Source organism: Streptomyces sp. NPDC052064, from assembly GCF_055585925.1.
The window spans coordinates 115344-173014 of sequence record NZ_JBVJJE010000012.1 but is presented as its reverse complement, the minus strand read 5'-3'; the positions used below and the strand labels follow the sequence as shown (position 1 = coordinate 173014).

Here is a 57671-nt window from a genome sequence, read left to right as displayed (position 1 = left end):
GACGACGGCCGCTCCGACGGCCAGCACCGCCAGCACGACCAGGGCCGCCACCGCGCCCCGGCTGATCCAGATGATGCGTCGGCGCAGCCGGACCGAGGCGGCCAGGAACTCCACCGCGCTCCGGGTCAGGAACGTGTCCCCGGCGGATTTCGCCCACCCGTGGGCCTGTTCCAGCCGGGAGCCCCGGTAGAGCAGTGAGGTGTCGCGGTCCGACTCCTCCCAGGCCCGGCCGTCCTCCTCCAGGCGCTGGCGCAGCAGGTTGCCCTGCCGGTCCTCGTCGATCCAGTCGCGCAGCCGCGGCCAGGCGTGCAGCAGCGCCTCGTGGGTGATCTCCACCGTCTCCGCGTCGAGCGTCACCAGCCGGGCGCGGACCAGCGCCTCCAGGGACTCCTCGGTCTTGCCGGGGTCGGTCGACTCGTTCGCCAACTGGCGCCGGGTGCCCCGCCTGCGCGTGGCCTGGGTGTCCTCGCCCAGCCGGACCAGCCGGAGCAGGAGCAGCCGGGCCGCCGTGCGCGCCGCCGGGTCGAGACCGGACCAGGCCCGCTCGGCGGTCGCCGCGACCGCGCCCTGGATGCCGCCGGCCGCGCGGTACCCGGCGAGCGTCAGCCGGCCCGCCTTCCTGCGCTGCCAGGTGGCGAGCAGGGCGTGCGAGAGGAGCGGCAGCACTCCCGCGTCGTGCGCCCCGCGCGGGCCGTCGGCGCTCACCTCCCGGACGATCAGCTCCGCCAGGCCCGGCTCCAGCTCCAGGCCGACGGCCTTGGCCGGGCCGGTCACCGCCTCGCGCAGCTCCGCGGTGGTCAGGGGCCCGAGCACCATGTGCCGGTGCTGGAGCGCGTCGGCCAGTTCGGGATGCCTGAGGCACTGCTCGTAGAAGTCGGCCCGTATGCCCAGCAACACGACCGCCGGGGCCGGATCACCGTCGCCGCCCGGCGAACAGGCGGCGTGCAGGACCTCGATGAAGGCACGCCGCTCCGCCTCGTCGGGGCAGAGGGTGAACAGCTCCTCGAACTGGTCCACGATGACGACCGGCCGCGCACCGGCCGGCGCCTCGCGCCGCGCCCAGGCGGCGACGGCGGCACGGACGTCAGGGCCCCTCGGGACGCGCGGGCCCACCCTGGTGCGGACGACGATGTCCTCCGCGGCCGGTTCGTCGGCGGCGACCATGGCCGAGACGACCGGCCCCAGGTCGGGGACGCACCGGGTCAGCTCCGCCAGCGGATCACCGCCGGGGACGAGCTGCACGACCTCCGTGGCCCGGCCGCCCTCGCCGCCGCCACTGCTACCGGGGTCGCCGCCATCGAGGTCCTCGCCCAGCGCGCCGTCCCGCACTGCGGGCACCAGCCCGGCGTTCAGCAGCGAGGACTTCCCCGCCCCCGACGCCCCCACGAGCATGACGAGGCCGCCCGTCTCCGCCACGGCCCGAAGCTGGGCGACGAGCGCGTCCGTGCTCCGCTCCCGGCCGTAGAACCACCGGGCGTCCTCCCTGCGGTACGAGGCCAGCCCCCGGTACGGGCACACCCCGCCGGGCGCGGGCGGGCCCTCGGCGGCAGACCGCTCCTGCTCCACGGACGCCGTGCTGCGCTCGCCTACCGGGTCGGCCACCGCGGCTTCCCACAGCCGCTGCCACTGACCGAGGTCGTACAGGCCCGGGGACACCGGCGTGGGCCGCGCGCGCCGCGCCTCGGGGACCAGCACGTACAGCACCGCCGCGAGGGCGGTGAACTGAGCGGGTACGTTCCGGGCCCGGCGCCAGTCGCTGATGCGCTGCGCGGACACCCGCACGGGACGCCCGCGTTCGTCGACCCGCTGGAGCCGGACGACCGCTTCGGACACACGTTTGAGTGGAGGGTTCCCGGCTTCCTTGTACAGCAGTGCGAGGCGCTCCGCGAAGGCGGTGCGTGCCCCGGAGTCGGAACCCAAGGTCTCCACTCCTTAACTCCCCGCGCCTGGACGTCCGGACCGGAAAACTCACTCTATACGTCTGACCTGCGGCAATATCGCCCACCCGGAACCGGACGCTCCTTGTCGGCGGCTGGAACTGGCAGGATCCGGACGCAGCAGCGCGCTAATCCGGTCAGCCTCCAGCGGAGTCAGACGACCGTGGCTCCACCGTTCGGTACCGGTCCCCACGAGGGGAGGGACCGGTGCCGAACAACGTGGTGATCCTCCCCATCGGACCGCGCTCTACAACCCTGGATAACTGACGATCCGTCAGCTATGGTCTGCCTGCCGTTGCCAAGGCCGGCCTGCCGTACCGCTTCCGGAGCGACGTACAGGGGTGAGCACAGTGGAGACACGTCCCGAGAGCCCACGACCGCAGGGCGCCCCGCGCTGGGTGGCGATGTTCTACCAGCCGGCCGCGCAGAGCTGGCGGGCAGCCGCTGAGTCGCCCCACCGGTCGCCCGTGCTGCACGCCCTCGGCGAGATGACACAGACACTGCGCGCGCGTGGGGACGAGGTGACCATCGCCCTGTGGGGCCCCAAGGACGGCGAGTGGCACCGCTTCGGCGCGCCCCTGAAGCAGGCGGCGTCGTCCCGGCCGAGTCCGGAACCCTCTGCCGCCGAACCGGCCGAACTGGCGGAACGCATGACCGGCCGCCGCCACCAGATCCTCATGTCCGGTCTGAGCAAGGCGGGCCTCTACGACCTCTCCCCCGAGGACGACGCGACCGTCCAGGCACTCGTCGAACGGCTCGACGAGGCCGCCGTACGCCGGATCGCCCACTGGCTCGCGGCGGCCGGAGCGCGCTGAGGCCTGTCAGCCGGGCCCTGGGCCGGACCGGTTCAGCCGGCCTCGCGCTGGGCAGTCAACCCCTCGGGTCCCACCGGCTTCCGGTATCGGCCGGTGGGGGAACGAGGGGGATGAGGGGATGAAGGGACAGAAGGTCTCTGTCGACCGCGAGCTCTGCTACGGCTCCGCCGAGTGCGTCCACAGGGCCCCGGCGGTCTTCGAGTTCGTCGACGGATTCGGTGTCGTCCGCCCGGGCCACGAACAGACGGGCGACGCCCCGGAGATCCTGGAGGCGGCGGAGAAGTGCCCCAGCCAGGCCATCAGCATCACGGACGCGGCCTCGGCACCGGACCGTCCGTAGCGAGGGCCGGTGCCGGTACCGAGTCTGCTCGCGGTCTTCGCCCACCCCGACGACGAGTCCCTGATGGCGGGCGGCACCCTCGCCCGGCACGCGGCGGCGGGGGCCCGCACGGCGGTCGTCACGACCACCTGGGCGGCGGACACCCCGCGCGCCGCGGAACTGGCCGACGCGCTCCACATCCTCGGCGCCCGCGAGCCACGCATGCTGGGTCACGCCGACTCCCGCGTCCCACGGTCGGCCCCGGGCAGACCGCGCCTGTGCGACGCCCCGCTCGACGAGGCGGTAGGCGGCCTGGTCGCCCAGATCCGGGACTTCCGCCCGGAAATCATCGTCACGCACGACGCCTACGGCGGCCTGACCGGTCACGAGGACCATGTGCACACCCACCGCGTGACCCTGCTGGCGGCCCACGCCGCCCGACTCGAACGCCTCTACCCGGACACCGGTGAGCCCTGGCAGCCGAGCGCCCTGTACCTGGCCACGCACCCGCACTCCGCCGTCCGGGCATGGGGCGGACACCTGGTGCCCACGGGCAAGACCATGCGCACGGTTCCGGACGACCGGGTCACGGCGACCGTCGACGTCACTCCCTGGCTGGAGCGGAAGATCGCCGCCGTGCCGGCGCACCGCACGGAGGTGGAGCGCGGAGCCGCCCCGGGCCTGATCGCCGCACTGCCGGGGCCCGAGCGGGAGCGGTTGCTCGGCACGGAGTGGTACATCCGCCACGATCCTGTCGTCATGGGGCCGACAGGGACGGAACTCAAGCCATAGGCCGTCGACCGGTTCAGGTCAGTGCCCCACCGGAAACGGCCACCGAAGGCCCGCCAACGCCCGGGCCCTGGCCTCCACGACCGCCATCCGGGCATGACGCTCGGCCCGGTCCACATGGGCCGTCTGTCCGGTCACCTGCCCCTCCCACTTGCGATACAGAAGCCCCACCTCCCCCGAGAACCACCCGCGGCTCACGGCGTTCAGTGCGAGCAACAGCCCCGTGTCCTCCGACGCGGGCAGCGCCATCCAGCCACCGAGGGCGAGCAACAGCTCCCGTCGTACGAACAGCGAGGCCGGATGGACCGGCGCGAGGAAGCCGTTGGCCTTCCAGTACTCGAACACGTCGCCGCGCTCGATCGGCCCGGCGTCGGGGTCGCCCGGGAAACCGACCGTCGACCCGTCGGGCATGAGGTCAAGCACCCGCGATGTCGCCCATCCGAGGCCGCGGTCGGCCTCCAGCGCCGCCAGATCCCGTGCGAGCGTGCCCGGCGTCAGCTGGTCGTCGGCGTCCAGGACCTTCACGTACGCACCCTCGGCATGCGCCAGCGCGATGGTCCGGGCTACACCCGGCCCCCCGGCCCGGCCCTGCCGGAAGGTCACCCGCTCGTCGTCGGGCACGTACGGCCGTACGTCCGCGCCCTCCCCGTCCTCCTGGATCACCCAGTGCCACTCCCAGCCCTCCGGCAGCCACTGCTCGCACAGGGACTTGTGGGCCTCCGGCAGAAACCGGGCCGACGGGCGGTGCACAGCGGTGACGACGACGATGCGCCGGCGCACGCCGGCACTCTCGCTGCCACGACGGTTGTCGGGACCGTCGGTCTCCCGCACTGGAAATCCCCCCGCGACCTGCACAGATGTCTGGATTACGGAGCGATCCTAGCTCTGTGGCCCACGTATGACCCACGGCGCCCGCGCGAAGAACCCGAGCGCGCTGTCCGGCCGCGTCTCAGCCGCGCCGTTTCAGTGCGTGTGCCATGCGGAGCAGTTCCTCGTACAGCAGTCGGCCGACCAGCGCCCCGGCGAAGACGACGACGCCCACGCCGACCAGCCAGGACTGGATGACCAGGACGGTTCCGACGGGTCCGTAGGTGACGGTGTTGGACCCGATCAACGGCGAGAAGACGAGCCTGGAGAAGACCCTCAGGCCGAGCAGCCCGATCGTGGTGGCCACGGCACCGGGCAGCAGGGCACGCCAGCGGACCCTCCCGCCGAGCAGCAGGCGCTGGGACCACCACAGGAAGAGGACGGCACTCAGCGACGCGGCGGCCCCGCCTGTGAGGGGTTCGCGCAGCAGCGTGGTGGTGGCGGAGACGTAGAGGTATCCGGTGAGGACGCCGAGCCACACCACATGCCGCCACCTGGCCCACCAGCGGGCCGGCGGCAGACCCCAGACCTTCTCATAGCCGGTCTGCACCGCCGCCCCGAACGTCAGGCCGAACACGGCAAGGGCGGCGATGCCGAACGCGGTCGTGGTCCGCAGGGCCTGGCCGGGCGGGGTGAACAACCGCTCGACCTGCCGCCTGGAGGCCCTCGACACACCAAGCCCTTCTCCCAGCCACTGCGCGAACCCCCGCCCGTGCTCGGGATCGGCAGAGGAGACGATGATCAGAAGCGGCACCAGCGTGAGGAACCCCAGCGCCGCGAAGCCCAGCGAACGCGACCACAGCTCGATGCCCCTGCTCCGCCGCCATCCGCGCCCGAGTGGCGAACGGCTGATCACGCGGTGCAGCGACCCGAACCGAGACGAACGATCCGCGGCACCGGAAGGCTTCGTCGGCATGCCTGTCTACTACCACGTTCGGAACACTTGGCGCGCAAGGGCGCGACGCCACATGCAAAAGGGGCGCCCCTCAGTGAGAGACACCCCTTCTGACCTGCAACATCTATGACCTGCGCGGAGGCGGTGGGATGTGAACCCACGGTGACATCGCTGCCACGACGGTTCTCAAGCCCGTTCCCTTGGGCCGCTCGGGAACGGCCCGCGATGCCGCCGGCTCTCCTCCCCTGTGGCGAGCACGCTGCGCGCAATCTCCGGTGCTTCGTAGTGGACGAGGCAGCCGCGGAACGGGAAGTCGTACCCCTCGGGGACATGCCCACCGCTGTTGCCGCGCTCGGTGAGGACATCCGGGAGTGGCCCGACGCCAACCCGATCAACCTCCAGGACCGCGCCTACGTCGGCGTCGCCTCCATGAACCAGCAATCCCGGCCCGGCTTCACCCGCATCCGCACGCCCTACGTGTCCGGCAAGGACAGCGCCGCCATCGCCCAGCAGACCGCCCACCTCACCGCCGACCCGGCAGACCTGCTCACCGCCCAGCTCCCCGGCGTCGACCTCAGCAAGTCCGACCCGGACGACACCACCTCGCCGATGGCGGCCTGACCCGCCAGGCTCACCCCTCACGCCTCGCCCGGAAAGGAGGTGAACACTCATGACTGAGGACCGGATCACTCAGCGCACCATCACCGCCGTGATGATCGTCATCGCCCTCCTGGCGTTCGTCTTCTCTTTCGGCAACGTCTGGGCTCTGGCCCTGCGCCTGGGCGTCCCCGCCCCGATCGCTCCGCGCATCGCACCGATGGTGGATTTATCCGTGGTCGGGCTCCTGGTCGCCCTGCGCTACCTCTCCCTGCGCGGCGTCCCACCCGAGCAGATGAAGGCAGCAACCCGTCTCATGCACGTCTCCGGCCTGCTGACCCTGGCCCTCAACGTCGCCGAACCCATCGTCGCCGGGCACTACGGCCGCGCCGCTGTAGACGCCGTTGCGCCCCTGCTCCTCCTCGGCTGGGGAGCGGTCGGCCCACAGCTCCTGCGCTCCTTCCACGCGGTCGCCACCGATGCAACCGCCCCGGCCCCGGCTGCCGATACGCAACCGGCCGAAGACCCCGCCCCGGCCTCCGTCGATCGGGAACCGGCCTCGACGCCTTCTCCGGTCGTCGCGCCTGAACCAGTTCCCGCCCCGGCTCCGGTCGCTCCACGCACAGCCCCGGCCCCCGCCGCGCCTGCGCCTGCGGTCAAGGTGCCTGAGCCACTGCTGGACGAAGCACGCTCCATCGCCGCATCGCACCAGGCCGAGCACGGCGAACCCATCACGGCGGCCCAGCTCAAGAGGCGCCTCGGTATCGGCCTGCCCATGGCCACCGCCCTCCACGCCGCCCTAGCGCGCTCGGGGCCAGGCGCCCCGGCACATGAAGTGGGCCCACAATGCTCGGCTTCCGCGGCCACCCCGCGGGCGTCTCGCTCTGGCTTGAGTCCGGCGTCTCCCCGGCCGAAGTCGCACGTCGAGCCGGACACAGCATCGCGGTCCTGTTCCGCTTCTACGCCAAGGCCATCCACCGCAATCAGCAGCGCTCGAACGAGCAGATCGAGCGAGCCTTAGATGCCACAGATGAGGAGTAGGCAGGCTGGGCTATGCAACATCGCCATACGGTGAGTCGTAAGGCGCGTCGCCCTCACTGAGAAACCAGTGGGGGCGGTTTCGTTCACGAGAACGGGAACGCTTGGGGCCGGTGTCGCTCCGAGATCCAGATGGTCAGCAGATCTGTCCTCATCGGTGCAACTCGGTCAATTCCCTGTTCGAGCCCGCCCATTGCGAAACGGATCGTCGTGCGGAGGGCCGGCGTCCGAGGGGACAATGCGTGGAGGTGCCGGGTGGTCGTCCCGGCGAAGTGTTGGAGGCGCTGCTTGTGAACACCGCACCGCGGTGCGCCTCGCTATGCGCGCCAGACGCTGACCACTTCGCTTCGCCCACCGGCTGACCTGCTTCATTCGCGGTGGGCGCTTCCCCTCATGGGAGACCACCGTAGTGCCCGAAGACTTCTTGACGCGTGATCGCCGTCCTCTGACGACGGTTCTTGCCGCCAACCTCGTTTCGATCACTGGGAATTGCCTCACGTACATGGGCGTGCCGTGGTTCGTGCTACAAAGCACGGGCAGTGCCGCCAAGGCCGGGATCGTCGCCCTCTGCACGCTGCTGCCCGCAGTACTCGCTGCGCTCGTCAGTGGTCCGGTCATCGACCGGATGGGGCGACGGCGGGTGAGTGTCGCCTCGGATCTCGCCTGCGGGATCGCGGTTGCGGCGATTCCGCTCCTGCAGTTCGCCGGCGTCCTGCAGTTCTGGATGCTGTGTGTGCTGATGGCAGTGACAGGGCTGTGCCGTTCGCCGGGTGAAACGGCACGCGGCGTGTTGTTGCCCACCCTCGCCGAACGCGCCGGAATGCCGCTGACCAGGGCTGCCGGGTTGTACGACGGTGCGGCACGCTGTGCGGCGCTGACGGCATCCGCTCTCGGAGGTGTGCTCATCGCCGTACTCGGAGCCGAGAACGTCCTGTTGGTGGATGCCGCTACCTTCGCCGTGGCCGCGCCGCTGTTCGCGTTCGGGGTGCGCGGCCTGCCCGAGGCACAGCCCCGGCGGCAGGTCGAGCCAGCATCGTTGCGGGCCTACCGTCGCGAACTCGCGGACGGCTATCGCTTCCTGGCGGCCACGCCGCTGCTGCTGGGCCTGTGTCTGATGACGCTGGTCACCAGGGGCCTCGACCAAGGATGGAGCGCCGTGCTTCTCCCCGTGCACGCCCGTGAGGAGCTTGATGGTGCCATTGACCTCGGTCTGCTGAACGCAGCGTTCGGCATCTGCGCACTCACGGGGGCGCTGATCTACGGGGCAGTGGGCAGCCGCTTTCGGCGGTGGCCCGTGTTCACGATCGCTTTTCTCATCGGGGGCCTGCCGCGCTTCGTGGTGGCCGCCTTCACTGACACGTTCACCCCACTGGCAGTGATCATGGCGGTAGAGGGTCTTGCCTTCGGTGTACTCAACCCCATCATGGCCACCGTGACGTATGAGACGGTGCCGGAGGAACTGCGCAGCCGCGTGCTGAGTGCGACGACAGCTGCGGTCCAGCTGGTCACTCCGCTGGGCGGACTGGCCGCGGGCTTCCTCGTGGATGCGGCCGGCCTGCCCTGTGCGCTGCTGACGATTGGCAGTGTGTATCTGCTCGCCACGCTGTGCCCGGTGATCTTCCCGGCCTGGAGAAAGATGGACAGTACCGGTTCTCCCCACGACAGGGCGGAGGGTTCGGGGGCGAAGCGGGTGTAGTCACGCTGACGGCCGTTTCAGCGCTGCTCAGAAGAACCTAACGTCGGTGCTCCCCGTCGCCGTACTCAGGCGGGGGCCCGACCTTCCTGGGCAGCCGATCTCGGGTTGCGGAGCGCACGGCGTGGCACGCATGACAGCCCGCCAGGCCTTGAGCGTGCTCAAGGACGAGGGTGTCGCCGAGTCCCGCAAGGGTGCTGGCGTGTTCGTGCGATCCTTCCGCCCACTGCGGCGCCGAGGCATCCAGCGACTTGTCCAGGAACAGTGGGGAAGCGGTCGCTCCATCTGGTCTGCCGACATCGAGAACCGGCAGCTCGTAGTCGATCAAGTGACGGTGTCGGAGGAGACGGCACCGGAAGGCGTCAGCCAGGTTCTTGATCTGGCTGAGGGGGAGACCGTCTGCGTGCGGCGGCAGCGGTTCGTCCTGGATGGGAAGGCCGTGCTGCTCGAGACGAGTTATCTCCCCACGTCAGTGGTGGCGGGGTCAGCTATCACTCAGGAGGACACCGGGCCAGGCGGAACCTATGCACGCCTTGCCGAACTCGGCTACAAGCCAGTGCACTTCCGCGAAGAGATCCGCTCGCGCATGCCCACGAGGGATGAGTCGGCACAGTTGAGCATCTCCGCAGGCACGCCCGTGATCCTCATCTGCCGCACCGCATTCGCGGACGAAGGCCGCCCCGTCGAGATCAACGAGATGACGCTTGACGCCGCCTCGTACATCCTGGAGTACGACTTCGACGCGTGACGCAGCGCGGCTGTTACAGGTTTCTCTACCTCATCAAGCCCCGGCTGCGCTCCGCTCCGCCGGGCGCGCTTTCCGGCTCCGCTCCGGGCGCCGCTCCTGCCTCGGCCCGCTCCGCCCGGGCTGCGCCGACGCGCGCCCACATGAAACAGGCCGGGCCATGAGTCGAGAACCACCGAAGCGCGGCAACGCTCAAAGCATGCCTCCGGCGGGGGCGCTCAGGCTCCGAGATGGCAGGGGCGCCGTCCGCGAGTGCCGGCCGGAGTAGTGGCGTGCGCGGGTAGCTCCCATCCCATCTGCCATCGACCCAGAGCCGAGCAGACGCGGCCCCTGGCGTCCAGGTCGTTCGTACAGTGGCGCGCTCCACCTGGACGCCAGGAACCACGCCCGCTCCACGGTGTGTGGGTCGACGGCAGACGGGATGGGAGCTGGGGTGAGTGGTGGGCAATGAGGGGGTGGGCGGGTAACCGGTCTGATCACAGCGCCACAAAGATCAGCCGATACGCTCCCGGTCATGACGGCATCTCCGACGGGCTCCGAGGCAGTGCGCCCGACTGCACTGGGTGGCGTCTCCTTGGCCTCGCTGGGTGTCTTCCTCCTTACCTGGGCGCTTTGCTGGGTGAACGCGTACGTCGTTAATGACGACCTGCCGAACACCTGCGGCGACTTGCGTCGGCAGAGCTTTCCGCCGGAGGTGGCATGCGCGTCAGCGGACGGCACGCTCACGGGTGCGAACGCTGGCTGGGTCGAGGCCCTGTTCTTCGCCGCGCTCGTGGTGTTCGTGCTGCTCGCGAGCATGATGCTGGCGCTCGCGTCCGTCCGCAGGAAGTGACGCGTACGGCCCAGATCCCGTGCCCCAGCCGTGCCCGATCGAGCGGGGAACACCGGGGAGCGTCGGGCACTCACGGACAGCACGCAGCACGACGGCCCCTGACCGATTTTCCTGGTCAGGGGCCGTTCTCACTGCTAGCTGCGCGGAGGCGGTGGGATTTGAACCCACGGTGACATCGCTGCCACGACGGTTTTCAAGACCGTTCCCTTCGGCCGCTCGGGCACGCCTCCCCGCGCCGACCGTGATCGGCGGCGCGGGGACAAGGGTAACGGGTCGGTGCGCGCGGGTGGGGGTCAGTTGTCGCCGATGCGCGAGCCCAAGGTGACCTCCACCGTCTGCTGCTTGCCACCGCGCTCGTAGGTGATCCTGACCTTGTCGCCGGGCTTGTGGGTCCAGATCTCGCCGATCAGGGTGGGGCCGGAGTCGATCACCCGGTCGTCGAGCTTGGTGATGACGTCGCCGGGCTTGAGGCCCGCCTTGGCGGCCGGGCCGCCGGGCTCGACCGGTGCGGCGGCGCCGCCCGCGCCCTCCTTGGAGATCTGCGCGCCGCCCGAGGTGTCGTCCAGGGACACCGACGCGCCGATCTTCGCGTACACCGGCTTGCCGGTCTTGATCAGCTCCTGGGCGACGTACTCAGCCTGGTTGATCGGGATGGCGAAGCCCAGGCCGATCGAGCCGGACTGGCCGGTGCCGAAGCCGCCGTTGCCGGTGGACTGGATCGCGGAGTTGATGCCGATGACGTTGCCCTGCGCGTCCAGCAGCGGCCCGCCGGAGTTGCCCGGGTTGATCGAGGCGTCGGTCTGGAGGGCGCTCATGTACGACGCCTGGCTGCCGGTGCCGTCGCTGGAGGCGACCGGGCGGTTCTTGGCGCTGATGATGCCCGTCGTCACCGTGTCGGACAGGCCGAAGGGGGCGCCGATCGCGATGGTCGAGTCGCCGACGGCCACCTTGTCCGAGTCGCCGAGGGTGAGCGGCTTCAGGTCGCCGGGGGCCTCCTTGAGCTTGATGACCGCCACGTCGTAGCCCTGCGCGTGCCCGACCACCTCGGCGTCGTACTTCTTGCCGCTCGGGAACGTCGCGGTGAGCTTGCCGCCGTCCGCCGCACCGGCCACGACGTGGTTGTTGGTGACGATGTGGCCCTGCTTGTCGAAGACGAAGCCCGTGCCGGTGCCGCCCTCGCCGCTGGTGCTCTCGGCCTCGATCGTGACCGTGCTCGGCAGCGCCTTGGCGGCCACGCCCGCGACCGTGCCCGGGTCGCGCTTGACGTCACCGCCACTGGTGGAGGCGGAGACCGTCGTCGAGCCGCTGTTCTCGTCGTTGTTCTTCGCCAGCGTGTAGCCCAGACCGCCGCCCAGACCGCCCGCGGCCAGCGCGGCCACCAGGATCGCGGCGACCAGACCACCGCGGCCACGGCCGGACTTCGGCGCCGGCTGCTGGTACGAGGAACCCCAGCCGCCGCCGGACCCGGAACCGCCGTCGCCGTACGACGGGCCGCCCGGCGGCGGGGGCGGGGGCCAGGAGGGGTCGGGGGCGGAGGAGGAGACGCCGTGATGTGCGGCGTCACCAGGAGCGCCCTGACCATGGGCGGGCTGCCCCTGGGAGTCCTGCCCGTACGGTCCCGGTCCCTGAGGCGCCTGTCCCTGTGGGGCCGGAGCAGCGGGAGCGTCCACCGGCACGGGGGGTGCGGACGGGGCGGGGGGTACCGCGGTGCCCTCGTTCTCGGTGCTCACAGCTTCTCTCCTCGATCCACGGCTGTTTCCTGGGTCGCACTCGGTCACGCTTTTTCACGCTGGCGACGGTCCGGCGCGATACAGCTGTGCTTGTCCCTTTGTATGCCGTCAGCTTTTCCCACCGGCCGTCAGAGCACCATAAGCGGTGGCTGTGGGTCCGGGGCCATTCTTTATATAGGTCATTACCGACGAAAAGGATGCAATTCCAGTGCCTCCGTCCGGACCTGTGAATCCGTCGGGCCCGTCCGACCAGACGCGTACCCGCGCGCGGTGGCACCATGACGCGGTGACCCACGCACGCCGGCATGTGATTCGAGTCGTCGCCCACCGCGGGGCGTCCGAGGACGCCCCGGAACACACCCTGGCCGCGTACACCAAGGCGATCGAGGACGGCGCGGACGCCCTCGAATGCGATGTGCGCCTCACCGCCGACGGCCACCTGGTGTGCGTACACGACCGCCGGATCAACCGTACGTCCAACGGCCGCGGCGCGGTCTCCGCCCTGGAGCTCGCCGACCTCGCCGCCCTGGACTTCGGCTCCTGGAAGACAGGCGAGGCCTACAAGGGACGTGACGAGGACCCCGACTGGGAGCACCGCCCGGAGGACCACGGGGCGACGTCCGTCCTCACCCTGGAGCGGCTGCTCGAACTCGTCGCCGACGCCGGACGCCGGGTGGAACTGGCCATCGAGACCAAGCACCCCACGCGCTGGGCGGGCCAGGTCGAGGAGCGGCTGCTGGCCCTGCTGAAGCGGTTCGGCCTCGACGCCCCGGCCGCCGCCGAGGAGTCCCAGGTGCGGGTCATGAGCTTCTCGGCCCGCTCGCTGCACCGCGTGCGTACCGCCTCACCGACCCTGCCGACGGTCTACCTGACGCAGTTCGTCTCGCCCCGGCTGCGCGACGGACGCCTGCCCCCGGGCGTGCGGATCGCTGGCCCGTCCATCCGGATCGTGCGCAACCACCCCGTCTACGTGGAGCGTCTGAAGCGGGCCGGCCACCAGATCCACGTGTGGACCGTGAACGAGCCCGAGGACGTGGACATCTGTGTCGGCCTGGGCGTCGACGCCATCATCACCAACCGCCCGCGCGCGGTGCTCGACCAACTCGGCCGCTGAGACACGGTGAGGCCAGTGGTGACAGTGGTGCCGATGTGTGCCGGTGGAGCCGACGGCTGTGGCCGACCACACAAGTCCCACCAGACCCACGCACACCTCTTGACCCCACCCGTTGACGGGCGGGATCCTCGCGTCTCGGCCACATCGATGAAATCCAGCCACACGACTACAGGGAGTGCTCCGGCGCGTTCGATCCGTATTCGCTCGTGGTGAATGCGTCACAGGACGTGGATTGGCCGGTTTCCGGTACAGGCCAATGGGGCATCCACACCGTGGCGTGGGGCAAAGGAGGTCTCGGGGGTGGCGTTGGTGGTGGCACAGGAGGTGCCCACGTCGTCGAGCATGGCCGTACCCCATGGCCCTGCGGGCGTGGGGGAAGCAAGACACTGTATGCGCGCGCAGTTGCGCAGAGGTGGCGTAGCGGAATCGGTCATCGACGACGCCGTACTGATCCTTTCCGAACTCTTGAGCAACGCGTGCAAACACGGCAGGCCCCTGGGCGACGCACTCTCCGGCGACGGGAACGTCCGTGCCGCGTGGCGCGTGGACCCGTCCGGCCGGCTCATCGTCGAGGTCACGGACGGCGGCGGCCCGACCCGCCCCGCCCCGGCGACCCCGTCGGTCACGGCGCACGGCGGCCGCGGGCTGAACATCATCACCGCGCTGGCCGACGACTGGGGCGTCCGGGACGACATCCACGGCGAGGTCACCGTGTGGGTCGTCGTTCACGCCGACGTGTACGACCCGGACGCCGGCCACCGCCGCGACGACTTCGCGACACGCGTCACGGCCCCGGCGGTGTCCCAGATACCCGGGCTGGATTTCGCGGACGCCTTCGACGACATGGACTGACCCGGCGCCGACCCGCCCCGTTGGTCACGGGACTCGTGTTGTCCACAGGAGCCCGTCGCCCGAGGCGCGAACGGCTAGGCTCGCGACCGTACGAGACGAGCCGTAACCGGGAGACCCATCGATGGCCAAGAAGCGACCCCAGACGAAGGCCAAGCGCCCGCAGATCACGGACGGAGAGATCCCGGTCGTCGGCGCTCGTGAACCCTGCCCCTGCGGCAGCGGCCGCCGCTACAAGGCCTGTCACGGCCGGGCCGCGGCCCACGCCGCGACCGAGCTGGTGCACCGCCCCTTCGAGGGCCTGCCCGGCGAGTGCGACTGGGTGGCCCTGCGCGAGCTGGTCCCGGCGGCCACGGTCGGACTGACGCTCAAGGACGGCCTCCCCGAGGGCGTCCCGGCGGTCACGCTGGCCACGGTCCTGCCGATGGCCTGGCCCGCCCTGCGCCGTGACGACGGCTCGGTCATGCTCGGCCTCCAGAACGACACCTCGTCGGGCGACATCAGCCGCGACCTCGCCGACATCCTCCAGCGCGCCCTGGAAGCCGAGCCCGGCACACCCGTGCAGGGCCGCCGCGCCCCGGCCGACGGTCCTCGGCTCCAGGACCTGATCGACCCGGAGGGCGCCTTCGAGCCAGAAGTGCACAGCGGCTTCGAGTTCTGGGTGCCGGACCCGGAGAACGCCACGCCGGAGGTGACCGCCTCCCTGGAGCGGGCCAACGCCGCGGCCATCCCGACCGTCAAGCTCCAGGGCGTGGACGCCGCGTACTGGTGCGAGACGCCCGAGAAGAACCACTTGCGGTGGGTCATGCCCCATCCCGAGGAGCAGCTTCTGGATGCTCTCGCGCGGCTGCACGCCGCGGGCCGGTCGAGCCTGATCGAGGGCACCCGCCTGGTGGGCTCCTTCCGCGCTCACGGGCTCACCGTGCCGGTCTGGGACCTGCCGAGCGGGGTCACGGCCGAGGACGTGGAGAAGCCAGCGGCGGAGTTCGCCGAGCGCCTCGCCGCCGCCCTGGCCACGGACGCGCCGCTCACGGCGGACGAGCGCCGCGCGCGTGGCGGCCTCACCAACCGGCAGGTCACGCTCAGCTGACGGCTCGTCACAGGGTCCGGCCCGGCCGCTCGGCCGGCCGGCCGGACTCTCGCGCTCCGGACAGGTGACTCCCTTCACAACTCCCGGACGGTACAAGCCAGTCGGTGACTGGAAAGCGAGAGATCGAATTTGCGAACCGCCGATCTCTTGTTACCGTTCCCGTAGCCCGGTTGCTGGTGCATCCCCCGTCGCCAGCAACCGGGTCTTTCCATGCGCGCGCCGTTCACGGAACGCAGTGGCTCGTCAACTGCCTGATTTCATAGGCGAGTTGCTCCCCGAGCGCAGCAGCAGCGGCCCCTGGCCGGCCCGCCGGGCGAACTCCACGACCGCCGTGTACGCCGCCAGTTCCCCGCGCGCGGGCTCGCGGGGCGTCTCACACGTCCCCGGCTCGTCCTCGGCGCCCACCGCACAGGTGATGCGCACGGTCCGGGAGCCGGGCCCCATCAGGCTCAGTACGGCGTCCAGCGCCTCGCCGGTCGCATTCCGGTAGTAGGTCCGCGCCCAGGTGTCCGCGGCCTGCGTCACGACACAGGTCTGCGCCTCGATGCCGTCGGGGGAGGAGAGCCCCGGACCGCAGCGCGCGGCGGTCGACAGGCCCGGACCGACCGCGGGAAGACCGGCCACGGCGGAAGGCCCCTTGCCGTCGGCGGACGGCGGGGAGGGACGTACGGCGCCCCCTCCGGAACCGGACAGAGAACCGCCGCGTCCGCCGGTGCCGTCCGCCGAGCCTCCGGAACGTGCCCCGTCCCCCGCATCCGGGGACCCCACGGACGGCACCGCCAGCGGCAGTGCGACCGCGCACGCCGCCACGACGCCCGCGAGGGCGAGCAGTCGGACCTTTCGGGGGTCCCGGGGGCGTCCCCGGGAATGACGCGGCATGGCCCCGGAACATAACGCGCCGGGGCGTAACCCGGGCTCGGCGCGCCCGACAGCCCTAGAACTCGGGCGCGCTCACACCCGTACGAGTGAGGGCCTCGACCACGGCGTCCACCACGGCCTCCACATCGGGCACCCACGGCGAGGCCGAGCCGGGCAGCGGCGCCCGCTCCCAGCGGATCTCGCCCTGGCCCGTCTCGGAGGGCGGCAGCGCCAGGTAGCCGCCCTCGCCGTGGAAGCGGAGGGAGCCGGGCACGAAGTCCTTGGCGTAGAGCAGTTCGCCGAGCTGCTCCATGGAGTACGGCTTCACGAGGATCGCCCAGCGGGCGGGAGACGCGACGACCGGACCGAGCCGGATGCCCATGCTGTCGAGCGCGTCGAGGGCGCGGGCCGCCGGTACGGCGGGCAGGGAGACCGCGCAGGGCGCCTTGCCGCCGGTGGCCAGGACGATCGGCGCTGTGGGCCGGTTGCCCCACCACCAGCGCACCATGCGCCCGTCCGTGGTGGCCGCGAGCAGGCCGGGGTCGAAGGGGTGCGCGCCGGGAACCGTGCATTCGGGGTCCGGGCAGCCGCAGCGGTTCCGCCCCTCGGGGTCCGCCGCCACGCCCGGGAGTACGGGCCACTGCCATTCCGTCGCGTAGGTCAGGGCCGCGCCGATCAGCTCAGGCCTCCCGTCGCTGCGCTGGGACAGGAGCCTGCGTCGCCTTCCGAGGATCTCGCGCATGAGCGCTCGTTCCTTTCCGTTGCACGCCGGCAACACCGTGGTCCACATCACATCATGTGTCGATCACTTCACTGTGCGTACCTGCTGGCGCATCACACCCCTGCCGTGCGCAAGGGGAACCCCTATGGGTCGAGCATTGGCTGCCTCCGCGGCCGTCCCGCCCATACTGCGTCTGTCAAAAGCACGGGCGTGGCGTAGGGGTGGCGAAGTATGGCGTTTGCCGTCGCGCGTATTTCTCTCCGCCTCCGCCACGGGAGGATGGGGCACGGTCGTCAGTGGCTAAGACGCCCGGGTCCGTCACCAGGTTCCGGGTAGTTCGCAACCACCCCTGGCCTTCACCGAGTACGTACCCATCGCGACCGTTGTGACGCTCCGTCGAGCAAGCCCAGTCGACCGCAATAAGCCGTCCCTTGCGGCAGTTTTAAGCCAACTTTGCATTTCCGCAAGAGGAAGGAGACTTGTTCCCTCAATCCTCACAGACACCAGGAATCCCGGCAGGACAATGCTGGACATCTCCTCACGAGTGCGTGTACATGTGGAGACACTGCTAGCGGCGCAGAATGACATGGGGGTTTGCGATGCTTTTGAGCAGTACGCGCTGGTCGGAAAGCCGGACGCCATGAACGCCCCGCACCCTCCGAAAGTGGCTGGAATCGATTCAACGGTTCCGGCGCCCGCACACACTGTCGCGCCCGTCGCGGCGGGTGGTGCCTCCTCGTCCGTCCCGGCAAACCCCACGGCCCCGCCGGGCGCGGTACTCCAGGACCGTCTCGCCGGCTGGGTCTCCGACCTCACCACCCTCCATGAACTGACCGAGCGCCTGGCCCGCACGTCCGCGCTCGACGAGGCGCTGCAGGAACTGCTGCGGGCCGGCGCCGCCCTGGTGGGCGCCCGCCGCGGCCTCGTCGTCCTGGAACCCGGCGACGGCCTGGGCCCGGACACCACCATCGGCCTGGGCCTGGCCCGCGCCGACCTCGGCCACATCGAGACCGTTCCCCGCAGCGCCCTGTCCTACGGCCGGTTCCTCGACGGACCGCCCGGCGGCGAGGACGGCATCGCCGAGCCCGACCTGTTCGCCGAGGAGGGGCTCGACCCCCGCCACCGCGAGGTCGCGTCCCGCCTCGGCTACGCGGCCAGCTACGCCCTCCCTCTGACCACCGAGTCCGCCGGCCGCCTCGGGGCCGTCGTGTGGCTCTACGACGAACCCGCCGAACCGAACGAGCGGCAGCGCCACCTCGTCGGCCTGTACGCCCGCTACGCCGCCGAACACCTCGCCCGGCTCCTCGAACTGGAGCGCACGCGCGCGTCCATGGCGACCATGTCGGACGAGCTGCTGCCCGCGCGGCTGCCGCGGGTCGCCGGTGTCCAGCTCGCCGCCCGGCACCGCACCGGCCCACGCGGCGGCGGCGACTGGTACGACGCGCTGCCGCTGCCCGACGCCGCCCTCGGCCTCGCCGTCGGGTCCGTCACCGGGTCGGGCCCCAGCGCGGTCGCCGCGATGGGGCGGCTGCGGGCGTCCCTGCGGGCGTACGCCGTGATGGAGGGGGAGGACCCGGTCGCCGTCCTGTCCGACCTGGAGCTGCTGCTGCGGCTGACCGAGCCGGCCCGCTCGGCCACCGCCCTGTTCGGCTACTGCGAACCGGCCGCCCGCAAGATCACGCTGGCCGGTGCCGGGCACAGCCCGCCACTGCTGATCGGACAGCGCCGCACCGAGTTCGCGGAGACGTCGGTCTCCGCCCCGCTGGGCATGCTCGCCTGCTGGGAGGCGCCGAGCCTGGAGATCCTCGCCGAGCCCGGAGAGACGGTCCTGCTGTACACCGACGGGCTGCTGCACCGCACCGGCGAGACCACCGATCGCGCCTTCGCCCGGCTGCACGCGGCGGCGGCCGGAGCGCCCCGGGCACTGCGGCGCGACCCCGGCGCCATCGCCGACCACGTCCTGCGGAGCGTGCTGCCGGACGGACTGGACGCGGCGGACGGTGCGGAGGACGTCGTCCTGCTGGCGGCGCGGTTCGAGTAACGCTCCTCGTCATCGCCCTGAGACCGCTTCCGCGCCGCCGTAGAGTGGAGGGCGGTCCAGTGCCGTATCGAGGAGGATGACCGTGGCGGAGGAGCTCACCCCGGCAGTGCCTGATGCTGCTGACGCAGCAGGCCCGGACGAGAGTGAAGAGCCCATCAAGCAGCGGAAGAACGGACTGTACCCCGGCGTGTCCGACGAGCTTGCCGAGAACATGAAGAGCGGCTGGGCCGACACCGAGCTGCGTGACCTCCAGCCCGTCCCCCAGGCCGCCGAGACCGCCGCCCGCCGGGCCGCGCTGTCCGCGCGCTTCCCGGGCGAGCGGCTGGTGATCCCCGCGGGCAACCTGAAGACCCGCTCGAACGACACCGAGTACGCCTTCCGCGCCTCCGTCGAGTACGCCTACCTCACCGGAAACCAGACCGAGGACGGCGTCCTGGTCCTGGAGCCCAAGGGCGAGGGCCACGAGGCGACGATCTATCTCCTGCCGCGTTCGAACCGGGAGAACGGCGAGTTCTGGCTGGACGGCCAGGGCGAGCTGTGGGTCGGCCGCCGCCACTCCCTCACCGAGGCGGAGAAGCTGTACGGCATCCCCGCCTCCGACGTGCGCGAGCTCGCCGGGGCGCTGCGCGAGGCCACCGGTCCGGTGCGGGTCGTGCGCGGGTACGACGCCGGCATCGAGGCCGCGCTGACCGACAAGGTCACCGCCGAGCGCGACGAGGAGCTGCGGGTCCTCCTCTCCGAGGCGCGGCTGGTCAAGGACGAGTTCGAGATCGGCGAGCTGCAGAAGGCCGTCGACTCGACCGTCCGCGGTTTCGAGGACGTGGTGAAGGTCCTCGACAAGGCCGAGGCGACCTCCGAGCGGTACATCGAGGGCACGTTCTTCCTCCGCGCGCGGGTGGAGGGCAACGACGTCGGCTACGGCACGATCGCCGCGGCCGGGCCGCACGCCTGCACGCTGCACTGGGTGCGGAACGACGGGCCCGTGCGGTCGGGTGATCTGCTGCTGCTCGACGCGGGTGTGGAGACGCACACGTACTACACCGCCGACGTCACGCGCACGCTGCCGGTCAACGGCCGGTTCAGCGAGATCCAGCGGAAGATCTACGACGCCGTGTACGAGGCCCAGGAGGCCGGGATCGCGGCGGTGCAGCCCGGGGCGAAGTACCGGGACTTCCACGATGCGGCGCAGCGGGTGCTGGCCGAGAAGCTGGTCGAGTGGGGGTTGGCCGAGGGGCCGGTGGAGCGGGTGCTGGAGCTGGGGCTTCAGCGCCGGTGGACGTTGCACGGGACCGGGCACATGCTCGGGATGGACGTGCACGACTGCGCTGCCGCGCGGACCGAGACGTATGTCGACGGTGTGCTGGAGCCGGGGATGTGCCTGACCGTCGAGCCGGGGCTGTACTTCCAGGCCGATGACCTGACGGTGCCGGAGGAGTACCGGGGTATCGGTGTGCGGATCGAGGACGACATCCTCGTGACGGAGGACGGCAACCGGAATCTGAGTGCGGCATTGCCTCGTCGGGCGGACGAGGTCGAGGCGTGGATGGCCTCCGTCAAGGGCTGAGTGTCGTGTCCAGGAACAGCGCCCCCGCAAGGAGAGGGGCGCTGCCTCGGGGGCTCCAGGCACGGCTGACGAGGTCGGTGTCCAAGGCTCGCAGGGCTACGGCACCCGGCTCCGTCGCCGTGCCGCCCGCCTCCAGTACACCGCGCGCCCCCGCCTGGACCTGACGTAGGCCCATCGGGCCCGCCATGTACAGCAACTCCGTGTCCTGGAGCGTCGACATCACCGTGAGCAGGGCGTCCAGACGGGCCTGAGGCTCGGGGGCGCCCTTGGTACGAGCGGCAGTGAGTGCGTCCAAGGCCCGCCGTACGTGCGGGAATCCGGCCCTGGCCTCCCCGCGGGCGCCGGCCGCGCCGTACTTGGCCGAGACCGTGGAGCCGCGTGAGGGGCGGCGCGGGGCACGGCGGTCCGGGTGGGCGGCGATGTGCTTGGCCAGGGTCGTCGTCTCGGCCGGGGCGGCGCCCGGTTTCAGCGCCGCAGCCGCGACCAGCAGGCCGAGCGTCCACAGGGCGCCTCGGTGACCGCCGCCCGCGAGGCCCACCGTGTGTTCCGTCGAGCGGCCGATGGCGCCCAGTTCCGCACGGAGCCGGGGGCTGGGTTCACCCGTTCGGCGGGCCGCGGCGGCCATGGCCGTGAGGCCGGGGAGCAGTGCCCTGGCCGACCAGCGCAGGGCGCGGTGGTCCCGGCGGGTGGCCCGGGCCGTCAGGTCGCGCGGGTCGGGCAGGCCCGGCTTGGGTGCCAGGGCCAGCTGGCCGACCAGGGCGTCGACGGCCGCGTGCGCGAGTGCCTGGTCCTCATGGCTGTTCATCGCCGTACCTCAGGAAGTGGAGGACGACGGAGCGGGCGCGCCGCTCGGGAGTGTGCCGCCTCCGCCGCCGCTGCCCGCGCCGGTGTTCTCCGCGTCCGGGTCGATGCCCAGGGTGAGGAAGCCCTTGTAGCCCTTGGACGGGTCGTTCTTGTGTACCGGTTCGAGCGTGAGCAGGCCGCCGGCCGCGCCGCCGCCGTCGTAGACCATGTCGTCGTCGAGCTTGGTGTAGCTGCCGGTGTGCTTGCTGTACGGCTCCAGGGCGAAGACGGACTCGGCGATCTCGTCGGCGAAGAACAGCTGGCCGGTGAAGTTGACCTTGCCGCCCTCGTAGGTGCCGTCCTCCTTCTGGCCGCCGGTGTGGACCTTGAGGTGGATGTGGCAGGTGCGCGGGGTGTACCAGCCGGGGATGATCGTCTCGAACTTGACGACCCCGTTGGCGTTGGCGATCTGGTAGCCGCGCAGGTACGTGTCGTCGTCGGCGGTGGAGCCGTCCCCGCTCTCGGCGGGGGCCGCGCCGCCGGGGTTGGCGGTGGTGTAGCCGGAGTAGTAGCCCCAGGCGTCGCAGTGCCAGATCTCGACGGCCGCGCCGGGGACCGGGGTGCAGCCGTCGGTGGCGTCGACGACGGTGAGGCGCAGCGTGAGCGGGACGCCGCTCTTGCCCTCGGTGATGTTCTTGCGGACCAGCGCGCCGTCCAGGTAGTACGGCCCCTCGGTGACGCTCGACATCAGCTGCATGCAGGTGCCGGTACTCGTTGAGGACGTGGCCGTGGCCGTGGCCGTGGCCGTCGTGGTGGCCGAGGCCGAGGTGTCGGCGAAGGCCGACTGGTAGCCGGCTGCGGCCAGGCCGCCCGCGGCGACCGTGCCGCCCGCGACCGCGAGCGCGCGGCGGCGGGTGATCGAGGTGTTCTTGTGGTTTCCCGTCATGGAACGGAACCTAGGGATGCCACCCGTCAGGTGCGTGAGGCCGGGCTGAGAGCCGGCTGTGAATAGACCGGCAACATCCGGCCAGCGGCCAAAAAACCGCAGGTCAACGGTAGTTGGCGTGTGAGATCATGGCCGACCTTGCCGGTCCGACTCGGGGAACAGGCGCGATCACCATGAAGAACGTCCAGACGGCGCTGACCATGCAGGACGCCATCCTCACCCTGCAGAAGTACTGGAGCGACAACGGCTGCATGATCACGCAGCCGTTGAACACCGAGGTCGGAGCGGGTACGGCCAACCCGGCCACGGCGCTGCGGGTGCTCGGTCCCGAGCCGTGGAGCGTCGCCTACGTGGAGCCGAGCGTGCGGCCGGACGACTCGCGCTACGGCGAGAACCCCAACCGGCTCCAGACCCACACCCAGTTCCAGGTCATCCTCAAGCCCGACCCGGGCAACCCGCAGGAGCTGTACCTGGGCAGCCTGAAAGCGCTCGGTGTCGACCTGGGCGCGCACGACGTGCGGTTCGTCGAGGACAACTGGGCCTCACCCGCGCTCGGTGCCTGGGGGCTGGGCTGGGAGGTCTGGCTGGACGGCATGGAGATCACCCAGTTCACCTACTTCCAGCAGGTCGGCGGTGTCGCCCTGGACCCGGTGTCGGTGGAGATCACGTACGGCCTCGAACGCATCCTGATGAACCTTCAGGGCGTGGCCCACTTCAAGGACATCGTCTATGCGCCGGGCATCACGTACGGCGAGGTGTTCGGGCAGAACGAGTACGAGATGAGCCGCTACTACCTCGACGACGCCGACCTCGACACCAACCACCGGCTCTTCGAGGCGTACGCGGCCGAGGCCCGGCGCCTGCTCGACCTGGAGCTGCCGGTCCCGGCGTACACGTACGTGCTCAAGTGCAGCCACACCTTCAACGTGCTCGACGCGCGCGGCGCGATCAGCACCACCGAGCGGGCCAAGGCGTTCGCTCTGATGCGCGGCCTGACGCACGAGTCGGCCAAGCTGTGGGAGCGGCGGCGGGCCTCGCTGGAGCATCCGCTCGGGGTGGCGGCCGCTCCGGCCCCGGCCCAGCGGGCCGCGCTGCCCAAGGTGCCCGACGTCGAGACGCTGCTGTTCGAGATCGGCGTGGAGGAACTGCCGTACGCCGACGTTCCCGCCACCACCGAGGCGGTGCTCGAGTCGGTCACCGCCAAGCTGGCCGCGACCCGGCTGGGGCACGGCGCGATCAACGTGATGGCCACGCCGCGCCGGATCGTGATCACGGTCGACGGTGTGCAGCCGCGCGAGCGGGACACCATGCGGACCGTGCGCGGCCCCAAGGTCACCGCCGCCTTCAAGGACGGCGCCCCCACCGCCGCGCTCCTGGGCTTCGCCCGCAGCCAGGGCGCCGAACCGACGGACGTGCGGATCGTCGACGTCAAGGGTGTCGAGTACGTGGCGGTCACCCGGCACGAGGAGGGGCGTCCGGCCGTCGAGGTGCTCAGCGATCTACTGGCCGAGGTCGTGTCCGGGCTGCGCGCCGGCCGCAACATGCGGTGGAGCGACCCGGGTCTGTCGTTCTCACGGCCCGTGCGCTGGCTGCTCGCGCTGCTGGGCCGTACTCCCCTGCCCGTGGTGGTCTCCTCGCTCGCCGCGAGCGACACGACGCGGGTGCAGCGCCAGGCTCCCTACCCGGTCGTCCGCGTGACCTCGGCCGAGGGCTACCCGCACTTCCTGCACATGCACGGCATCCTGCTCGACCGGGACGCCCGGCGCGGCGCGGTGGTCCGCGGTGCCCTGGAGGCGGCTGCCGAGGTGGGCGGGCGGATCGACGTGGAGGGCCAGGCCGATCTGATCGACGAGATCACCGACATCCTGGAGTTCCCGTACGCCGTGCGGGGGTCGTTCGACGAGCGCTATCTGGAGCTGCCCGCGAGCGTCCTGACCACCGTGATGCGCAAGCACCAGCGCTATCTGCCGGTGCTGGACGGCGAGCGGCTGATGCCGCACTTCGTCACCTTCGCCAACGCCCTGTGTGACGACGACGTGGTGCGAGCGGGCAACGAGGCGGTGCTGCGGGCTCGTTACGAGGACGCCGCGTTCTTCTGGCGGGCGGATCTGAAGGTGGCACCGGAGGAGTTCCGGCGGCGGCTGGACAAGCTGACCTTCGAGGACCGGCTGGGTACGGTCGCCGACCGTGCCGACCGGCTCGCCTCCCTCGCCCTCGACCTGGCCGGACGCGCCGGGCTCACCGTGGAGGCGGTGAACGTCGTCCGGCGCGCCGGTGCGCTGGCGAAGTTCGACCTGGCATCCCAGATGGTGATCGAGTTCTCCGGACTGGCCGGGGTGATGGCCGAGGAGTACGCCCGCCGGGCCGGCGAGTCCGCCGAGGTCGCCCGGGCCCTGGCCGAGATGGAACTGCCGCGCTCCGCCGGCGGCGCCCTGCCGGCCGGGGACGCGGGTGCCGTGCTGTCGCTCGCCGACCGGTTCGACCTGGTGACGGGCATGTTCGTGATCGGGGCCGCGCCGACCGGAAGTTCCGATCCGTACGGGGTGCGCCGGGCCGCGATCGGGCTGCTCAACGTGGTGCGGAGTCTGCCTGCCGTGGCCGGGGTACGGGTGAGCGAAGGGTTGCGCGCGGCGGCCGTACGGTACGCCGCGCAGGGCGTCGAGGTGCCCGCCGAGCGGGTCGCCGAGGCCGCCGAGCTGATCACCCGGCGCTACGAGCAGCAGCTCACGGACGCCGGGCACGAGCATCGGCTCGTGCAGGCCGTCCTGGTGTGGGCCGACCGGCCCTCCCACGGTGACCGCACCCTGGCCACGCTGGAGCGGCACATCGGCACGGAGGCCTTCGAGGCACTCGCTGCCGCGTTCCAGCGGGTGGTGCGCATCCTTCCCGAGGGCGGCGTCGAGGCGGCGGATCTGTCCCTGCTGACCGCGCCCGCCGAACTGCGTCTCACCGAGACCGCCGAGACCGTACGCCAGGCCCTGCACGGCCGCGAGGACGACCTCGGCGCACTCATCGAGGTCTCCGCCCCTCTGGTCGACGCGATCAGCGCCTTCTTCGAAGAGGTGCTGGTGATGGACCCCGACCCCGCGGTCCGCACGGCCCGGCTGGCGCTGCTCACCCAGGTGGCGGGGCTGGCGCGCACGACGCTGGACTGGGGCGCGCTGTAGGGGCCGGACGTTTCACGTGAAACACCGTCTCCGAGGCGATCGAGCGTCGGCAGGGGTCAGACCGCCATCAGTGGCGCGGCGTCCTCGCGCCACTTGAGGACCTTGTCGAAGCTCACCACGGCTCCGCCCCGGCCCGGCTTGTTGCCGATGTGGACATGGTCGGCGAGCTGCTCGATGAGGCACAGCCCTCTGCCGTTCTCCGCGTCGGAGTGCGCGGGCCGGATCGGCGGGCGGGACCGGCCGGCGGAGGCCGCGGGGAACCCCGGGCCCGCGTCGGCGACCTCGATCCGGCACTTCTCGCCGTCGAGGTACGCCGTGACCCGGTACGCCTCCGAACCGGGGCCACCGCGAGCCGTGTCCCCGCCGTGCTCCACGGCGTTCGCGCAGGCCTCGCTGAGGGCGACGGAGAGGTCGTAGGAGATATCGGGATCGACGCCCGCGGTCTCCATCGTGCCGATCAGAAGGCGCCTGGCGAGCGGCACGCTCGCAGCTTCGCGCCGCAGATGGAGTGACCACCAGATGCTCATGCTCCAGCCTCCTGGCCGCGGCTCGACATACCGTTACGTATTGCCCTGAGTCCCCGCATGTAAGCGTGAAGTTGACGTGATGCCGCCCATACGGCGGATGCGCCCCTATCCCTGATCGGTGTATGTGGGGGGCGGGCAGGGCCAGAGAGTGACGTTCCGGTCGTACGGCACCTTGCGGACCTGCCACACGAACCCTGGGTGGCCAGTGCGATGATGAGCCCGCCATGACTGCCCCCCACGCGTGCGCGACGCGCTCCGGACCCACGCTCCGGATCCTGCGGGCCGCGGTGTTCGCCGCGGTCTGTGTCGTGCTGGCCGGGGCAGGTCACGCGCTCGCCTCCTGTGACGGCATTCCGCTGTGGACGCTGGGCGCCGGGTTCCTCGGGGTGGTCGCGGTGGCGGCACCGTTCGCCGGGCGCGTGCGCTCGCTGCCGGGGATCACAGCGCTGCTCGCGGCCGGTCAGACGGTGTTGCACACGCTGTTCGGACTCGGTCAGCACGGTACGGCCGCCGCCACATCGTCGGTGCCGGCGGGCGCGAGCGATGCCGCGCTGATCCAGCAGGCCGCGCGGCTCGTGTGCGGCACGACGGCGGCGGCGATCAGCCCGGCACAGGCCCACAAGATCCTCACCGATGCCCGGATCCAGCCGGCCACGGGGGCGCACACGCATCTGCCGGCGGACGCCGGGGCATCGGCCTCGTTGTGGCCGTCCCTGCCGATGCTGCTCGGCCACGTTCTCGCGGCGATCGCCGCCGGCTGGCTGCTGCGCCACGGTGACCTGGCTCTGCTGCGGCTCACAGAACTGTCGGCGCAGGGTGTCGCGGAAGGGGCGCTCGTGCGCTCCCTGCGGGCCGCGCTCGCGCTGGTGCGCGCCCTGCGCGCCGGGCTGCCGGGAGCGCCGGAGGCATGTCCGCGCCCCGTGCACACCATGCGACCCGCGCCTGCGATGCCGCGCATGACCGCACTCCAGCACACGGTGATCCGCCGTGGCCCGCCGGCGACCACGGCTCGCGCATCCGCACTCGCCCTCGCCATCTGACGCGACGCGACCACCACTTCACCTTTTCGTACGATCCGGATGATTCGGACGACTTGGAGGGTGGGTTGCCGTCGTGCGGCAGGCGCGCGTGCGCGTATCCCTCTTCCACATTTCGACCCGACTCACAGCGGAGTGCTCCTTCCATGAAGGCTTCCCGTATCGCCGCGGCCGGTGCCGCCGCCGGTATCACCGTTCTCGCCCTGTCCGTCCCCGCCTTCGCGCACGTCAGCGTGCAGCCCGAGGGCGCCGCCGCCAAGGGCGGCTACGCGGTCGTCGACTTCAAGGTCCCCAACGAGCGGGACAACGCCTCGACCACCAAGCTCGAGGTCAACTTCCCCACCGACCACCCGCTGGCCTCGGTGATGCCGGAGCCGATGCCCGGCTGGAAGATCGACGTCACCACGTCCGAGCTGGACAAGCCGCTGGAGATGCACGGCGAGAAGATCTCCAAGGTTGTCACCAAGGTCACCTGGACCGCCGACGGCAAGGGCATCCAGCCCGGCTACTTCGAGAAGTTCCCGCTCTCGATCGGTCAACTGCCCGAGGACACCGACCAGCTGGTCTTCAAGGCCCTCCAGACGTACTCCAACAAGGAGATCGTCCGCTGGATCGAGGTGCCGCAGGAGGGCCAGGAGGAGCCCGACAACCCGGCCCCGGTGCTGGAGCTGTCCGCCGCGTCCGAGGACGGGCACCACGCCGCCTCGGGCGACGCCTCCGACGCCAAGTCGGCCGAGAAGGCCTCCGCCGACACCGCCGCCGACACCTCCTCCTCCGACAGCACCGACACCACCGCCCGCGTCCTGGGCGTCGTCGGGATCGTGGTCGGCGCGGCGGGCGTCGCCTACGGCGTGCTGGCCGGGCGTCGGCGCACCAACGCCTGAGGCCGCTTCCGTTGCACGGCGCGCGCCGGGTTCACGCCCCCGGGCGGGGCACCCCCGGTGCGCGCCGGATCACCGACATCTGGGACATTTTCGTATGCGCACCAAGACCTTCGCCGCGGCCGCTCTGTTCGCCGCGGCCTCCCTGACCCTGACCGCGTGCGGCAGCGGCAACGACAGCGACAAGCCCGTCGCCGTGGTGTCGGAGCAGGCCGGTACAGACAAGGCCGCCACCGTCCTCGACAAGCCGTTCGAGAAGCCGGACCTGGTCCTCACCGACACGCAGGGCAAGAAGTACGACCTCCGCAAGGAGACCGAGGGCAAGCCCACGCTGATCTACTTCGGCTACACCCACTGCCCCGACGTGTGCCCGTCGACCATGAGCAACATCGCGGTGGCCAAGAAGCAGCTGCCCAAGGCCGAGCAGGACGAGCTGCGCGTCGTGTTCGTCACCACCGACCCGGGCCGCGACAAGCCGGCCGAGCTCGGCAAGTGGCTCAAGGGCATCGACCCCCAGTTCATCGGCCTCACCGGCGACTTCCCGACCATCCAGGCCGGCGCCCGCACCCTCGGCATCTCCATCGATCCGCCGCGGAAGGACAAGAACGGCAAGATCATCTCCGAGCACGGCACCCAGGTCATCGCCTTCTCGCCGAAGACCGACGGCGGCTATGTGCTCTACGGCGAGGAGGCCACCGTCGGCGACTACACCAAGGACCTCCCCAAGATCGCCAAGGGGGAGAACCCGTGAGGCCGCGACTCGGCCCGACGGCCCTCGTCATAGCCGGGGCCGTGGCCCTGGCGGGCTGCGGCGACTCGGAACCCGGGGACTCCGGTTCCGGGAGCGGCAAGGCGGAACTCTCCGTGGGCTCCGCGTACATGCCGCAGCCCGTCTCCGACGAGATGGCGGCCGGCTTCTTCACCGTCACCAACAAGGGCGGTGCCGCCGATGAGCTGACCTCGGTCACCAGCGACGTCGCCGGGCAGGTCACCGTGCACGAGACCGTCGGCGCGGCCATGCAGGAGGTCAAGAGCCTGAAGGTCCCCGCCCACGGCGAACTCGTGCTGAAGACCGGCGGCAACCACCTGATGTTCGAGCAGCTGAAGCGGAAGCCGAAGGAAGGTCAGACGGTCTCCGTCGAGCTTCACTTCGCCCACTCCGGCCCGGTCAAGGTCGAGATGCCGGTGAAGTCGGCGACCTACCAGCCGAAGACCGGACACTGAGGGAGGGACCACTGTGACGCAGATCATCGCCCCCCGCGTCCGGACCATGGTGCTGCTGCTCCTGGCCGCGGCCTGCGCACTCCTCGCCGGCGCCGGTCCGGCCTCCGCGCACGCCGCGGTGACCGGCAGCGACCCCGCGCAGGGGGCGGTGGTCGACGAGGCCCCGGCCCGGATCTCGCTCACCTTCTCCGAGCAGGTCGCGATGTCCGACGACTCGCTGCGCGTCCTCGACCCCGAGGGCAAGCGCGTCGACGCGGGCAAGCCGTCCAACGTCAGCGGCACGACGTACGCCGTGCGGCTCCACTCCGGCCTGCCCGACGGCACCTACACGGTCGCCTACCAGGTGGTGTCCGCGGACAGCCACCCCGTCGCCGGTGCCTACACCTTCTCCATCGGTGCCCCGTCCAAGACCTCCGTGGCGGTCTCCGGGCAGACGGCCGACGACGGCGTGGTCGGCTGGCTGTACGGCTTCGGGCGGTACGTGTCCTACGCCGGGTTCATCGTGATGGCCGGCGGCGCCGCCTTCGTACTCGCCTGCTGGCCGCGCGGCTCCGGAGTGCGGCCCGTGCAGCGGTTCGTCGTCTCCGGGTGGCTCGCCCTCACCGCCGCGACCCTCGCCCTGCTGCTCCTGCGCGGCTCCTTCACCGGCTCCGGGAAGGTCGCCGACATCTTCGACCTGTCCCTGCTCGGGCAGGTGCTCCAGACCAAGACCGGCGCGGCCCTGGTGTCCCGGCTGCTGCTGCTCGCCGCGGCGGCGCTGTTCATCGCCGTGCTGTTCGGGGCCTATGCCCGCCCGTCCGCCCCCACCACCCTGAACGACGACGCTGCGCGCCGACAGCCCGATCCAGGCGAGGACGCCCAGGAGAAGCGGGACCTGGCCTTCGGACTCGCCATCGGCGGCGTCGTCGTGGCGGCCGGACTCGCCGCGAGCTGGGCGATGTCCGAGCACGCCTCGGTCGGACTCCAGGCCGGCATCGCCATGCCGGTCGACGTCGTCCATCTGCTCGCCGTCGCCGCGTGGCTCGGCGGGCTGGGCGCGCTGCTGGTCGCCCTGTACCGGGCACCCGCCGACTCGCCCGTCGACGCGTCGGCCGTACGCCGCTTCTCCCGCGTCGCCTTCGGCAGCGTCCTCGCGCTGATCGCGACCGGGACGTACCAGTCCTGGCGCCAGCTCGGCTCCTGGTCGGCCTTCACCGACACCCGCTACGGGCAGCTGCTCCTCGCCAAGATCGCCCTCGTGGCCGTCCTGGTCGGCGTCGCGTGGATCTCGCGCCGGTGGACGGGACGGCTGGCCGAGACGGTGACGGCATCGGCGGAGCGGGAGAAAGCGCGGGTCGGAGCAGGGGCTGAAGCCTCCGGTGACGCGGAGCCCGACATGACCGGCGATGACCAGGCCGGCACGGACACGGAGACCGACGGCGGCGAGCGGCCTGATGCCGAGCCCGCCGACACCGAGCGGGCCGCGCAGCTCGCCCGGCAGCGGGCCGCCCGGGACGCCGCCCGGCAGAAGCGGCTGCGGGACGCCGACCCCAACCGCTTCGGCCTGCGCCGCTCCGTGCTGGCCGAGGCCGGCATCGCGGTCGTCCTGCTCGCCGTCACCACCGTCCTCACTCAGACCGAGCCGGGACGCACGGAACAGGAGGCCAAGGCCGCCACCTCGTCCTCCGTGTCCACCTCGCCCGACACGGCCGCGTCCGGGGCGCTGACCCTGAACATGCCCTTCGACACCGGCGGCGAGAACGGCAAGGGCATCGTCACCCTCGACCTCGACCCCGCACGCGTCGGCGACAACGAGATGCACGTCTACGTCGAGCGGCCGGGCGGCCAGCCCTTCGACATCCCCGAGGTCAAGGTCGACCTCACCCTGAAAGCCAAGGACATCGGGCCGCTGCCCGTCGTCCCCGACCACATCGCAACCGGACACTGGTCGGCGAACGGAGTGCAGATCCCCATGGCCGGCGACTGGAAGGTCGACGTGACCGTGCGGACCTCCGACATCGACGAGGTGACCGTCTCCAAGAACGCGCAGATCGGCTGAACCACCATGGCTGACCAGTCCATTCCGGAAGCCCGCACCCCCGGCACCGCACCGGCGGAGATCGAAGCGCCCCGGGCCGACGAGGGCATCTCACGGCGACGCCTGCTCGGCACCGCCGGTGCCACCGGGCTCGTGCTCGGCACAGCGGGCGCGGCCGTCGGATACGCCGCCGCACCCTCCGAGGCCGCCGCTCCGCTCACCTCGCTCGGCACCGACCGGGCGATGTTTCACGGGAAACATCAGCCCGGCATCACCGACGGCCTCCAGGCCCGCGGCCACCTCGTCGCCTTCGACCTGGCGGCGGGCGCCGGGCGCCGGGAAGCAGCCGCCCTGCTGCGCCGCTGGTCGGAGACGACCCGACGGCTGATGGCGGGCGAGCCCAGCGACCATGACGACACCGACGTGGCCCGCGACGCCGGACCCTCGTCGCTGACGATCACCTTCGGCTTCGGCCACAGCTTCTTCGGCAGGACCGGCCTGGAGAAGCAGCGTCCGACCGCCCTGGACCCGCTGCCCGAGTTCTCCTCCGACCACCTCGACAAGAACCGCAGCAACGGCGACCTGTGGGTGCAGATCGGCGCCAACGACGCACTCGTGGCCTTCCACGCCCTGCGCGCGATCCAGAAGGACGTGGGCTCGGCGGCCCGGGTCCGCTGGCAGATGAACGGCTTCAACCGCTCGCCGGGCGCCACCGCCCACCCCATGACGGCCCGCAACCTGATGGGCCAGATCGACGGCACCCGCAATCCGAAGCCGTCCGACACCGACTTCGACCAGCGGATCTTCGTGCCGGAGAAGGGCGAACCGGCCTGGATGGCGAACGGTTCCTACGCCGTCGTACGCCGTATCCGCATGCTCCTCGACGACTGGGAGAAGCTCTCCGTCAAGGTGCAGGAGGACGTGATCGGCCGCCGCAAGTCCGACGGGGCGGCGCTGTCCGGTGGCACCGAGACGACCGCGATGGACCTGGAGAAGACGGACGCCCAGGGCAACCTGGTCGTCCCGATCAACGCCCACGCCCGGATCACGCGGCCCGACCAGAACGGCGGCGCGGCGATGCTCCGGCGCCCGTTCTCCTTCCACGACGGCATCGACCCGGACGGGGTCCCCGACGCGGGCCTGCTCTTCATCTGCTGGCAGGCCGATCCGCTGCGCGGCTTCGTGCCGGTGCAGCGCAAGCTCGACCGCGGCGACGCCCTGTCACAGTTCATCCGGCACGAGTCGAGCGGGCTGTTCGCGGTGCCGGGCGGGGCCGCGGAAGGCGAATACGTGGGGCAGAAGTTGCTGGAGGGGTGAAAGTCCATCTCTGAATGGGATTGCGGGGGATAGCGCTTCCGCGAGCCCATTAGGGTGAGGTCATGCCAGCGAGCTATGCGTATCTCGGCCCCGAGGGCACCTTCACCGAAGTCGCCCTGCGCACGCTTCCCGAGACCGCCACCCGGGAACTCATCCCGTACGTGTCCGTCCAGTCCGCGCTCGACGCGGTACGAGCCGGCGAGGCCGAGGCCGCGTTCGTGCCGATCGAGAACTCCGTCGAGGGCGGCATCACCACCACCCTCGACGAGCTGGTCGCCGGCGCGCCGCTGATGATCTACCGCGAGGTGCTGCTGTCGATCACCTTCGCGCTGCTGGTCCGCCCCGGCACCAAGCTGTCGGACATCAAGACGGTCTCCGCCCACCCGGCCGCCCAGCCGCAGGTGCGCAACTGGCTGAAGAAGCACCTCCCGGACGCCCACTGGGAGTCGGCCGCCTCGAACGCGGACGCCGCCCGGCTGGTCCAGGAGGGCCAGTACGACGCCGCCTTCGCCGGCGAGTTCGCGGCCGCCCGCTACGGCCTGGAAGCCCTGGAGACCGGGATCCACGACGCGGAGAACGCCCAGACACGGTTCGTACTGGTCGGCCGGCCCGCCCGGCCCGCGGCGCCGACCGGCGCGGACAAGACCTCCGTCGTGCTGTGGCAGCGCGACGACCACCCCGGCGGCCTGCGCGACCTGCTGGGCGAGTTCGCCACCCGCGGCATCAACCTGATGCTGCTCCAGTCCCGGCCCACCGGCGCGGGCATCGGCAACTACTGCTTCTGCGTCGATGCCGAGGGCCATATCTCCGACCGTCGGGTGGCCGAGGCCCTGATGGGCCTCAAGCGAATCTGCCTCCAGGTGCGCTACCTCGGCTCTTATCCGCGCGCGGACGTGAGGCCGGGGGATGTCCTGCCGCCAAGGATGGGTACGTCGGACGACGAGTTCGTGGCGGCGGCGGACTGGGTGGCGCGGTGCCAGGACGGCCGGTTCTAGAACCGGTTCCGGGCGGGCTTCAGGCTGGTCGTACCTGCTGATTATCGTTATCCACAGAAGTTATCCACAGGTCCGCTTCTCGACCTGGGGACAAGTCGACAACGAAGCGTGAGTCAGTCGACAAATCGCCCTACAGGCCCCTGATGTGTCCATCGACAGGCAGGTCACCCTTCGTCCACCGTTTTCCCTTGAGTAACCCTTTGGAGTGACTCATTTCCACTCGAAAGTGAGGGCAGGGGAGGTTTGCGTCGGGAATCCTTCGGTGTGACCGGGCCTTCCGGAGTGATCAATTCCGAAGTCCACAGATCTTCCACACAGCCTGTGGATAACTTTTCGGCGGGTGTGGATCCCTGTGGACAACCGGGCTCCAAGTCCCGTTCCCCACAAGGGATTCGAGTCAATGCCGCGCCTTGCGGATGCCTCGTTCCGGGGAGGGGCGGTCGGTTTATTGACACTCCGCTCAATTACCTCATAACGGTACGTAAGCCGCAGCCGGAATAGTGAGTCGTGGGCGGTCATCCCACACCGGTAGCCTTGAGCGCGTGATTGACCTTCGCCTGCTCCGTGAGGACCCCGACCGTGTGCGCGCGTCGCAGCGCGCCCGTGGAGAGGACGTCGCGCTCGTCGACTCCCTCCTGTCTGCCGACGAGCGGCGCAGGTCGTCCGGCGTCCGCTTCGACGAGCTGCGTGCCGAGCAGAAGGCGCTCGGCAAGCTCATCCCCAAGGCTTCCGGAGACGAGAAGGCCGAGCTGCTGAGTAAGGCGGGCCAGCTCGCCGCCGACGTCAAGGCCGCCGACGCGGACCGCGACGCGGCCGCCGCCGAGACCCAGGAACTGCTCCAGAGGCTCGGCAACCTCGTCCACCCGGACGTACCCGTGGGCGGCGAGGAGGACTTCGTCACGCTGGAGACGCACGGCACGATCCGCGATTTCACCGCCGAGGGCTTCGAGCCCAGGGACCACCTGGAGCTCGGCCAGATCCTCGGCGCGATCGACGTCGAGCGCGGCGCCAAGGTCTCCGGCTCACGCTTCTACTTCCTGACGGGCGTGGGCGCCCTGCTGGAGCTCGCCCTGGTGAACGCGGCGATGGCCCAGGCCACCGCGGCCGGCTTCACGCCGATGCTGACCCCGGCCCTGGTCCGCCCCCAGTCCATGGCGGGCACCGGTTTCCTCGGCCAGGCCGCCCAGGACGTCTACCACCTCGCCAACGACGACCTCTACCTGGTCGGCACGTCCGAGGTCCCGCTCGCGGCGTACCACATGGACGAGATCCTCGACGCCGAGAAGCTGCCGCTGCGCTACGCGGGCTTCTCGCCCTGCTTCCGCCGCGAGGCCGGCTCGCACGGCAAGGACACCCGGGGCATCTTCCGCGTACACCAGTTCGACAAGGTCGAGATGTTCTCCTACGTCGCTCCGGAGGACTCGCAGGCCGAGCACCAGCGGCTGCTGGAGTGGGAGAAGCAGTGGCTGACCTCGCTGGAGCTGCCGTATCGCGTCATCGACGTGGCGAGCGCCGACCTGGGCGCCTCGGCGTCCCGCAAGTTCGACTGCGAGGCGTGGATCCCGACCCAGGGCAAGTACCGCGAGCTGACGTCGACCTCGGACTGCACCGAGTTCCAGTCCCGCCGCCTGTCGATCCGCGTCCGTGAGGGCAAGCAGGTCCGCCCGCTGGCCACGCTCAACGGCACCCTGTGCGCCGTGCCGCGCACGATCGTGGCGATCCTGGAGAACCACCAGCGGGCCGACGGCTCGGTGCGGGTGCCCGAGGTACTGCGTCCGTACCTGGGCGGCCGGGAGGTCCTGGAGCCGGTGGCCAAGTGACCACCGCCGGTTTCCCGTACCAGCTGATCGCGACCGACCTCGACGGGACGCTGCTGCGTTCCGACGAGTCGGTGTCGTCCCGCACCCGTGACGCGCTCGCCGCGGCCACCGCGGCGGGCGCCGCGCACATCGTCGTCACCGGCCGCGCGGTCCCGTGGACCCGGCACATCCTCGACGACCTCGGCTACCAGGGACTGGCCGTCTGCGGCCAGGGTGCGCAGGTGTACGACGCCGGCGCCCACCGGCTGCTGACGTCGGTGACGCTGGACCGGCAACTGGCCGGGCTGGCGGTGGCCAAGATCGAGGCGGAGGTCGGCCCTCTGTATCTGGCGGCGAGCCGCGACGGCCTGGACGGCGAGGTGCTGGTGGGTCCCGGCTACGCGGTCCAGGGCACCCTGCCCGCGACCCCGTTCACGGACGCGTCGGACCTGTGGACCGCGCCCCTGAACAAGCTGTACATCCAGCACCCGACACTCTCGGACGACGAGCTGTGCGAGGTGGCCACCCGCACCGCCGGCGGTTTCGTCACCGTCGTCATGGCGGGCGAGGGCATCGTCGAACTCCTGCCCCTGGGCCTGTCCAAGGCGACCGGCCTGTCCCTGGCGGCCCGCCGGCTCAAGGTGAAGGCGGTCGGCACGATCGCCTTCGGCGACATGCCCAACGACATACCGATGTTCGCCTGGGCCTCCTACGGTGTCGCGATGGCCGACGCCCATGAGGAGTTGAAGGCGGTGGCCGACGAGGTGACGTCCTCGAACGAGGAGGACGGGATCGCGGTGGTCCTGGAGCGGTTGCTGGGCTGAACCTTCGGTTCTCGCGTTCGGCGGAGGATGCACGGATCGAACGTGCGCGGGCTTTCCAGGCCCGACCACGGCTCGCTCTCGATCGAACACAGCGCGAACCGGTGCCTTACCACTCGGCCAATCCTCCGGGTGGGCGGCCCACGCGAGTGCGATTCGCGTGCTCGAAGCGGCCGCCCCGGGCAGCTCCCCGTGTGGGGCGGGCTCTACGGAGGGGTAGCGATTACTCCTGAGCCCGCCGCGGGCTGCCCCGAAGGGAGCTGGACGTACTGCCGTGCATGGACATCGTCCGGCTCCTCTCCCAGAACGTGACGCCGGACTCCTCGCCCGGCGGGGTGAACACAACCACTCTGCCGGGTGGGCGAATTGGACGCCACCGAATAAATCGGCGTCCCCGCGGCGGTGTCAGCGCCTGCGCCACCTGCGCCTGCGGGCCTTGCTGAAGAACCAGCCCGCGGGCGGCTCGTCGGAGCGCCAGGGCTGCGGCTCCGGCTCCTCGCGGCGCCAGCGCTCGGCGAGCATCCGGGCGCGGGCGGACGGCTCGGAGGTCTCGGCGGAGCGTATGAAGTCCTCGTCCAGGACGACGCCGTCGAGGTCGTCCCGGGCGGCGTCCCCGGAGCCGGACGCGTTCCCGGCTCCGGACGCAGACTGCCCGTGGTCGTCGTACTGAGCCCTCTCGCTCGCCATCCCCGTCCCCTCCCAGCCGTCCAACTCCCGTGCGTTTTCCCTACTTCCGGTTTGCCCAGTGTGCCCTGACAGAGGTGAAGCCCCCGTCAAGGCCGGGGCACGTCACTCCTCGCCGGCGAGTGTCAGCGAGCGCAGCTTCTGACCGGCGTACCAGGTGGCCAGCACCGTGACGGCCACCAGCAGGACCGTCGCCGTGGTGAGGCCCACGTCCGAGGTCACCAGGTCCCCGCCGGACACCTTCTGGGCCACGGCCAGCGCCCACTGCTGGACGCTCAGCGTGCGGGCGCCCGGCACCAGGGAGCCGAACAGGGCCTCCCAGACCAGCGCGTAGACGAGCCCGAACACCACCGCGTGCCGGGAGACCGTGCCGAGCAGAAGGAACAGGGCCGCGTACGCGATGGAGGCGACCAGCGCGGCCACCGTGTAGGCGACGGCGATCTGCTGGCCGTTGCCGTTCAGGATGAAGCCCGCGATGAGCGTCGGCACCGCGGAGAACACCATCGTCACCGCGATCGCGACGATCAGTTTGGTGAAGATGATCGTCGGCCGCTTGATCGGCTTGGACAGCAGGTACACCACCGAGCCGTCGTCGATCTCCGGCCCGATCGCGCCGGTGCCGGCGATAACGCCGATGATCGGCACCATCGTGGCGAGCGCGAGCCCGCCCAGCAGGTCCGCCGCCGTCTGGTCGTCCGCCCCGGCGAGGAAGCGCACCACCACCGAGATGACGATGAGCAGCAGCGGCAGGGCTCCGAGGATGAGGGCCCGGCGCCGGCCGAGCAGGGCCCGGTAAGTGAGCCGGGCGACTGTGGGGTCGTACATCAGGGCCTCCTACGCCGCGACGAGGTACGAGAAGACGGACTCGAGGGACTCGTCGGACGGCGAGACCGTGTGCAGCCGGATGCCGTGGTCCCTGGCCACCCGCGGCAGCAGAGCCGTGAAGCGGCCGAAGTCGACGGCCTGGATGCGCAGCGCGCCCTCGGCGAGGTCGACCTCGATGCCGGACGTCGACGGGTCGGCGATCAGCGCGGCCGCGAGGGCGCGGTCGTCGCTGGAACGCACCAGGTAGCGGTGCGGCCGGTCGGTCATCAGGCGGCGGATCTTGCGGAAGTCACCGCTGGCGGCGTGCCGCCCGGCGACGACGACCTCGATGTGCCAGGCGAGTTGCTCGACCTCTTCGAGGATGTGGGACGAGAACAGCACCGTGCGGCCCTCGTCGCCCATGCGCCGCAGCAGGTCCATGAGCTGCATGCGCTGGCGCGGGTCCATGCCGTTGAAGGGCTCGTCCAGCAGGAGCAGGGACGGGTCGTGGACCAGGGCGGAGGCCATCTTCACGCGCTGGCGCATGCCCTTGGAGTACGTCTGGATCTTGCGGTCCTGCGCGTACTCCATCTCGACCGTGGCGAGCGCCTTCTGGGCCGCCTTGGCGCCCAGGCCGTGCAGTTCGGCGTTGGCGAGGACGAACTCCTGCCCGGTGAGGAAGTCGTACATCGCCTCCCGCTCGGGGACGACGCCGATGTGCTTGTAGATCTGCTCGTTGCGCCACACCGGCTGGCCGTCGAGGGTGACCGTGCCGGTGGAGGGTGCCAGGAAGCCGCCCATCATGTTGATGAGGGTGGACTTTCCGGCGCCGTTGGGGCCGAGCAGGCCGGTGACGCCAGGGCCGACGGTCATGGTGATGTCGTTGACGGCGACCACGTTGCCGAACCAGCGGGAGACGTGGTCGATGGAGAGCGTGGTCACAGTCCCACCTTCTTGTAGCGGCGCATCAGGAGGCCGTAGCTCGCCGCGATCAGGCCCAGGGCGAGGAGGACGTAGACGACGCCCTCCGCGTTGCTCGGGCCCACCCCGCCGGGGAAGGCGGAGGTCGCGCCCAGGAACGCGGACTGCACGCCGTCGATGAGCGTGATCGGCGAGAACAGCCCGATCCACGGCACGGCGTCGCTGCTGCCCTGTGCGTCGGCGATGGCCTGGAGGGTGGAGACCGCGCCGTAGGTGATGGTCAGCACGGCGATCACGGCCGCGATGCCGAAGCCGCGGCGCGGGGTGAAGGAGGCGATGACCAGGCCGATGCCGGCGAACAGCAGTGAGAGCAGTGCCACGGAGACCAGTCCTTGTGCGAATCCCTTGGTCTGGTCGGCGAAGTCGAGCTTGGCCAGCAGCGCACCCACGTAGAGCACGAGCAGGGGGCCGGCAGTGAGGATGAACAGCGCCGAGGCCAGCGCCGCGAACTTGGCGCGGACGTAGTCGGCGGTCTCGATCGGCCGCGAGAAGTACAGCGGCACGGTCTTGAAGCGCAGGTCGCGCGAGACGGACTGGGGCGCCTGCGAGGCGACGTACAGGCTGATGACCGCCTGCATGACGATCGCGTAGCGCGTGTAGTCCACGGGCAGGGCGTTGGCCTTGGTGGCGACCGCGACGGCGACCATGATGGCCGCGGGCACGCACATCACCACGAACAGCAGCATCGGCAGAACCTTGGACTTCACCGACCGGCCGAGGCCGTAGGAGCCGCGCAGCGACTGCGAGTACAGCGAGCGTCGGGCGTAGGCGCGGCCGAGGCGCGGGCCGTCGTAGCTGCGGTAACCGATGTTGTGGATGCGGGTCTGGTCACCCGGTGCCGGGGCGGATGTCCCCGTGGCGTGCTCAACCGCCATGGCCGACCGCCTCCTTCCGCTGCTCGTGCTGGTCACTGGCCGTGAAGACCTCGGAGATGTGGTGCCGGCGCTGCTCCATGCGAACCAGGCCGAGTCCGAGGTCCGCGATCACGTCCCGGACCAGGTCGTACGTCTCCTCGCCCTGCGCGGTGAGCAGCAGGACGTGGCCGGCGCCCGGCAGGCCGCTGCCGTCCTCGACGCTCACCCCGCGCGCGTGCAGCGCCTCACGCACCGCGCGGGTGCCGTCCGGGTGCTCGTCGGTGTCGGTGACCTCGATCGCGAGGGTCGTGGTGGTCTGCGTGAAGTCCGTGGTGGAGCTCGAGCGCAGGAGCTTGCCGCCGTCGATGACCACGACGTGGTCGCAGGTGCGCTCCAGCTCGCCCAGCAGGTGGGAGGTGACCAGGACCGAGATGCCGAAGTCGGTGTGGATGCGGCGGATCAGGCCGAGCATCTCGTCGCGGCCGACCGGGTCGAGGCCGTTGGTCGGCTCGTCCAGGAGGACCAGCTGCGGGTCGTGCACGAGGGCCTGCGCGAGCTTGACGCGCTGCTTCATGCCGGTCGAGTAGCCGCCGATGGGGCGGTAGCGCTCCTCGTACAGGCCGACGTGGCGCAGGGTGTCGGCCGTGCGCTCGCGCGCGGCGGTGGGCGGCAGGCCGGACATGCGCGCCATGTGGACGACGAACTCGGTGGCCGAGACGTCCGGCGGCAGGCAGTCGTGCTCGGGCATGTAGCCGACCCGCTCGCGGATGGCGGCGCCCTTGGTGGCGACATCCAGACCGAGCACTTCGGCGCGGCCCTCGGTGGCGGGGGACAGACCCAGCAGGATCTTGATCAGTGTGGACTTGCCGGCTCCGTTGGCTCCGACGAGTCCGGTCACACCGGGCCCGACGTCCACGGAGAGCCGGTCAAGCGCGGTCACCCTGGGGAACCGCTTGCTCAGGCTTTCGGTCGCGATCACAGTCACGCTTCGAAGGTAGGGGCCGCGCGCGTGGCGGTCGTCACTCCGCAGAGCTGTCTTCGGGTCAACCTGGAGTAGTACGGGCCCTTAGGGGACCTGGTTCTTGAGAGTTACCACGCCGGGACCACAACCCGGACCACGGCCGGAGCCAGGTCCGGGGCGCCCTATTGACGATGTCTCTAACAACTGCCAGATTCGCCGGATGACGTTGCTCACGGGCGCGCGGGAGCGCTGGGTGCGGACCGGCGAAGTCGAGCTGTGCGTGGCCGAGGTGGGTGATCCCCGGCGGCCGACGGTCGTCCTGGTGCACGGCTACCCCGACAGCAAAGAGGTGTGGTCCGCGGTCGCCGCGCGTCTCGCCGAGCACTTCCACGTGGTGGCGTACGACGTTCGCGGGCACGGCCGGTCGACGGCTCCGCGGCCGCTGCGGGGCGGGTTCACGCTGGAGAAGCTGACGGACGACTTCCTGGCCGTCGCGGACGCGGTCAGCCCGGACCGGCCGGTGCATCTGGTCGGGCACGACTGGGGCTCGGTGCAGGCCTGGGAGTTCACCACCGTCCGGCGCACCGAGGGCCGCATCGCCTCCTTCACGTCCCTGTCCGGGCCGTCCCTGGACCACTTCGGCCACTGGATCAACAACCGTGTGAAGCGGCCCACCCCGCGCCGGGTCGGCCAGCTCCTCGGGCAGGGCGCCAGGTCCTGGTACGTGTATCTGCTGCACACGCCCGTACTGCCCGAGCTGGCCTGGCGCGGCCCGCTCGGCAAGCGCTGGCCCCGGGTTCTGGAGCGCGTCGAGAAGGTGCCCCGGGGTGACTACCCGACCTCGTCCCTGCCGTCGGACGCGGCACACGGGGCCTGGCTGTACCGGGACAACGTACGCCCCCGGCTGCGCAGGCCACGCCCGGACGCGTACGCCCACGCGCCCGTGCAGATCGTGACGCCCCTGGAGGACCGGTTCCTGTCGGAGCGGCTCCACGACGGACTGGAGCAGTGGGTTCCGCAGCTGACCCGCAGGACCGTTCAGGCGGGGCACTGGATCCCACGCACCCGTCCGGATCAGCTGGCTTCGTGGATCGAGGAGTTCGTGACATCCGTGGAGAGCGGGCGGTCCCCGGTGGCGGCGGGCGGCAGGCACGCCGAGCGGTTCGGCGGGCAGCTCGTGCTGGTCACCGGGGCGGGCAGCGGCATCGGGCGGGCGACGGCGCTGACGTTCGCCGAGGCCGGCGCGCGCGTGGTGGCCGTCGACCGGAACGCGGAGGCGGCGGCCCGCACCGCCGAGTCGTGCCGCCTGGCGGGCGCGCCCGAGGCCTGGGCGGAGACGGTCGACGTCTCCGACGAGCAGGCCATGGAGAAGCTCGCCGAGAAGGCCACCACGCAGTACGGCGTGGTGGACGTCCTCGTGAACAACGCCGGGATCGGGCTGTCCGGTTCCTTCTTCGACACCACGCCGGAGGACTGGAAGAAGGTCCTCGACGTCAACCTGTGGGGCGTGATCCACGGCTGCCGGCTCTTCGGCCGGCGGATGACCGAGCGCGGGCAGGGCGGCCACATCGTGAACGTGGCGTCGGCGGCGGCGTACCAGCCGTCCAGGGCACTGCCCGCGTACAGCACCTCCAAGGCGGCCGTGCTGATGCTCAGCGAGTGCCTGCGTGCCGAACTCGCCGGGCAGGGGGTCGGTGTGACGGCGGTCTGCCCCGGCTTCGTCAACACCGCCATCACGTCCACGGCGCACTTCGCCGGGGTCGACGCCGGCGAGGAGAAGCGGCTCCAGCAGCGCGCCGCCCGTCTGTACGGGCTGCGGAACTACCCGCCGGAGAAGGTCGCCGCCGCGATCATGCGGGCGGTGGTGCGCAATGACGCCGTGGTCCCGGTCACGCCGGAGGCGCGGGGCGCGCGCTGGCTGTCGCGGTTCGCGCCGGGGGTACTGCGAGGGATCGCGCGGGTGAAGCCGCCGGTGTGAGGCAGGGGACGAGGCCCCAAGGTCCCTGCGGCGAGGGCCAGTTGTCCACAGAATAGCCAATTCCCCTGTGGATAACTGCACTTGGTTGTGGATCAAACATCCTGAGCAAAATTCGATCGCGTGATTCACATCTCTCCCGTCACGCTGGCGGGATGAACGAGAACAGGACAACCGACGGCGGGATGGACGAGAGACGAACCGTGAAGGTGTCGAAGTATCTCTCGAAGCACCTGCGCCATCAGCCGGAACGGATCGGGCTCACGCTCGACGAGGGCGGCTGGGTCGAGATCGATACCCTGATCGCCGCGGCCGCCGCACACGGCTGCCGATTCACCCGTTCCGAGCTGGACCACGTCGTCGCCACCAACGACAAGCGGCGTTTCGCCGTCGAGGGCACCCGGATCCGCGCCAGCCAGGGCCACAGCGTCGAGGTCGACCTCGGGCTGCCGACGGCGACTCCGCCCGCCTACCTCTACCACGGCACCGTCGCCCGCAACCTGGACGCGATCCGGGCCGAGGGGCTCAAGCCGATGAACCGGCACGCCGTGCATCTCTCACCCGACCGCGAGACGGCAACCCGCGTCGGCGCCCGCCGTGGCCGGCCGGTCGTGCTGACCGTGGACGCGGCCACCATGCACCACGACGGTCATGTCTTCCGTGTGAGCGCGAACGGCGTGTGGCTCACCCATGCCGTACCGCCCCGGTATCTGCGCTTTGCCGGGCCTCACTGACGTGCTGTGCAGGACGAGCCGCTCACGGTGACTGTTTCACGTGAAACACGGCCCACCCGCAGCACTCCCTTAGCCTCGGTGCCATGAGTCTGCGTCTGAGCACCGTGATCCTCCCCTACCGTCGCTGGCAGAAAGGCGGCCGTGCGGCCTGGACGCGTGCCGAGCAGCTCGGCTTCCACACCGCGTACACCTACGACCACCTGTCCTGGCGCAGCTTCCGGGACGGCCCCTGGTTCGGCGCCGTACCGACCCTCACCGCCGCCGCGGCCGTCACCGACCGGCTGCGGCTGGGCACCCTGGTGACCTCGCCGAACTTCCGGCACCCGGTGACCCTCGCCAAGGAGCTGATCTCCCTCGACGACATCTCCGGCGGGCGGGTCACTCTGGGTATCGGCGCGGGTGGCTCGGGCTTCGACGCCACCGCGCTCGGCCAGGAGCCGTGGACCCCGCGTGAGCGCGCCGATCGCTTCGCCGAGTTCGTCCCGCTGCTCGACCGGCTGCTCAGCGAGGACGCGGTGTCGTACGAGGGCGACTTCTACTCGGCCCACGAGGCACGGAACGTCCCCGGCTGTGTGCAGCGCCCCAGGCTGCCGTTCGCGGTCGCCGCGAACGGGCCGCGCGGGATGCGGCTCGCCGCCCGCTACGGGCAGGCGTGGGTGACCACCGGCGACCCCAAGCTGTACGAGAACGGCACTCCTGAACAGTCGATTCAGGCCATTCGCGGGCAGGCGGAGAAGCTCGCCGACACCTGTGCCGAGATCGGCCGGGACATGGCCGACCTCGACAGGGTCCTGCTCACCGGATTCACCCCGGACCGCGTCGGCCCGCTCCAGTCCCTGGACGCCTTCGTCGACTTCGCCGGCCGGCACATGGAACTGGGCTTCACGGAGATCGTGATCCACTGGCCCATCCCCGACTCGCCCTTCGCGGCGGACGAGAAGGCGTTCGAGCAGATCGCCATGGAGGCGCCGGCGCAGTTGCGCTGAGGCCCTCGGGCGGCTTCGGTGGAGTTTCACAGAGGCTTCAGGCAGCTCCGGTGCGGCCCCCTACGGGAGGCGTCCCGGGAAGGTCCTGGTGAGGGCGGTATCCACTCACCTGTGCGGACTACCGCACGCCCGTGCAGGCATATGCGGAACAATGGCCGGGTGACCTCAGCGACCCGACAGCCCGAGACCGCGGCCGAGACCCTCCCTCCGCGGCTGATCGCCACCGACCTCGACGGCACCCTGCTGCGCGACGACAAGTCGGTGTCCCCCCGCACGGTGGCCGCGCTGGCCGCCGCCGAAGAGGCGGGCATCGAGGTCTTCTTCGTCACCGGCCGCCCAGCCCGCTGGATGGACGTCGTCAGCGACCACGTCCACGGCCACGGCCTGGCGATCTGTGGCAACGGCGCCGCCGTGGTCGACCTGCACGGCAGCCCCGGCTCCCACCGGTTCGTGAAGGTACGGGAGCTGGAGCGGGCGAACGCGCTGGACGCCGTACGAGCGCTGCGTGATGCGGCTCCGGGCACGGTGTACGCGGTGGAGCAGACGTACGGCTTCTACCAGGAGCCGGCCTACCCGAAGCTGCACATGGAGATCCCCGACAGCCTTGCCCCGGCGGAGGAGCTGCTGTCACCGGACCATCGTGCGGCCGCAGAGCCGGTGCTGAAGATCCTGGCCTACCACCCCGAGATGGATCCCGATGCCTTCCTGACCCTGGCACGGCTCGCCATCGGTGACCGTGCCAACGTGACCCGCTCCAGCCCCAGTGCCCTGCTGGAGATCAGCGGCCCCGGGGTGTCCAAGGCCAGCACGCTCGCCCTGTGCTGCGCCGAGCGCGGCATCTCGCACGAGCAGGTCGTCGCCTTCGGCGACATGCCGAACGACGTCGAGATGCTGACCTGGGCGGGCCGGTCCTACGCGATGGGCAACGCCCACCCGGACGTGGTCGCCGCGGCCTCGGGACAGACGGTCGCGAACAACGAGGACGGGGTGGCGGTCGTGATCGAGCAGCTGCTCACGGAACTGCCGTAGCTGCCGCGACTGCGGCCTGCGGCTCGGCTCCGGCTCTCGCCGAGGTCAGAGCGACACCCCTCGCGCCGCCAGCCATGACACCGGATTCACGGACGAGCCCATCTCCGGCGTGACCCTGGTCTCGAAATGCAGGTGCGGTCCGGTGGAGTTGCCCGTGCTGCCCGACTGGCCGATCCACTGGCCGGGGCTGACGTGCTCCCCCTGGTCGACCGCGACGGACGCGAGATGGGCGTACTGCGTGTAGTAGCCGCCCGCGTGACTGAGCACGATCTCGATGCCGAAGGGACCTCCACAGGACACCTTCACCACCCGGCCCGCGCCCACGGCCCGCACCGGCGTGCCGATCGGCACCGCGAAGTCCTGCCCGGTGTGCCGACTCGCCCACCGCGCACCGCCGCTGCCGTAGGACGCGGACAGCTCGTACGTCTCCACGGGCGCGACCCACGCTCTCGTGGAGCCCGTCTCCGGCTGTTCGAGCCGAATGGCCCCACGGCACGCCCCGGCGGCGACCGAGGCGTCCGCCTGCCCCTGGAGCCGCGATCGGGCCGTTTCGAGCTTCTGCTCGATGTCCGCCTTCAGAGCGGCGAGTTCGGTGTTCTGCTTCTCCAGCACCTGCCACTGAGCCGCGGCCTTGGCCTCGTCCGCGACGAGCCGTGCCTCGGCCCTGCGGCTCCTGGAGATCGCGTTGTTCACGGCGAGATTCGTTTGGGAAAAGGCATGGTGACCTCGCATCAGTTCGTCAGGGCCGTCGGCGAGGATCAGCTGCGCGGCCACCGGCAGCCCACCGCTGGAGCGGTACTGGGCACGGGCGATCCTGCCCAGGTCCTCGTGCAGGGCCGCGATGCGCCGCCGCTGACCGTCCAGGAGTTTCTCGGCCCGCTGCGCTCTGGCCCGTTGCTTCTCGGCCTCCTCGCGCCCCGCCTCGTACTGCCGCGTCGCCACCGCGGCCTCCTCGTACAGCCGCGCCACCTCGGCGCTGAGGCCCGAGTCCCCGCCGGTGCCGCTCCCGGGTTCCTTGTGCGCCGCCGTCGGCCGGGCCGCGAGGACCGCCAGCGCGCACAGCAGAACGGGAACGACCAGGCGATGGCGGCGATATGAGCACATGTCAGTGATCGTCGCCCAGTCCGGTCGGCCCGGCCCTGTTCACGTCGTACGGCTGGGGGACCGGATGCCCCGAACGGCTCAGTGCGGCGCCGGTCGTGCCCCCGCTAAGGCGCGGCCACCAGCGACTCCGCCGCCGCCTCCCGCTCCGCCATCTCCCGCAACGGCCCGTCCACGGCCACCAGCTCCGCGTACGCCCCGCGCTGCACGACACGCCCCTGGCGCAGCACGACCACCTCGTCCACCGCCTCCAGACCGGCCAGCCGGTGCGTGATCAGCAGCGTCGTACGACCCTCTGTGGCGGCCAGCAGGTCGGCGGTGAGCGCGTCCGCGGTCGGCAGGTCCAGGTGTTCGGCGGGCTCGTCGAGCACCAGGACGGGGAAGTCGGCGAGGAGTGCCCGGGCCAGCGCCAACCGCTGCCGCTGCCCTCCCGACAGCCGCGCCCCGTGCTCGCCGACCAGCGTGTCCAGCCCGTCGGGCAGGCCGTCGGCCCAGTCCAGCAGCCGGGCCCGGCCGAGGGCGGCACGCAGTTCGTCCTCGGTGGCGTTCTTCTTGGCGAGGAGCAGATTCTCGCGCAGCGAGCTGTCGAAGAGATGCGCGTCCTGTGCGCACAGCCCGACGAGCTTCCGTACGTCGTCCCCGTGCAGAGCGTAGGCGTCCACGCCCGCCAGCGTGTATGAACCCGCGTCCGCGTCGAGGAAGCGCAGCAGCACCTGCGCCAGCGTCGTCTTCCCGGATCCGGAGGGCCCGACCACGGCGATCCGGCGGCCCTCCTCGAGGGTCAGGTCCAGCCCGGTGAGCGCGTCACGGTCCTGTCCCGCGTGCCGCGCGGCCAGCCCCTTGACGGCGACCGGGAACGGCGACGCGGGCGCCTGCCGGGGCTGCTCGGGCTCCCCCACGGGCTCCGGGGCGTCCAGCACCTCGTACACCCGCTCGGCGCTCCGGCGCACCCGCTGCCGGTACTGCACGGCGAGCGGCAGCCCGAGCACGGCCTCGAAGGCGGCCAGCGGGGTGAGGACGACGACGGCCATGGTCACGCCGTCCAGCCGCCCGGCCGCGACCGCCTGCGCGCCGACCAGGGCGGCGGCCGTGACGGTCAGGCCGGAGATCAGCGCGGTGAGTCCGTCGCCGAGTGCCGTGGCGGTGGCGGCGCGCGAGGCGATCCGGGTGAGTGCCCCGTCGGCCTCGCGTGCCTGGGCGGTCCGCGCGGGGAGGGCACCGGCGACGGTCAGCTCCGCGGTTCCGGTGAGCAGATCGGCCACCCGCGTCGCGAGCACCCCGCGGGCGGGCGCCAGCCGGTGCTCGGCCCGCCGTGCGACGGCACCCGTGACGAGTGGCACGCCCGCTCCCGCCGCCAGCAGCCCGGCCGCGAGCACGGCCCCGGCCTCGGGCAGCAGCCACGCCGTGAAGCCGACGGACGCGGCCGACACGACGACGGCCGCCCCGGCCGGCAGCAGCCACCGCAGCCAGTAGTCCTGCAACGCGTCGACGTCAGCGACCAGCCGGGACAGCAGGTCTCCCCGGCGGGTCCGGCGCAGCCCGGCGGGCGCCAGCCGCTCCAGCCTGCGGAACACCGCGACCCTGGTGTCCGCCAGCATCCGCAGCACGGCATCGTGCGAGACCAGCCGCTCGGCGTACCGGAACACGGCCCGCCCGATCCCGAAGGCCCGCGTCGCCGTCACGGCCACCATCAGATACAGCACGGGCGGCTGCTGCGAGGCCCGCGAGATCAGCCACCCGGACGTGGCCATGAGCCCTACGGCACTCCCGAGCGCGAGACTCCCGAGCAGCAGGGCGAGTCCCAGCCGCCCGCGCCGGTCACCGGACATGGCGCGGACGCGCGCGAGGACACCGACCGAAGCGGTCCGGCCGCCAGGCTCGGTCGGAGAGGCCGCGGCGGGCAACTCGACCTCAGTGGAAACCGTTCCGGGATTCGGGACCACGGCGGACGCGACAGGCACCGTGGTGGACGCGACAGGCACCGGGGCGATCTTGGGCTCCGTCAGCCGCACCACCCGGTCCGCCACTCCCAGCAGCGCCGGCCGGTGCACCACCAACAGCACCGTCCGCCCGGCCGCCAGCCGCCGTACCGCCGTCACGACCTCGGCCTCGGTGGCCCCGTCCAGCGCGGCCGTCGGCTCGTCGAGCAGCAGCACGGGCCGGTCCGCGAGAAACGCCCGGGCCAGCGCGAGCCGCTGCCGCTGCCCGGCGGACAGCCCGGCCCCGTCCTCGCCGAGCACGGTGTCCGCACCCTCGGGCAGCGCGTCCACGAACTCCAGAGCCTCGGCATCCCGCAGCGCCCGCCGTACCGCGTCGTCGTCGGCATCGGGCCGCGCCAGCCGTACGTTCTCGGCGATCGTCCCGGCGTACAGATGCGGCCGCTGCGGCACCCACGCGATCCGGGACCGCCACTGCTCCAGGTCCACGTCGGCGAGGTCGACTCCCCCGACCCGCACCTGCCCCTCGGCCGGTGGCACGAACCCGAGCAGGACGTGCAGCAGCGTCGACTTGCCGGCACCGCTCGGCCCGACCAGCGCGACCGTCTCCCCGGGCTCGACGGTGAAGGACACGTCCGAGACGGCGTCCGCCGACCGCCCCGGGTAGCGGACCGTCACTCCTTCGACAGCCAGCGCACCCGAGGGCACGGCACCGGAACCGGACGCCGGAACGGGCGTCTCCAAAACCTCGAAGATCTCCTCGGCCGCGGCGAGCCCCTCCGCCGCCGCGTGGTACTGCGCCCCGACCTGCCGCAACGGCAGATAAGCCTCCGGCGCCAGGATCAGAATGACCAGACCGATGTACAGGTCCATCTCGCCGTGCACCAGCCGCATGCCGATCGTCACGGCGACCAGCGCCACCGAGATCGTCGCGAGCAGCTCCAGCGCGAAGGAGGAGATGAAGGCGATCCGCAGCGTCCGCATGGTTGCCTGCCGGTACTCGCCGGTGATCCGCCGGATCGACTCGGCCTGCGCCTTGGCCCGCCCGAAGACCTTCAGCGTCGGCAGCCCCGCGACGACGTCCAGGAAGTGACCGGACAGCCGCGACAGCAGCCGCCACTGACGGTCCATCCGGGACTGGGTGGCCCAGCCGATCAGCACCATGAAGACCGGAATGAGCGGCAGGGTGCCCACGATGATGGCCGCGGAGACCCAGTCCTCGGTGACGATCCGCGCCAGCACCGCCACCGGCACGACCACCGCGAGACCCAACTGGGGCAGATACCGCGCGAAGTAATCGTCGAGGGCGTCGGCACCCCGGGTGGCCAGGGCGACCAGCGAACCGGTCCGCTGCCCGCTCAGCCATCCCGGCCCCAGCTGAGCGGAACGCTCCAGCAACCGCCCCCGCAGCTCGGACTTCACCGCCGCGCTCGCCCGGTGCGCGGCGAGCTCGGTGAGCCAGCCGACCAGCGCCCGGCCGACCGCGACGGCGGCCAACAGCAGCAGGGGGGTGCCGAGTTCGGACACCGCCATGCGGTGCTGGAACGCGCCGACCACCACCTCGGCGATGAGCATCGCCTGGGCGATGGCCAGCACCGCCCCGACGGCGCCCAGGGCAATGACCGCCACGAGGAAGACCCGGGTGGCACGGGCGTACCGGAGCAGACGCGGATCGATTGGTTTCACGTGAAACACACCTCAGTGCACGGTCTCGGCGATGTGCTGCGTACCGATCCGCTTACGGAACACCCAGTACGTCCAGCCCTGGTAGAGCAGGACGACTGGCGTGGCGATCCCGGCACACCAAGTCATGATCTTCAGTGTGTACGGGCTGGACGAGGCGTTGGTGACCGTCAGGCTCCAGTCCGGGTTCAGCGTCGACGGCATGACGTTCGGGAACAGCGTCAGGAAGAGCATCGCCACCGTGGCCACGATGGTGAGCCCCGACAGGGCGAACGCCCAGCCCTCACGCCCCGCCCGCGCCGCGACCAGCGCCACGACGAGCGACGCCACGGCCGCGACCAGCGCGACGAGCGACGCCCCGTCACCCCGGTCGGACTGCGTCCACAGCAGGAAGGCGAGGGCCAGCAAGGCGGTCACCAGCCCCACCCGCAGCGCCAGCTTCCGCGCCCGCTCCCGGATCTCCCCGACCGTCTTGAGCCCGACGAACACCGTCCCGTGGAAGGTGAACAGCGCCAGCGTGACGAGACCGCCCAGCAGTGCATACGGGTTGAGCAGCTCCAGGACGCCACCGACGTAGTTGAAGTCCCGGTCGATCTTCACGCCCCGCACGATGTTGCCGAAGGCCACACCCCACAGGAACGCCGGGAGCAGCGAGGTCCAGAAGATCGCCGTCTCCCAGTTGCGCTGCCAGTTCTCCTCGGGCCGCTTGGCGCGGTACTCGAAGGCCACACCCCGGACGATGAGGCAAACCAGGATGAGCAACAACGGCAGGTAGAAGCCGGAGAAGAGCGTGGCGTACCACTCGGGGAAGGCGGCGAAGGTGGCACCGCCCGCCGAGAGCAGCCAGACCTCGTTGCCGTCCCAGACGGGTCCGATGGTGTTGATCAGCACCCGCTTCTCGGGCCGGTTGCGGGCGAGCAGCTTCGTGAGCACACCGACCCCGAAGTCGAAGCCCTCCAGGAAGAAGTAGCCGGTCCACAGGACGGCGATCAGGACGAACCAGACGTCGTGCAGTTCCATGACTGTGCAGCTCCCTCGGCCTAGTACGAGAAGGCCATCGGCTTGTCGGCGTCACGGGAGTCGCCGCCGATCTTCGTGGGCGGGTTGAGGTCGGCCTCGGTGAGCTCCGGCGGGCCCGCCTTGACGTACTTGACCAGCAGCTTGACCTCGACGACGGCGAGGATGGCGTAGAGCGTGGTGAAGACGGCCATCGAGGTGATGACCTCGGCCTGGGAGACACCGGGGGAGACCGCGTGACGGGTCTGGAGCACGCCGTAGACGACCCACGGCTGGCGGCCCATCTCGGTGAAGATCCAGCCCCAGGAGCTGGCGATCAGCGGGAAGCCCAGAGTGAGGATCGCGATGCGCCAGTACCACTTGGTGAGGGTCGGACCGAGGGCCTTCTTCGGCAGGAGTACGAGATGCGGCACCTCGTCCTCGCCCACCCGCAGATGCTGCGGCAGCAGGAACTTCTTGCGGGTCAGCCACAGCCCGGCCATGCCGATGGCGAACGACGTCATGCCGAAGCCGATCATCCAGCGGAAGCCCCAGTAGGCGACGGGAATGTTGGGCCGGTAGTCGCCGGGCCCGTACTTCTCCTGCTCGGCCTTGTTGACGTCGTTGATGCCGGGCACGTACGAGGTGAAGTCGTCCTTGGCTAGGAAGGACAGCAGGCCGGGGATCTCGATGGCGACCTTGTTGTGCCCCTTGTCGACGTCGCCGATGGCGAAGACCGAGAAGGGCGCCGGCTTCTCTCCGTCCCACAGCGCCTCGGCCGCGGCCATCTTCATCGGCTGCTGCTGGTACATGATCTTGCCGAGGACGTCGCCGCTGACCGCGGTGAGCAGACCGCCGATGACGACAGTGACGAGGCCCAGCCGCAGCGAGGTCTTCATCACGGGGACGTGCCTCTTGCGGACCAGGTGGAAGGCGGCGATGCCGACCATGAAGGCGCCACCGGTCAGGAAGGCCGCGGTGAGCGTGTGGAAGACCTGGGCGAGCGCGGTGTTCTGGGTCAGCACCAGCCAGAAGTCGGTGAGCTCGGCCCGCCCCTTGGCCTCGTTGATCCGGTAGCCGACCGGGTGCTGCATCCAGGAGTTGGCCGCGAGGATGAAGTACGCCGACAGGATCGTGCCGATCGAGACCATCCATATGCAGGCCAGATGGATCTTCTTGGGCAGCTTGTCCCAGCCGAAGATCCACAGGCCGATGAAGGTGGACTCGAAGAAGAAGGCGATCAGCGCCTCGAAGGCGAGCGGCGCGCCGAACACGTCACCGACGAAGCGCGAGTAGTCGGACCAGTTCATGCCGAACTGGAACTCCTGCACGATGCCGGTGACCACACCCATCGCGATGTTGATCAGGAAGAGCTTGCCCCAGAACTTCGTCGCCTGGAGGTACTTCTCCTTCTCCGTCCGCACCCACGCGGTCTGCAACCCGGCCGTCAGGGCAGCCAGCGAGATCGTCAGGGGGACGAACAGAAAGTGGTAGACGGTGGTGATGCCGAACTGCCATCGCGCCAGGGTCTCCGGCGCCAAAGCCAGGTCCACGTCGCCGCTCCTTACATACGCTTGTGAAAGCGTTCACATTCACAAGCCATTATGCAGCACGGACTTTCGAGCCGTTGAGGGGGCCCCCGGTCGCGGTCAACCCCATGGCGCGATCTTCAACATACTGTTGAATCTGCAGGCCACCTCACTGCGGCCTGGTGTACTTCGGCACAGGAGTGCCTGTTTCACGTGAAACAGGCACCCAGCAGGTCGTCGAACCGGGCACGGTCGCCCTCTGGACCGACGCGACACCCTCGCCCTACTCGCGACAGTGCGCGACGGCGACCCGATACGCGTGGAGCCGGCCGACGACCAGCGTCGACCGGCTCACACCACGGTCTCTCCTCAGCTCCTAGAGCTCCTTGCGAAACCCTTCCGCCGCCTTCAGGAAGATGTCGTTCGCCTCGGTCTCCCCGACCGTCACCCGCACACCCTCACCCGGGAACGGCCGGATCACCACGCCCGCCTGCTCGCACGCCTCCGCGAACGGGACCGTGCGTTCCCCCAGCCGCAGCCACACGAAGTTGGCCTGGGTCTCGGGCACCGTCCAGCCCTGGGCGCGCAGCCCGTCGACCACGCGCGTGCGCTCACACACCAGCGAGCCGACCCGGCCGAGCAGTTCGTCCTCGGCACGCAGCGAGGCGATCGCCGCTTCCTGCGCGAGCTGGCTCACCCCGAACGGGACCGCCGTCTTGCGCAGTGCCGCGGCCACCGGCTCGTGGGCGATGGCGAACCCGACACGCAGGCCGGCGAGGCCGTACGCCTTGGAGAAGGTCCGCAGGACGCAGACGTTGGGCCGGTCGCGGTAGAGCTCGACGCCGTCCGGCACCTCGGAATCACGGATGAACTCGCGGTAGGCCTCGTCCAGCACCACCAGCACATCCCCGGGCACGCGGTCGAGGAAGCGCTCCAGCTCCGCCCGCCGCACGACCGTGCCCGTCGGGTTGTTGGGGTTGCAGACGAAGATCAGCCGGGTCCGGTCGGTGACCGCGTCGGCCATCGCGTCGAGGTCGTGCACATCACCGGACGTCAGCGGCACCTGCACCGACGTAGCGCCGCTGATCTGCGTGATGATCGGGTAGGCCTCGAAGGACCGCCAGGCGTAGATGACCTCGTCGCCGGGGCCGGAGGTTGCCTGGATCAGCTGCTGGGCGACACCGACCGACCCGGTGCCGGTGGCCAGGTGGGAGAGGGGCACGCCGAACCGCTCGGACAGCTCGTTCATCAGCGCCGTACAGGCCATGTCCGGGTAGCGGTTGAAGTTGCAGGCCGCCGCCGTCACCGTCTCCATCACACTCGGCAGCGGCGGGTAGGGGTTCTCGTTGGAGGACAGCTTGTAGGCCACCGGCCCGCCCGCCTCGGCGGGCTTGCCCGGCTTGTAGGTGGGGATCCCCTCCAGCTCGGCGCGCAGCTTGGGGCTCGTCTCGCTCACCGCAGTCCTCCTCGCGAAGACCGGCGGCCCATGACCGCCGCCGACATCCAATACTCCTCACCTTATGAGGATTCGGCGCCGCTGCGTATAGCCACGACGGAGCGACGAACGCCGACCTCGTGCGTCGCACCGGCATCAGGGGCATCGTCCTACGAAGGCGTACGAATCCGGGGGCGCGCCGCACATATATCTACGCGCCGGTGGTGCACGCCGTGGCGCGCATCCCCCGTGCAGGTGAGTTGAGACCTCTTCGCAACATCGACCACTTGGCAGGCCCGTGCGCGCCGACAAGTCACGTACAGGGGTACGGGCGCTCAACACCCTTGGTTTCCAAAGCAATTGGGGCTAAGTGATCATGCAGAAACGTTCCTGTCAACGCGTGCATATGCGTCCGCACTACCCCACCGCATGAGCCCTACTATCGGCTCGCCATGACAGCAGCAGGGAAGCACCAGGTGAGCCGCGCGGAAACCTCACGTCGAGGCAGTCGGCCGGGTCGGGCGGGTATCAGAGATGTGGCCGCCGCCGCCGGAGTATCCATCACGACCGTCTCCGACGCCCTCAACGGCAAGGGCCGGCTCCCGGACGCCACCCGGCGCCATGTCCGCGAGGTCGCCGACCGGCTGGGCTACCGCCCCTCGGCCGCCGCCCGGACCCTCCGTACCGGCAAGTCGGGACTCATCGGCCTGACCGTGACCACATACGGGGATGAACCTTTCACCTTCACCGAGTTCGCCTACTTCGCCGAGATGGCGCGGGCCGCCACCTCCGCGGCGCTCGCCCGCGGCTACGCCCTCGTGATCCTGCCCGCGACCTCCCGCCACGACGTGTGGTCGAACGTCGCCCTGGACGGCACGGTCGTCATCGACCCCTCCGACCAGGACCCGGTGGTCAGCGAACTCGTCCGGCAGGGGCTGCCGGTCGTCTCCGACGGCCGCCCGGCCGGCTCGCTGCCGGTCACGGCCTGGGTCGACAACGACCACGAGGCCGCCGTCCTCGGCATCCTCGACCACCTGGCCGACGCCGGCGCCCGCCGCATCGGCCTGCTGACCGGCACGACGACCGACACGTACACCCACCTGTCGACCACCGCGTACCTGCGCTGGTGCGAGCGCGTCGGCCAGGATCCGGTGTACGAGGCCTATCCGGCGCACGATCCGTGCGCGGGCGCCGTCGCCGCCGACCGGCTCCTCGCCCGTCCCGACCGGCCCGACGCGGTCTACGGGCTGTTCGACCCGAACGGCACCGACCTGCTCGCCGCCGCCCGCCGCTACGGCCTGCGCGTACCGGACGACCTGCTGTTGGTCTGCTGCAGCGAGTCCACCGTGTACGCCAACACCGAGCCGTCCATCACCACGCTCTCCCTGAAACCGCGCCGGATCGGTACGGCGGTGGTACAGCTCCTCATCGACGCCATCGAGGGAGTGGATTCGGACCATCCGGTGGAGCAGGTGATACCGACGGAGCTGATCGTGCGCACGTCGTCCCAGCGGCGCCCGCCGCGCACGACGGTCAGCCCGCCGCGGTCACCCGAGGAGACGTAAGGCCGGTCGGGTAAAGGGAAGTTCGCACTCCTGGGGAGAAACAGGGCCGGTCCCCCGGAGAGAAGGGATCGTTCTCGCGAAGAGAAGGAAAGCGAGGACGGTCACACGGTGGTCAAAGCCCGGCCCAATCGGGGCGAAAGCCGCAGTGAACTGGACTCTTGCTCTGATTCACCACCCCTGGGTCATCACATGGCGCGATCCGCATTCCTATGATGGGCCCACGACACCCACGGGCCGCTACGACCAGGCAGTCCGATGCGGTGCAGATGCGGCGCGATGGTGGAGGGGTCGATGACTCAGGGGGCCGGTCAGGGACCCGAGGTGGAGCGGACGGCGACGTTGCGCGACTTCCGGGTGCCCGCGTACGTCCACGAGACCGGTCCGTACGTCCACAGCGCCCACCCCGGCGAGGTCGCCCCGCCGCCCGAGGAGACCTACCCCGAGGGGTACACACCGACCGAGCGCGATCTGCCCGTGATCAACCGGGGCGACACCGTCCAGGTGACCGTCGACCCCGAGGCCGCGCCGGCCCCGCAGGCCGACACCGGGCAGGGCCCGCTGTACGTCGTGGGCGACGTGCACGGCTACCTCGACGAGCTGGTGGCCGCCCTCCAGGAGAAGGGCCTCCTCGACGCCGCCGGCCAATGGTGCGCGGGCACCGCCCGGCTGTGGTTCCTCGGCGACTTCACCGACCGCGGCCCGGACGGCATCGGCGTCATCGACCTGGTGATGCGGCTGTCCGCCGAGGCCGCCGCGGCAGGCGGCTACTGCAAGGCGCTCATGGGCAACCACGAGCTGCTGCTGCTCGGCGCCAAGCGGTTCGGCGACACGCCCGTCAACTCCGGCGCGGGCACCGCCACTTTCCAGGCGGCCTGGCTGCTCAACGGCGGCCAGAAGACCGACATGGACCGCCTCCAGGACCACCACCTTCAGTGGATGGCCCGTCTGGACGCCGTCGAGGAGGTCGACAGCCACCTGCTCGTCCACTCCGACACCACCGCCTACCTCGACTACGGGCGCTCCATCGAAGAGGTCAACGACACCGTCCGCGAGACGCTCACGCGCAACGACGCGGACGAGGTCTGGGACCTGTTCCGCAAGTTCACCAAGCGGTTCTCCTTCCGCGACGAGGGCGGCGCGGACGCCGTACGTTCCCTGCTCGATACGTACGGGGGCACCCGCATCGTTCACGGCCACAGCCCGATTCCGTATCTGCTGGGCGAGGTCGGCTCCGAGGACGACGATGACAGCTCCGACCCCGTGGTCGAAGGACCGCATGTCTACGCCGACGGACTCGCCATCGCCATGGACGGCGGCGTGACCATGGCCGGAAAGCTGCTGGTCCAGCAACTGCCGCTGGGTACGTGAACGTTCACCGGGCAGGCGTTTCCCGTCACAGGACCGGACCTGTGACGGGTCAATTTCGGTAAACCCCCTGTCACCGCCCACCTTCACGGCTCTACCATCGGCTTATCCGTAGCAGGCTCCCCTCCGTTTCTGCCCGACGGCTCGTCAGCATGCCGAGTCACAAGCCCTACGGAGCATCGGGGGATGCACATGAACAGCGTTCCGCAGCACCTGCTGAGCGAGGACCGCCAGGAATACGAGCGGATCCTCGATGAGGCGCTGCGCTCCGCACCACACCGTCCGGAACTGGCCGCTGTCGGACAGCGGCTCAACCCCGAACAACTGCGCACCATGGCGCTGAACGCCACCGCGCTCATCACGGCGGCCGCGTCGACCGAATACCAGCACTACGTCAAGGTCCGCGAGGAAATGCGCCAGCCGGCGCCGTCCAGCCAACCGGCCGTGCGCGAGTCCGGCTCCTCCGAGCCGGACACGGGCGCGGCGGGCCTCACCGCCACCATGGGCGAGGTCGCCGACACCGCCGGCGCGGGCGCCGTCGCCGTCGTCGCCGTCCTCGCTCCCGTCCTGGCCGGAACCGCCGCGGCGATCTTCCTGCTCGTCGGCTACATCCTTCAGATGCTCAACCCCGAGCAGATGTTCGCCCGGACCATGCTCACGACGGGCTGGGTGTTCGGCGCCGTGACCGCGGTCGCGATCCTCGTCGCCGCCGTGGGACTGCTGATCACCGCCCTGCACAACAAGCCGACGGCCGAAAGCGGCCCGCACGGCGAACTGCAAGGGGAGGTGGACCGGGCCAGGGAGGCCTGGCGCGAGGCCCTGCTGGAACGCGGCATCCTGCCCTTCCTCCGGGAGGCCCTCGTCGACCCGAACGCGGCCACCGCGCTGCACCACACCTCCCCGTCCACGCCGGTCAGCCGCATGCCGCATCTCGGCTACGACCGCCCGGGTTTCACCAGCCCGGAGGACGGCAACCGCGGCTCGCGGCCGAGCTTCAGCAGCCCGGATTACACCAGCCCGGACTTCGGAGGACCGGAACACCAG

At 70.8% G+C, this 57671-nt stretch carries 47 protein-coding genes, 3 tRNA genes and 4 pseudogenes (2 of these 54 cut by a window edge); 31 read left to right on the top strand and 23 right to left on the bottom strand.

The features are described 5' to 3' along the window. On the bottom strand, positions 1–1929 hold the 5' end (the start) of the coding sequence (locus tag ACZ6TU_RS30015) for an nSTAND1 domain-containing NTPase (RefSeq protein WP_469552143.1). The gene continues 2145 nt to the left of window position 1, outside the view; 1929 of the gene's 4074 nt are visible here — the first part of the coding sequence; it begins with the start codon at positions 1927–1929; its stop codon lies beyond the left edge, outside the window. Between the two features lie 358 nt (positions 1930–2287). On the opposite strand from ACZ6TU_RS30015, the gene ACZ6TU_RS30010 reads away from it, so the two are divergent. The 3 genes from ACZ6TU_RS30010 (at position 2288) to ACZ6TU_RS30000 (ending at position 3863) form a co-directional block, all read left to right on the top strand. Then, on the top strand, positions 2288–2752 hold the full coding sequence (locus ACZ6TU_RS30010; RefSeq protein WP_469552141.1) for a hypothetical protein: 465 nt from the start codon (positions 2288–2290) through the stop codon (positions 2750–2752). A gap of 118 nt (positions 2753–2870) precedes the next feature. After that, a complete protein-coding gene (locus ACZ6TU_RS30005) occupies positions 2871–3092 on the top strand; it encodes a ferredoxin (protein WP_467677962.1) in 222 nt (73 codons plus the stop codon). 9 nt (positions 3093–3101) lie between these two features. Then, entirely contained in the window at positions 3102–3863 is a 762-nt protein-coding gene (locus ACZ6TU_RS30000) for a PIG-L deacetylase family protein (protein ID WP_469552139.1), read from the top strand. An 18-nt stretch (positions 3864–3881) separates the two neighbouring features. On the opposite strand, the gene ACZ6TU_RS29995 is transcribed toward ACZ6TU_RS30000, so the two are convergent. The 4 genes and pseudogenes from ACZ6TU_RS29995 to ACZ6TU_RS29980 form a co-directional block, all read right to left on the bottom strand. After that, a complete protein-coding gene (locus ACZ6TU_RS29995) occupies positions 3882–4640 on the bottom strand; it encodes a glycosyltransferase family 2 protein (RefSeq protein WP_469552137.1) in 759 nt (252 codons plus the stop codon). Positions 4641–4809: 169 nt separating this feature from the next. Further along, positions 4810–5643, bottom strand: a complete 834-nt coding sequence (locus tag ACZ6TU_RS29990) for a YhjD/YihY/BrkB family envelope integrity protein (protein ID WP_467677968.1) — start codon at positions 5641–5643, stop codon at positions 4810–4812. Between the two features lie 113 nt (positions 5644–5756). Continuing rightward, positions 5757–5846 (bottom strand) — tRNA-Ser (locus tag ACZ6TU_RS29985). A gap of 16 nt (positions 5847–5862) precedes the next feature. After that, a pseudogene (locus ACZ6TU_RS29980) lies at positions 5863–5961 on the bottom strand (protein kinase family protein); the annotation flags it as partial. On the opposite strand from ACZ6TU_RS29980, the gene ACZ6TU_RS29975 reads away from it, so the two are divergent. The 6 genes and pseudogenes from ACZ6TU_RS29975 (at position 5953) to ACZ6TU_RS29950 (ending at position 10527) form a co-directional block, all read left to right on the top strand. Continuing rightward, positions 5953–6243: a hypothetical protein gene (locus ACZ6TU_RS29975; protein ID WP_467678231.1), complete on the top strand. Its 291-nt coding sequence runs from the start codon at positions 5953–5955 to the stop codon at positions 6241–6243. The pseudogene ACZ6TU_RS29980 and the gene ACZ6TU_RS29975 sit on opposite strands and share 9 nt — an antisense overlap. Positions 6244–6292: 49 nt before the next feature. Next, positions 6293–6556, top strand: a pseudogene (locus ACZ6TU_RS29970) (DUF2637 domain-containing protein); the annotation flags it as partial. Positions 6557–7089: 533 nt separating this feature from the next. Continuing rightward, positions 7090–7260: pseudogene (locus ACZ6TU_RS29965) on the top strand (site-specific integrase); the annotation flags it as partial. Between the two features lie 406 nt (positions 7261–7666). After that, positions 7667–8953 (top strand): MFS transporter, encoded by a 1287-nt coding sequence (locus ACZ6TU_RS29960; protein ID WP_467677969.1) that lies wholly within the window; start codon positions 7667–7669, stop codon positions 8951–8953. A gap of 112 nt (positions 8954–9065) precedes the next feature. Then, a pseudogene (locus ACZ6TU_RS29955) lies at positions 9066–9698 on the top strand (GntR family transcriptional regulator); the annotation flags it as partial. Between the two features lie 511 nt (positions 9699–10209). Then, positions 10210–10527: a hypothetical protein gene (locus ACZ6TU_RS29950; RefSeq protein ID WP_469552134.1), complete on the top strand. Its 318-nt coding sequence runs from the start codon at positions 10210–10212 to the stop codon at positions 10525–10527. Between the two features lie 143 nt (positions 10528–10670). Here ACZ6TU_RS29950 and ACZ6TU_RS29945 read toward each other — a convergent pair. Next, positions 10671–10757, bottom strand: a tRNA-Ser gene (locus ACZ6TU_RS29945). A 63-nt stretch (positions 10758–10820) separates the two neighbouring features. Next, positions 10821–12257, bottom strand: a complete 1437-nt coding sequence (locus ACZ6TU_RS29940; RefSeq protein WP_467677971.1) for a S1C family serine protease — start codon at positions 12255–12257, stop codon at positions 10821–10823. A gap of 286 nt (positions 12258–12543) precedes the next feature. Here ACZ6TU_RS29940 and ACZ6TU_RS29935 point away from each other — a divergent pair, with 286 nt between their 5' ends. The 3 genes from ACZ6TU_RS29935 (at position 12544) to ACZ6TU_RS29925 (ending at position 15310) form a co-directional block, all read left to right on the top strand. Further along, positions 12544–13371 (top strand): glycerophosphodiester phosphodiesterase, encoded by an 828-nt coding sequence (locus tag ACZ6TU_RS29935; protein WP_469552132.1) that lies wholly within the window; start codon positions 12544–12546, stop codon positions 13369–13371. Positions 13372–13584: 213 nt separating this feature from the next. Next, positions 13585–14223 carry an ATP-binding protein gene (locus ACZ6TU_RS29930; RefSeq protein ID WP_467677975.1) on the top strand — a complete coding sequence of 213 codons (639 nt, stop codon included), beginning with the start codon at positions 13585–13587 and terminating at the stop codon, positions 14221–14223. A 121-nt stretch (positions 14224–14344) separates the two neighbouring features. Next, complete coding sequence (locus ACZ6TU_RS29925) at positions 14345–15310, top strand: DUF5926 family protein (RefSeq protein ID WP_467677977.1); 966 nt, start codon at positions 14345–14347, stop codon at positions 15308–15310. Between the two features lie 243 nt (positions 15311–15553). Here the strand turns inward: ACZ6TU_RS29925 and ACZ6TU_RS29920 are convergent, their stop codons facing one another. Both ACZ6TU_RS29920 and ACZ6TU_RS29915 read right to left on the bottom strand, forming a co-directional pair. Further along, on the bottom strand, positions 15554–16189 hold the full coding sequence (locus tag ACZ6TU_RS29920) for a hypothetical protein (protein ID WP_469552130.1): 636 nt from the start codon (positions 16187–16189) through the stop codon (positions 15554–15556). A 55-nt stretch (positions 16190–16244) separates the two neighbouring features. Beyond that, the gene (locus ACZ6TU_RS29915; protein WP_467677980.1) at positions 16245–16910 is read right to left on the bottom strand and encodes a bifunctional DNA primase/polymerase; all 666 of its coding nucleotides are present in this window, start codon (positions 16908–16910) and stop codon (positions 16245–16247) included. A 502-nt stretch (positions 16911–17412) separates the two neighbouring features. Between ACZ6TU_RS29915 and ACZ6TU_RS29910 the strand changes: the two genes are divergently transcribed. Continuing rightward, positions 17413–18930: a PP2C family protein-serine/threonine phosphatase gene (locus ACZ6TU_RS29910; RefSeq protein WP_467677982.1), complete on the top strand. Its 1518-nt coding sequence runs from the start codon at positions 17413–17415 to the stop codon at positions 18928–18930. Between the two features lie 76 nt (positions 18931–19006). Further along, positions 19007–20494, top strand: a complete 1488-nt coding sequence (locus ACZ6TU_RS29905) for an aminopeptidase P family protein (protein WP_469552127.1) — start codon at positions 19007–19009, stop codon at positions 20492–20494. Here the strand turns inward: ACZ6TU_RS29905 and ACZ6TU_RS29900 are convergent. Both ACZ6TU_RS29900 and ACZ6TU_RS29895 read right to left on the bottom strand, forming a co-directional pair. After that, a complete protein-coding gene (locus tag ACZ6TU_RS29900; protein ID WP_467677986.1) occupies positions 20484–21299 on the bottom strand; it encodes a triphosphoribosyl-dephospho-CoA synthase in 816 nt (271 codons plus the stop codon). The genes ACZ6TU_RS29905 and ACZ6TU_RS29900 overlap by 11 nt on opposite strands. A 9-nt stretch (positions 21300–21308) precedes the next feature. Beyond that, a complete protein-coding gene (locus tag ACZ6TU_RS29895) occupies positions 21309–22223 on the bottom strand; it encodes an intradiol ring-cleavage dioxygenase (protein ID WP_469552125.1) in 915 nt (304 codons plus the stop codon). 173 nt (positions 22224–22396) lie between these two features. Here ACZ6TU_RS29895 and ACZ6TU_RS29890 point away from each other — a divergent pair, with 173 nt between their 5' ends. Next, positions 22397–25390: a glycine--tRNA ligase gene (locus ACZ6TU_RS29890; protein WP_469552124.1), complete on the top strand. Its 2994-nt coding sequence runs from the start codon at positions 22397–22399 to the stop codon at positions 25388–25390. Between the two features lie 56 nt (positions 25391–25446). Here the strand turns inward: ACZ6TU_RS29890 and ACZ6TU_RS29885 are convergent, their stop codons facing one another. Beyond that, positions 25447–25917 (bottom strand): ATP-binding protein, encoded by a 471-nt coding sequence (locus tag ACZ6TU_RS29885; RefSeq protein WP_467677992.1) that lies wholly within the window; start codon positions 25915–25917, stop codon positions 25447–25449. 224 nt (positions 25918–26141) lie between these two features. On the opposite strand from ACZ6TU_RS29885, the gene ACZ6TU_RS29880 reads away from it, so the two are divergent. The 9 genes from ACZ6TU_RS29880 (at position 26142) to ACZ6TU_RS29840 (ending at position 36011) form a co-directional block, all read left to right on the top strand. Further along, complete coding sequence (locus ACZ6TU_RS29880; RefSeq protein ID WP_467677994.1) at positions 26142–26957, top strand: hypothetical protein; 816 nt, start codon at positions 26142–26144, stop codon at positions 26955–26957. Positions 26958–27100: 143 nt separating this feature from the next. After that, positions 27101–27838, top strand: a complete 738-nt coding sequence (locus ACZ6TU_RS29875) for a YcnI family copper-binding membrane protein (protein ID WP_469552121.1) — start codon at positions 27101–27103, stop codon at positions 27836–27838. A 94-nt stretch (positions 27839–27932) separates the two neighbouring features. Then, the gene (locus ACZ6TU_RS29870) at positions 27933–28586 is read left to right on the top strand and encodes an SCO family protein (RefSeq protein ID WP_467677998.1); all 654 of its coding nucleotides are present in this window, start codon (positions 27933–27935) and stop codon (positions 28584–28586) included. After that, entirely contained in the window at positions 28583–29059 is a 477-nt protein-coding gene (locus ACZ6TU_RS29865) for a copper chaperone PCu(A)C (protein ID WP_467678000.1), read from the top strand. The genes ACZ6TU_RS29870 and ACZ6TU_RS29865 overlap by 4 nt, the downstream gene beginning before the upstream one ends. A gap of 13 nt (positions 29060–29072) precedes the next feature. Then, positions 29073–31097, top strand: a complete 2025-nt coding sequence (locus ACZ6TU_RS29860) for a copper resistance CopC/CopD family protein (RefSeq protein WP_469552118.1) — start codon at positions 29073–29075, stop codon at positions 31095–31097. A gap of 6 nt (positions 31098–31103) precedes the next feature. After that, a complete protein-coding gene (gene efeB, locus ACZ6TU_RS29855) occupies positions 31104–32393 on the top strand; it encodes an iron uptake transporter deferrochelatase/peroxidase subunit (RefSeq protein ID WP_467678003.1) in 1290 nt (429 codons plus the stop codon). Positions 32394–32455: 62 nt separating this feature from the next. Further along, positions 32456–33388 (top strand): prephenate dehydratase, encoded by a 933-nt coding sequence (pheA, locus tag ACZ6TU_RS29850; RefSeq protein ID WP_467678005.1) that lies wholly within the window; start codon positions 32456–32458, stop codon positions 33386–33388. Positions 33389–33930: 542 nt separating this feature from the next. Then, entirely contained in the window at positions 33931–35208 is a 1278-nt protein-coding gene (gene serS, locus ACZ6TU_RS29845; RefSeq protein WP_469552116.1) for a serine--tRNA ligase, read from the top strand. Then, positions 35205–36011, top strand: a complete 807-nt coding sequence (locus ACZ6TU_RS29840; RefSeq protein WP_467678009.1) for an HAD family hydrolase — start codon at positions 35205–35207, stop codon at positions 36009–36011. Before serS ends, ACZ6TU_RS29840 begins: the two co-directional genes overlap by 4 nt. A 21-nt stretch (positions 36012–36032) precedes the next feature. On the opposite strand, the gene ACZ6TU_RS29835 is transcribed toward ACZ6TU_RS29840, so the two are convergent. From ACZ6TU_RS29835 to ACZ6TU_RS29810, 6 genes are all read right to left on the bottom strand, one after another. Beyond that, positions 36033–36138 (bottom strand) — tRNA-OTHER (locus ACZ6TU_RS29835). A gap of 275 nt (positions 36139–36413) precedes the next feature. Then, on the bottom strand, positions 36414–36695 hold the full coding sequence (locus ACZ6TU_RS29830) for an SGM_3592 family protein (protein WP_467678011.1): 282 nt from the start codon (positions 36693–36695) through the stop codon (positions 36414–36416). A 102-nt stretch (positions 36696–36797) separates the two neighbouring features. Continuing rightward, entirely contained in the window at positions 36798–37517 is a 720-nt protein-coding gene (locus tag ACZ6TU_RS29825) for an ABC transporter permease subunit (RefSeq protein ID WP_467367253.1), read from the bottom strand. A gap of 9 nt (positions 37518–37526) precedes the next feature. After that, complete coding sequence (locus ACZ6TU_RS29820) at positions 37527–38438, bottom strand: ABC transporter ATP-binding protein (protein ID WP_467678013.1); 912 nt, start codon at positions 38436–38438, stop codon at positions 37527–37529. Then, positions 38435–39352, bottom strand: coding sequence for an ABC transporter permease (locus ACZ6TU_RS29815; protein WP_467678015.1), 918 nt, complete (start codon positions 39350–39352; stop codon positions 38435–38437). The genes ACZ6TU_RS29820 and ACZ6TU_RS29815 overlap by 4 nt, the downstream gene beginning before the upstream one ends. Continuing rightward, on the bottom strand, positions 39342–40310 hold the full coding sequence (locus ACZ6TU_RS29810; protein ID WP_467678224.1) for an ABC transporter ATP-binding protein: 969 nt from the start codon (positions 40308–40310) through the stop codon (positions 39342–39344). The genes ACZ6TU_RS29815 and ACZ6TU_RS29810 overlap by 11 nt, the downstream gene beginning before the upstream one ends. 202 nt (positions 40311–40512) lie before the next feature. Here ACZ6TU_RS29810 and ACZ6TU_RS29805 point away from each other — a divergent pair, with 202 nt between their 5' ends. From ACZ6TU_RS29805 to ACZ6TU_RS29790, 4 genes are all read left to right on the top strand, one after another. Beyond that, positions 40513–42270: an SDR family oxidoreductase gene (locus tag ACZ6TU_RS29805; RefSeq protein WP_467678016.1), complete on the top strand. Its 1758-nt coding sequence runs from the start codon at positions 40513–40515 to the stop codon at positions 42268–42270. Between the two features lie 182 nt (positions 42271–42452). Beyond that, on the top strand, positions 42453–43001 hold the full coding sequence (locus ACZ6TU_RS29800; RefSeq protein ID WP_469552243.1) for an RNA 2'-phosphotransferase: 549 nt from the start codon (positions 42453–42455) through the stop codon (positions 42999–43001). Positions 43002–43084: 83 nt separating this feature from the next. Continuing rightward, positions 43085–43987, top strand: coding sequence for an LLM class flavin-dependent oxidoreductase (locus ACZ6TU_RS29795; RefSeq protein WP_467678018.1), 903 nt, complete (start codon positions 43085–43087; stop codon positions 43985–43987). Positions 43988–44128: 141 nt separating this feature from the next. Beyond that, positions 44129–45016, top strand: a complete 888-nt coding sequence (locus ACZ6TU_RS29790; protein WP_469552111.1) for an HAD-IIB family hydrolase — start codon at positions 44129–44131, stop codon at positions 45014–45016. A gap of 45 nt (positions 45017–45061) precedes the next feature. Here the strand turns inward: ACZ6TU_RS29790 and ACZ6TU_RS29785 are convergent, their stop codons facing one another. The 5 genes from ACZ6TU_RS29785 to hisC form a co-directional block, all read right to left on the bottom strand. Beyond that, on the bottom strand, positions 45062–46120 hold the full coding sequence (locus ACZ6TU_RS29785) for a M23 family metallopeptidase (RefSeq protein ID WP_469552109.1): 1059 nt from the start codon (positions 46118–46120) through the stop codon (positions 45062–45064). A 104-nt stretch (positions 46121–46224) separates the two neighbouring features. Then, entirely contained in the window at positions 46225–49740 is a 3516-nt protein-coding gene (gene cydD, locus ACZ6TU_RS29780) for a thiol reductant ABC exporter subunit CydD (RefSeq protein ID WP_467678024.1), read from the bottom strand. A 12-nt stretch (positions 49741–49752) separates the two neighbouring features. Further along, a complete protein-coding gene (gene cydB / locus ACZ6TU_RS29775) occupies positions 49753–50757 on the bottom strand; it encodes a cytochrome d ubiquinol oxidase subunit II (protein ID WP_467678026.1) in 1005 nt (334 codons plus the stop codon). 20 nt (positions 50758–50777) lie between these two features. Then, positions 50778–52286, bottom strand: a complete 1509-nt coding sequence (locus ACZ6TU_RS29770) for a cytochrome ubiquinol oxidase subunit I (protein ID WP_467678028.1) — start codon at positions 52284–52286, stop codon at positions 50778–50780. A 352-nt stretch (positions 52287–52638) separates the two neighbouring features. Then, positions 52639–53718 (bottom strand): histidinol-phosphate transaminase, encoded by a 1080-nt coding sequence (hisC, locus tag ACZ6TU_RS29765; RefSeq protein WP_467678030.1) that lies wholly within the window; start codon positions 53716–53718, stop codon positions 52639–52641. Between the two features lie 431 nt (positions 53719–54149). On the opposite strand from hisC, the gene ACZ6TU_RS29760 reads away from it, so the two are divergent. From ACZ6TU_RS29760 to ACZ6TU_RS29750, 3 genes are all read left to right on the top strand, one after another. Continuing rightward, positions 54150–55262, top strand: coding sequence for a LacI family DNA-binding transcriptional regulator (locus tag ACZ6TU_RS29760; RefSeq protein ID WP_467678032.1), 1113 nt, complete (start codon positions 54150–54152; stop codon positions 55260–55262). 276 nt (positions 55263–55538) lie between these two features. Continuing rightward, positions 55539–56630 carry a metallophosphoesterase gene (locus ACZ6TU_RS29755; RefSeq protein ID WP_469552105.1) on the top strand — a complete coding sequence of 364 codons (1092 nt, stop codon included), beginning with the start codon at positions 55539–55541 and terminating at the stop codon, positions 56628–56630. 183 nt (positions 56631–56813) lie between these two features. After that, on the top strand, positions 56814–57671 hold the 5' portion of the coding sequence (locus ACZ6TU_RS29750; RefSeq protein ID WP_467678036.1) for a hypothetical protein. Its footprint extends 9 nt past the window's final position; the window shows 858 of its 867 coding nt (coding positions 1–858); it begins with the start codon at positions 56814–56816; the stop codon falls past the right edge of the window.

Excerpts from the sequence above, each read along its gene's own strand:
- ACZ6TU_RS30005 (WP_467677962.1), top strand. The coding sequence starts at position 2,871 with ATGAAGGGACAGAAGGTCTCTGTCGACCGCGAGCTCTGCTACGGCTCC.
- ACZ6TU_RS29990 (WP_467677968.1), bottom strand. The coding sequence starts at position 5,643 with ATGCCGACGAAGCCTTCCGGTGCCGCGGATCGTTCGTCTCGGTTCGGG.
- ACZ6TU_RS29975 (WP_467678231.1), top strand. The coding sequence starts at position 5,953 with ATGCCCACCGCTGTTGCCGCGCTCGGTGAGGACATCCGGGAGTGGCCC.
- ACZ6TU_RS29950 (WP_469552134.1), top strand. The coding sequence starts at position 10,210 with ATGACGGCATCTCCGACGGGCTCCGAGGCAGTGCGCCCGACTGCACTG.
- ACZ6TU_RS29930 (WP_467677975.1), top strand. The coding sequence starts at position 13,585 with ATGCGTCACAGGACGTGGATTGGCCGGTTTCCGGTACAGGCCAATGGG.
- ACZ6TU_RS29925 (WP_467677977.1), top strand. The coding sequence starts at position 14,345 with ATGGCCAAGAAGCGACCCCAGACGAAGGCCAAGCGCCCGCAGATCACG.
- ACZ6TU_RS29920 (WP_469552130.1), bottom strand. The coding sequence starts at position 16,189 with ATGCCGCGTCATTCCCGGGGACGCCCCCGGGACCCCCGAAAGGTCCGA.
- ACZ6TU_RS29915 (WP_467677980.1), bottom strand. The coding sequence starts at position 16,910 with ATGCGCGAGATCCTCGGAAGGCGACGCAGGCTCCTGTCCCAGCGCAGC.
- ACZ6TU_RS29910 (WP_467677982.1), top strand. The coding sequence starts at position 17,413 with ATGCTGGACATCTCCTCACGAGTGCGTGTACATGTGGAGACACTGCTA.
- ACZ6TU_RS29905 (WP_469552127.1), top strand. The coding sequence starts at position 19,007 with ATGACCGTGGCGGAGGAGCTCACCCCGGCAGTGCCTGATGCTGCTGAC.
- ACZ6TU_RS29900 (WP_467677986.1), bottom strand. The coding sequence starts at position 21,299 with ATGAACAGCCATGAGGACCAGGCACTCGCGCACGCGGCCGTCGACGCC.
- ACZ6TU_RS29895 (WP_469552125.1), bottom strand. The coding sequence starts at position 22,223 with ATGACGGGAAACCACAAGAACACCTCGATCACCCGCCGCCGCGCGCTC.
- ACZ6TU_RS29890 (WP_469552124.1), top strand. The coding sequence starts at position 22,397 with ATGAAGAACGTCCAGACGGCGCTGACCATGCAGGACGCCATCCTCACC.
- ACZ6TU_RS29885 (WP_467677992.1), bottom strand. The coding sequence starts at position 25,917 with ATGAGCATCTGGTGGTCACTCCATCTGCGGCGCGAAGCTGCGAGCGTG.
- ACZ6TU_RS29880 (WP_467677994.1), top strand. The coding sequence starts at position 26,142 with ATGACTGCCCCCCACGCGTGCGCGACGCGCTCCGGACCCACGCTCCGG.
- ACZ6TU_RS29875 (WP_469552121.1), top strand. The coding sequence starts at position 27,101 with ATGAAGGCTTCCCGTATCGCCGCGGCCGGTGCCGCCGCCGGTATCACC.
- ACZ6TU_RS29870 (WP_467677998.1), top strand. The coding sequence starts at position 27,933 with ATGCGCACCAAGACCTTCGCCGCGGCCGCTCTGTTCGCCGCGGCCTCC.
- efeB (WP_467678003.1), top strand. The coding sequence starts at position 31,104 with ATGGCTGACCAGTCCATTCCGGAAGCCCGCACCCCCGGCACCGCACCG.
- pheA (WP_467678005.1), top strand. The coding sequence starts at position 32,456 with ATGCCAGCGAGCTATGCGTATCTCGGCCCCGAGGGCACCTTCACCGAA.
- ACZ6TU_RS29830 (WP_467678011.1), bottom strand. The coding sequence starts at position 36,695 with ATGGCGAGCGAGAGGGCTCAGTACGACGACCACGGGCAGTCTGCGTCC.
- ACZ6TU_RS29825 (WP_467367253.1), bottom strand. The coding sequence starts at position 37,517 with ATGTACGACCCCACAGTCGCCCGGCTCACTTACCGGGCCCTGCTCGGC.
- ACZ6TU_RS29815 (WP_467678015.1), bottom strand. The coding sequence starts at position 39,352 with ATGGCGGTTGAGCACGCCACGGGGACATCCGCCCCGGCACCGGGTGAC.
- ACZ6TU_RS29805 (WP_467678016.1), top strand. The coding sequence starts at position 40,513 with ATGACGTTGCTCACGGGCGCGCGGGAGCGCTGGGTGCGGACCGGCGAA.
- ACZ6TU_RS29800 (WP_469552243.1), top strand. The coding sequence starts at position 42,453 with ATGGACGAGAGACGAACCGTGAAGGTGTCGAAGTATCTCTCGAAGCAC.
- ACZ6TU_RS29795 (WP_467678018.1), top strand. The coding sequence starts at position 43,085 with ATGAGTCTGCGTCTGAGCACCGTGATCCTCCCCTACCGTCGCTGGCAG.
- ACZ6TU_RS29790 (WP_469552111.1), top strand. The coding sequence starts at position 44,129 with ATGCGGAACAATGGCCGGGTGACCTCAGCGACCCGACAGCCCGAGACC.
- ACZ6TU_RS29785 (WP_469552109.1), bottom strand. The coding sequence starts at position 46,120 with ATGTGCTCATATCGCCGCCATCGCCTGGTCGTTCCCGTTCTGCTGTGC.
- cydB (WP_467678026.1), bottom strand. The coding sequence starts at position 50,757 with ATGGAACTGCACGACGTCTGGTTCGTCCTGATCGCCGTCCTGTGGACC.
- ACZ6TU_RS29760 (WP_467678032.1), top strand. The coding sequence starts at position 54,150 with ATGACAGCAGCAGGGAAGCACCAGGTGAGCCGCGCGGAAACCTCACGT.
- ACZ6TU_RS29755 (WP_469552105.1), top strand. The coding sequence starts at position 55,539 with ATGGTGGAGGGGTCGATGACTCAGGGGGCCGGTCAGGGACCCGAGGTG.